The organism is Sphingomonas sp. Leaf242 (assembly GCF_001422045.1).
Classification (GTDB): Bacteria; Pseudomonadota; Alphaproteobacteria; order Sphingomonadales; family Sphingomonadaceae; genus Sphingomonas.
In genome coordinates, this window is the sequence record NZ_LMLW01000007.1 from 403701 (window position 1) to 461371 (window position 57671).

The 57671-nt window shown below is 65.6% G+C and carries 50 protein-coding genes (2 of these 50 cut by a window edge); 16 read left to right on the plus strand and 34 right to left on the minus strand.

The window, feature by feature from the left end; genetic code table 11:
* Positions 1-1018: the 3' portion of a multidrug effflux MFS transporter gene (locus tag ASF09_RS06230; protein ID WP_056050452.1), read on the plus strand. 179 nt of this gene lie to the left of the window's left edge; the window shows 1018 of its 1197 coding nt (coding positions 180-1197); its start codon lies beyond the left edge, outside the window; its stop codon occupies positions 1016-1018.
* Between the two features lie 29 nt (positions 1019-1047).
* On the opposite strand, the gene ASF09_RS06235 is transcribed toward ASF09_RS06230, so the two are convergent.
* Positions 1048-2382 (minus strand): metal-dependent hydrolase family protein, encoded by a 1335-nt coding sequence (locus tag ASF09_RS06235; protein ID WP_060525399.1) that lies wholly within the window; start codon positions 2380-2382, stop codon positions 1048-1050.
* A 204-nt stretch (positions 2383-2586) separates the two neighbouring features.
* Between ASF09_RS06235 and ASF09_RS06240 the strand changes: the two genes are divergently transcribed.
* Positions 2587-4098 (plus strand): ATPase domain-containing protein, encoded by a 1512-nt coding sequence (locus ASF09_RS06240; protein WP_268795609.1) that lies wholly within the window; start codon positions 2587-2589, stop codon positions 4096-4098.
* Positions 4091-6079 (plus strand): PAS domain-containing hybrid sensor histidine kinase/response regulator, encoded by a 1989-nt coding sequence (locus ASF09_RS06245; RefSeq protein WP_060525401.1) that lies wholly within the window; start codon positions 4091-4093, stop codon positions 6077-6079. The genes ASF09_RS06240 and ASF09_RS06245 overlap by 8 nt, the downstream gene beginning before the upstream one ends.
* Positions 6080-6107: 28 nt before the next feature.
* On the opposite strand, the gene ASF09_RS20215 is transcribed toward ASF09_RS06245, so the two are convergent.
* From ASF09_RS20215 to paoA, 12 genes are all read right to left on the minus strand, one after another.
* Positions 6108-6257, minus strand: coding sequence for a hypothetical protein (locus ASF09_RS20215; RefSeq protein ID WP_235529684.1), 150 nt, complete (start codon positions 6255-6257; stop codon positions 6108-6110).
* A 100-nt stretch (positions 6258-6357) separates the two neighbouring features.
* A complete protein-coding gene (locus ASF09_RS06250) occupies positions 6358-7143 on the minus strand; it encodes a hypothetical protein (RefSeq protein WP_060525402.1) in 786 nt (261 codons plus the stop codon).
* Positions 7144-7218: 75 nt separating this feature from the next.
* Complete coding sequence (locus tag ASF09_RS06255) at positions 7219-7647, minus strand: Na+/H+ antiporter subunit G (RefSeq protein ID WP_060525403.1); 429 nt, start codon at positions 7645-7647, stop codon at positions 7219-7221.
* A complete protein-coding gene (locus ASF09_RS06260) occupies positions 7644-7913 on the minus strand; it encodes a K+/H+ antiporter subunit F (RefSeq protein ID WP_060525404.1) in 270 nt (89 codons plus the stop codon). The genes ASF09_RS06255 and ASF09_RS06260 overlap by 4 nt, the downstream gene beginning before the upstream one ends.
* Complete coding sequence (locus ASF09_RS06265) at positions 7910-8401, minus strand: Na+/H+ antiporter subunit E (RefSeq protein ID WP_060525405.1); 492 nt, start codon at positions 8399-8401, stop codon at positions 7910-7912. The genes ASF09_RS06260 and ASF09_RS06265 overlap by 4 nt, the downstream gene beginning before the upstream one ends.
* A complete protein-coding gene (locus tag ASF09_RS06270) occupies positions 8398-9924 on the minus strand; it encodes a monovalent cation/H+ antiporter subunit D (protein ID WP_060525406.1) in 1527 nt (508 codons plus the stop codon). The genes ASF09_RS06265 and ASF09_RS06270 overlap by 4 nt, the downstream gene beginning before the upstream one ends.
* Positions 9921-10277, minus strand: coding sequence for a Na+/H+ antiporter subunit C (locus ASF09_RS06275; protein WP_060525407.1), 357 nt, complete (start codon positions 10275-10277; stop codon positions 9921-9923). Before ASF09_RS06275 ends, ASF09_RS06270 begins: the two co-directional genes overlap by 4 nt.
* Entirely contained in the window at positions 10274-13081 is a 2808-nt protein-coding gene (locus tag ASF09_RS06280; protein ID WP_082444112.1) for a monovalent cation/H+ antiporter subunit A, read from the minus strand. The genes ASF09_RS06275 and ASF09_RS06280 overlap by 4 nt, the downstream gene beginning before the upstream one ends.
* A 218-nt stretch (positions 13082-13299) precedes the next feature.
* Complete coding sequence (locus tag ASF09_RS06285) at positions 13300-14259, minus strand: NAD(P)H-dependent flavin oxidoreductase (RefSeq protein WP_060525408.1); 960 nt, start codon at positions 14257-14259, stop codon at positions 13300-13302.
* A gap of 91 nt (positions 14260-14350) precedes the next feature.
* Complete coding sequence (gene paoC, locus ASF09_RS06290) at positions 14351-16543, minus strand: aldehyde oxidoreductase molybdenum-binding subunit PaoC (RefSeq protein ID WP_060525409.1); 2193 nt, start codon at positions 16541-16543, stop codon at positions 14351-14353.
* A gap of 5 nt (positions 16544-16548) precedes the next feature.
* Complete coding sequence (locus ASF09_RS06295) at positions 16549-17499, minus strand: FAD binding domain-containing protein (RefSeq protein ID WP_060525410.1); 951 nt, start codon at positions 17497-17499, stop codon at positions 16549-16551.
* Entirely contained in the window at positions 17496-18140 is a 645-nt protein-coding gene (paoA, locus tag ASF09_RS06300) for an aldehyde dehydrogenase iron-sulfur subunit PaoA (RefSeq protein ID WP_060525411.1), read from the minus strand. Before paoA ends, ASF09_RS06295 begins: the two co-directional genes overlap by 4 nt.
* A gap of 99 nt (positions 18141-18239) precedes the next feature.
* On the opposite strand from paoA, the gene ASF09_RS06305 reads away from it, so the two are divergent.
* Complete coding sequence (locus ASF09_RS06305; protein WP_060525412.1) at positions 18240-18440, plus strand: hypothetical protein; 201 nt, start codon at positions 18240-18242, stop codon at positions 18438-18440.
* A gap of 185 nt (positions 18441-18625) precedes the next feature.
* Here ASF09_RS06305 and ASF09_RS06310 read toward each other — a convergent pair whose 3' ends face one another.
* A complete protein-coding gene (locus ASF09_RS06310; RefSeq protein ID WP_060525413.1) occupies positions 18626-20041 on the minus strand; it encodes a dihydrolipoyl dehydrogenase in 1416 nt (471 codons plus the stop codon).
* A 102-nt stretch (positions 20042-20143) separates the two neighbouring features.
* Between ASF09_RS06310 and ASF09_RS06315 the strand changes: the two genes are divergently transcribed.
* Complete coding sequence (locus ASF09_RS06315; protein ID WP_060525414.1) at positions 20144-20770, plus strand: glutathione S-transferase family protein; 627 nt, start codon at positions 20144-20146, stop codon at positions 20768-20770.
* Positions 20771-20819: 49 nt separating this feature from the next.
* Here ASF09_RS06315 and ASF09_RS06320 read toward each other — a convergent pair whose 3' ends face one another.
* The 5 genes from ASF09_RS06320 to ASF09_RS20220 form a co-directional block, all read right to left on the minus strand.
* Entirely contained in the window at positions 20820-22898 is a 2079-nt protein-coding gene (locus ASF09_RS06320; RefSeq protein WP_082444158.1) for a glycoside hydrolase family 97 protein, read from the minus strand.
* A gap of 2 nt (positions 22899-22900) precedes the next feature.
* Positions 22901-24535, minus strand: a complete 1635-nt coding sequence (locus ASF09_RS06325; protein ID WP_060525415.1) for an alpha-glucosidase family protein — start codon at positions 24533-24535, stop codon at positions 22901-22903.
* Complete coding sequence (locus ASF09_RS06330; RefSeq protein ID WP_060525416.1) at positions 24535-26352, minus strand: alpha-amylase family glycosyl hydrolase; 1818 nt, start codon at positions 26350-26352, stop codon at positions 24535-24537. Before ASF09_RS06330 ends, ASF09_RS06325 begins: the two co-directional genes overlap by 1 nt.
* Before the next feature lie 90 nt (positions 26353-26442).
* A complete protein-coding gene (locus ASF09_RS06335; protein WP_060525705.1) occupies positions 26443-29325 on the minus strand; it encodes a TonB-dependent receptor in 2883 nt (960 codons plus the stop codon).
* A gap of 60 nt (positions 29326-29385) precedes the next feature.
* Positions 29386-29607 (minus strand): hypothetical protein, encoded by a 222-nt coding sequence (locus ASF09_RS20220; RefSeq protein ID WP_156359240.1) that lies wholly within the window; start codon positions 29605-29607, stop codon positions 29386-29388.
* Here ASF09_RS20220 and ASF09_RS06340 point away from each other — a divergent pair.
* Entirely contained in the window at positions 29584-30633 is a 1050-nt protein-coding gene (locus tag ASF09_RS06340; RefSeq protein ID WP_060525417.1) for a LacI family DNA-binding transcriptional regulator, read from the plus strand. The genes ASF09_RS20220 and ASF09_RS06340 overlap by 24 nt on opposite strands.
* Positions 30634-32124 (plus strand): MFS transporter, encoded by a 1491-nt coding sequence (locus tag ASF09_RS06345; RefSeq protein WP_060525418.1) that lies wholly within the window; start codon positions 30634-30636, stop codon positions 32122-32124.
* 108 nt (positions 32125-32232) lie between these two features.
* Here ASF09_RS06345 and ASF09_RS06350 read toward each other — a convergent pair whose 3' ends face one another.
* The 3 genes from ASF09_RS06350 to ASF09_RS06360 are packed head-to-tail and all read right to left on the minus strand — an operon-like array spanning position 32233 to position 33901.
* Complete coding sequence (locus ASF09_RS06350) at positions 32233-32802, minus strand: DUF1190 domain-containing protein (RefSeq protein WP_060525419.1); 570 nt, start codon at positions 32800-32802, stop codon at positions 32233-32235.
* A gap of 11 nt (positions 32803-32813) precedes the next feature.
* Positions 32814-33227 (minus strand): DUF350 domain-containing protein, encoded by a 414-nt coding sequence (locus tag ASF09_RS06355; protein WP_060525420.1) that lies wholly within the window; start codon positions 33225-33227, stop codon positions 32814-32816.
* 32 nt (positions 33228-33259) lie between these two features.
* Positions 33260-33901: a DUF2491 family protein gene (locus ASF09_RS06360; protein WP_060525421.1), complete on the minus strand. Its 642-nt coding sequence runs from the start codon at positions 33899-33901 to the stop codon at positions 33260-33262.
* A gap of 226 nt (positions 33902-34127) precedes the next feature.
* On the opposite strand from ASF09_RS06360, the gene ASF09_RS06365 reads away from it, so the two are divergent.
* Genes ASF09_RS06365 through ASF09_RS06380 form a run of 4 tightly spaced genes read left to right on the plus strand, consistent with a single transcriptional unit; the run spans position 34128 to position 37017 of the window.
* Positions 34128-34562, plus strand: a complete 435-nt coding sequence (locus ASF09_RS06365; protein WP_060525422.1) for a YjfI family protein — start codon at positions 34128-34130, stop codon at positions 34560-34562.
* A 25-nt stretch (positions 34563-34587) separates the two neighbouring features.
* Positions 34588-35337 carry a PspA/IM30 family protein gene (locus ASF09_RS06370; protein ID WP_060525423.1) on the plus strand — a complete coding sequence of 250 codons (750 nt, stop codon included), beginning with the start codon at positions 34588-34590 and terminating at the stop codon, positions 35335-35337.
* Entirely contained in the window at positions 35337-36506 is a 1170-nt protein-coding gene (locus ASF09_RS06375; RefSeq protein WP_060525424.1) for a glutathionylspermidine synthase family protein, read from the plus strand. Before ASF09_RS06370 ends, ASF09_RS06375 begins: the two co-directional genes overlap by 1 nt.
* A 28-nt stretch (positions 36507-36534) precedes the next feature.
* On the plus strand, positions 36535-37017 hold the full coding sequence (locus tag ASF09_RS06380; RefSeq protein ID WP_235529685.1) for an ankyrin repeat domain-containing protein: 483 nt from the start codon (positions 36535-36537) through the stop codon (positions 37015-37017).
* 140 nt (positions 37018-37157) lie between these two features.
* Here the strand turns inward: ASF09_RS06380 and trhO are convergent, their stop codons facing one another.
* The 5 genes from trhO to hppD all read right to left on the minus strand — a co-directional run bounded on the left by trhO (position 37158) and on the right by hppD (position 41786).
* The gene (trhO, locus tag ASF09_RS06385) at positions 37158-38114 is read right to left on the minus strand and encodes an oxygen-dependent tRNA uridine(34) hydroxylase TrhO (RefSeq protein WP_060525425.1); all 957 of its coding nucleotides are present in this window, start codon (positions 38112-38114) and stop codon (positions 37158-37160) included.
* 55 nt (positions 38115-38169) lie between these two features.
* Positions 38170-38535 carry a Rieske (2Fe-2S) protein gene (locus ASF09_RS06390; protein ID WP_060525426.1) on the minus strand — a complete coding sequence of 122 codons (366 nt, stop codon included), beginning with the start codon at positions 38533-38535 and terminating at the stop codon, positions 38170-38172.
* Positions 38532-39176: a maleylacetoacetate isomerase gene (gene maiA / locus ASF09_RS06395; protein WP_060525427.1), complete on the minus strand. Its 645-nt coding sequence runs from the start codon at positions 39174-39176 to the stop codon at positions 38532-38534. The genes ASF09_RS06390 and maiA overlap by 4 nt, the downstream gene beginning before the upstream one ends.
* Positions 39173-40510, minus strand: a complete 1338-nt coding sequence (gene hmgA, locus ASF09_RS06400; RefSeq protein WP_082444113.1) for a homogentisate 1,2-dioxygenase — start codon at positions 40508-40510, stop codon at positions 39173-39175. The genes maiA and hmgA overlap by 4 nt, the downstream gene beginning before the upstream one ends.
* A gap of 205 nt (positions 40511-40715) precedes the next feature.
* Entirely contained in the window at positions 40716-41786 is a 1071-nt protein-coding gene (gene hppD / locus ASF09_RS06405; RefSeq protein ID WP_060525428.1) for a 4-hydroxyphenylpyruvate dioxygenase, read from the minus strand.
* 79 nt (positions 41787-41865) lie between these two features.
* On the opposite strand from hppD, the gene ASF09_RS06410 reads away from it, so the two are divergent.
* On the plus strand, positions 41866-42354 hold the full coding sequence (locus tag ASF09_RS06410; protein WP_060525429.1) for a MarR family winged helix-turn-helix transcriptional regulator: 489 nt from the start codon (positions 41866-41868) through the stop codon (positions 42352-42354).
* Here the strand turns inward: ASF09_RS06410 and ASF09_RS06415 are convergent.
* Positions 42309-43184 carry a LysR family transcriptional regulator gene (locus tag ASF09_RS06415; protein ID WP_060525430.1) on the minus strand — a complete coding sequence of 292 codons (876 nt, stop codon included), beginning with the start codon at positions 43182-43184 and terminating at the stop codon, positions 42309-42311. The two genes, ASF09_RS06410 and ASF09_RS06415, sit on opposite strands and share 46 nt — an antisense overlap.
* A 102-nt stretch (positions 43185-43286) precedes the next feature.
* Here ASF09_RS06415 and ASF09_RS06420 point away from each other — a divergent pair, with 102 nt between their 5' ends.
* A complete protein-coding gene (locus ASF09_RS06420; RefSeq protein WP_060525708.1) occupies positions 43287-45407 on the plus strand; it encodes a malate synthase G in 2121 nt (706 codons plus the stop codon).
* The gene (locus tag ASF09_RS06425) at positions 45382-45909 is read left to right on the plus strand and encodes a gamma carbonic anhydrase family protein (protein ID WP_060525709.1); all 528 of its coding nucleotides are present in this window, start codon (positions 45382-45384) and stop codon (positions 45907-45909) included. The genes ASF09_RS06420 and ASF09_RS06425 overlap by 26 nt, the downstream gene beginning before the upstream one ends.
* Before the next feature lie 42 nt (positions 45910-45951).
* Here the strand turns inward: ASF09_RS06425 and ASF09_RS06430 are convergent, their stop codons facing one another.
* The 4 genes from ASF09_RS06430 to ASF09_RS06445 all read right to left on the minus strand — a co-directional run bounded on the left by ASF09_RS06430 (position 45952) and on the right by ASF09_RS06445 (position 51488).
* Complete coding sequence (locus ASF09_RS06430) at positions 45952-47256, minus strand: OmpP1/FadL family transporter (protein ID WP_060525431.1); 1305 nt, start codon at positions 47254-47256, stop codon at positions 45952-45954.
* A 50-nt stretch (positions 47257-47306) separates the two neighbouring features.
* Positions 47307-47717: a DUF2147 domain-containing protein gene (locus ASF09_RS06435; protein ID WP_060525432.1), complete on the minus strand. Its 411-nt coding sequence runs from the start codon at positions 47715-47717 to the stop codon at positions 47307-47309.
* Between the two features lie 316 nt (positions 47718-48033).
* Entirely contained in the window at positions 48034-50352 is a 2319-nt protein-coding gene (locus ASF09_RS06440; protein ID WP_060525710.1) for a 3-hydroxyacyl-CoA dehydrogenase/enoyl-CoA hydratase family protein, read from the minus strand.
* Positions 50352-51488, minus strand: a complete 1137-nt coding sequence (locus tag ASF09_RS06445) for a thiolase family protein (RefSeq protein ID WP_060525433.1) — start codon at positions 51486-51488, stop codon at positions 50352-50354. Before ASF09_RS06445 ends, ASF09_RS06440 begins: the two co-directional genes overlap by 1 nt.
* A 131-nt stretch (positions 51489-51619) precedes the next feature.
* Here ASF09_RS06445 and ASF09_RS06450 point away from each other — a divergent pair, with 131 nt between their 5' ends.
* Both ASF09_RS06450 and ASF09_RS06455 read left to right on the plus strand, forming a co-directional pair.
* A complete protein-coding gene (locus tag ASF09_RS06450) occupies positions 51620-53305 on the plus strand; it encodes a long-chain-fatty-acid--CoA ligase (RefSeq protein ID WP_060525711.1) in 1686 nt (561 codons plus the stop codon).
* Positions 53302-53694, plus strand: coding sequence for a MerR family transcriptional regulator (locus ASF09_RS06455; protein WP_056049160.1), 393 nt, complete (start codon positions 53302-53304; stop codon positions 53692-53694). The genes ASF09_RS06450 and ASF09_RS06455 overlap by 4 nt, the downstream gene beginning before the upstream one ends.
* 221 nt (positions 53695-53915) lie before the next feature.
* Here the strand turns inward: ASF09_RS06455 and ASF09_RS06460 are convergent, their stop codons facing one another.
* Positions 53916-56393, minus strand: a complete 2478-nt coding sequence (locus ASF09_RS06460) for a PhoX family protein (protein ID WP_060525434.1) — start codon at positions 56391-56393, stop codon at positions 53916-53918.
* A 51-nt stretch (positions 56394-56444) separates the two neighbouring features.
* Positions 56445-57671 carry the 3' portion of a TonB-dependent receptor domain-containing protein gene (locus ASF09_RS06465; RefSeq protein ID WP_060525435.1) on the minus strand. 1170 nt of this gene lie beyond the right edge of the window, so only the last 1227 of its 2397 coding nucleotides appear in the window; its start codon lies beyond the right edge, outside the window; its stop codon occupies positions 56445-56447.

The following is a 57671-nucleotide window of genomic DNA, read 5'->3' on the forward strand; positions in this document are numbered from 1 at the left end:
CTACGGCCCGCTGGCAGATCGCTACGGACGTCGCCCGATCCTGCTCGTCACGCTGGCCGGGTTCGTGCTGGCGAGCATCTTCGCGGCCGGATCGCAGACCTTCGCGGCGCTGCTCGGCGCGCGTGTTCTGCAGGGGCTGATGTCGGCGTCGACCCGCGTACTGGCGGTCGCGATCGTGCGGGATCGCTATGCCGGACGACAGATGGCGCGGACGCTCTCGGTAGCGCAGATGATCTTCTTCCTCGTGCCGATCATGGCGCCGAGCCTTGGCCAGATGCTGCTCGCGTTCGGTCCGTGGCGCTTCATCTTCTATGCGCTCGCCGGTTTCGCCGCGCTCGTCCTGGCATGGTCGTTCACGCGGCTGCGTGAATCGCTGCCGGTCGAGAACCGCACGCCGCTGTCGCTCGCAGCGCTGCGCAACGGGTATACGCTGACGCTGACGAACCGGTTTTCCGCCGGATACGCGGTCGCGGCGTCGATGACGTTCGGCGGCATCATCGCGTTCGTCTCGTCCGCGCAACAGATCTTCGTCGACGAGTTCCACGCCGGCGCGCGGTTCACGATCCTGTTCGCGATCTGCGCGTTCTCGATGGGGTGCGCGTCGTTCGCCAACAGCCGCCTGGTCGAGCGGCTGGGCACCCGGCTAATCTCGCAGAGCGCGGTGATCGGTCTGATCGTGCTGTCGGTCTGCCATATCGGACTGATCGCGTCCGGCTTCGAAACCCTGCCGAGCTACATGGTGTTCCAGGCGTTGAGCATGACGTGCATCGGTCTGTGCGGGGCGAACTTCGGGTCGATGGCGATGGAGCCGGTCGGCGCCATCGCCGGCACGGCGTCGTCGATCCAGGGCTTCATCACCAGCGTCGGCGCGGTCATCGTCGGATCGCTGATCGGACAATCCTATGACGGCACGACCTATCCGCTGGCGATCGGCTATCTGGCGATCGGCGTCGCGGTTCTCGCCGTGGTGTACGTCGTCGAGGGCGGCAAGCTGTTCCACGCGCATCACAGCGCGTAAGGAACTGGAAGACGCTGCCGCCCGGCGGGTCAGAGGCTCTTCGGCGCACCCTTGACGACCTGGCCGCGGTGCATGACGAAATCGACATGCTCGAGGCGGGTAACGTCCTGTAACGGCGAGCCGGTCACGGCGATGATGTCCGCGGTCTTGCCAGGCACGAGCGTACCGATGTCGTCGCGCCCGAGCAGATCCGCAGCACTCACCGTCGCCGCGACGATCGCCTGCGTCGGGGTGAGGCCGTTGCGCACCAGCAGTGCGAACTCGGTCGCGTTGTCGCCGTGCTTCGAGACGCCGGTGTCGGTCCCGAACGCGACCTTCACCCCGGCGGCATAGGCGCGCCGGTGACTGGCGGCCATCGCGGCCGCAGCGGCCTCGGCCTTGACGATCGTCGCAGGGGGCAGGGCGCCACCCCGCGCCTGCGCGAGTGCGGCAACGGGTGCGATCTCGGTCGGAACGAGATAGGCGCCCCTGGTCTTGAATAGCCGGATCGTCTCGTCGTCGAGGAACGTGCCGTGCTCGATCGAGTCGACCCCGGCTTCCAGCGCCGCCTTCGTCCCTTCCGCCGCGTGACTATGCGCCGCGACCTTGCGGCCCAGACCATGCGCGGTCTCGATGATCGCGCGCATCTCGTCGGGGGTCATCGCCCGGCCAAGCCCGCCGCTGACATTCGACAGCACGCCGCCGGTCGCGGCGAACTTGATGACGCGTGCCCCCAACGCAACCTGCGCGCGGACCGCGCGTCGGCATTCGTCGGGACCGTCGCACAGGTTGATTTCCTTGGCATGCACCGCTTCGGCAAAGTCTTCGGCAAGCCCGTTGCTGCCGTCGCCATGCCCGCCGGTCACCGAGATCATCTCGCCGGCATTGGTGATCGTCGGCCCGTCGACGGTACCGGCGTCGATCGCATCGCGCAGCGCGCGGATGCCGCGGGGATCGCCACCGAGATCGCGCACCGAGGTGAACCCAGCGTTCAACGTGGTCCGCGCGTTCACGACCGCGGTCATCTCATCGTCGAACCGATCGCGCGTCATCGCCTCGAGCCGCGCGCGCATCGGGTCGCCGCCAATCCCCCAGAGATGGACGTGCATGTCGACCAGACCCGGCAGCACGAACGCATTGCGCAGGTCGACGAGCGTCGCGCCCTGTTCGGGCGGTACGAACCCGTCGCGCAATTCGGCGACCTTGCCGTCACGGACGATGACGGTGGTGTTGCCGCGCGGCGGCTGGCCGGGCCGATCGAGCAACGCGCCTGCCTGGATATACGTTGTCTTCGACGGTGGAGCCTGGGTCCCGGACGGTAAATTCTGGGCCAGCGCCGGCGCGGATACGGTGGCTGCGAGCGCGATCACACATGCTTTGAACATCGAATTCCCCCTGAGCGGGGCATGCTCGTTCAAGTGCTCGGCTTCGGCAAGTCCTTGCAACCAGTATTTTCCCCCGCGCCGAATACGCGCTGATCTTGATCAAATCGGGTTGGCGGCAGGATTGCCAACCGATCGGGGGCGGCTATGGTTCGTCAACCCTAACGCGCTAGCATCGTTGGGAGATACTCGATTTAGGATGCCATATTGCCAACCGATCCGCAGACCACCGCGATCGTATCGACCGGTATAGCCGGGCTCGACGACATTCTGGGCGGTGGCCTGACCCCCCAGCGCATGTATCTGGTCCAGGGTACGCCGGGAACCGGCAAGACGACCTTGGGGCTCGACTTCCTGCTGACCGGGGCCAAGGTCGGCGAGACCGGGCTCTACATCACGCTGGCCGAAACCGAGGTCGAACTGCGCGCCGTCGCGGCGACGCATGGCTGGTCGCTCGATCAGCTCGAGCTGTTCGAGATGGTGCCCGCCGACGGCCTGGGCGAGGATCAGGAGCAGACCTTGCTCCACCCGAGCGAAGTCGAACTCGGCGAGACGATCCGCGACATCATGACCAAGGTCGATGCGTTCAAGCCTGCCCGCGTCGTCATCGACAGCCTGTCCGAGCTGCGGTTGCTCGCGCAGAGCCCGGTCCGGTATCGGCGGCAGATCCTGGCGCTGAAGCATCTGTTCTCGACGCGGCAGGTCACCGTCCTGATCCTCGACGACAAGGGTGCGTCGGGCAGCGATCTCCAGCTTCACAGCATCGCGCACGGCGTTATCTCGCTCGAACAGACGCTGTCCGGGTTCGGATCGCAACGTCGTCGCCTTCACATCGTGAAAATGCGCGGCGTCCGCTATCGGGGCGGCTATCATGATTTCGAGATCGAGCGCGGCGGTCTTCGCGTCTACCCGCGGCTGATCGCGGCCGAACACGGCCGGACCTACAATGATGCGTCGGTGTCGACCGGATCGGAAGCGCTGGATACGCTGCTCGGCGGCGGGCTGGTTCCCGGCACGGCGACGTTGCTCACCGGCCCTGCCGGCGTCGGCAAGACGACGACGTCGGTCCAGTGCATGGTCGCGGCCCTCCAGCGTGGCGACCATGCGGCGTATTTCCTGTTCGACGAGCGCCTGCCGACGCTGATGAAGCGCAGCGCCGCGCTCAACCTCGATATCCAGCCGTTCATCGACTCCGGCCAGCTGAAGATCCGGGCGATCGACCCGGCCGAGATGTCGCCGGGCGAGTTCGCGGACTCGGTCCGCGCCGCGGTCGAGGAAGATGGCGCGCGCGTGGTCGTGATCGACAGCCTGAACGCGTATCTGCAATCGATGCCGAACGAACAGTTCCTGACGCTGCAGATGCACGAGATGCTGACGTATCTGGGGCAGGAGGGGGTCGTCAGCCTGCTGATCCTCGGCCTGCACGGCATGATGGGCGACGTCCGGCAGGACGTCGACTTGAGCTATCTGTCCGATTCCGTCGTCCAGCTCCGCTATTTCGAGGCGCAGGGCGAGGTCCGTCAGGCCATCTCGGTCATCAAAACGCGCACGGCACGGCACGAACGGACGATCCGGGAGTTTCAGATAGGGAGCAACGGTTTGCAGGTCGGCGAGCCGTTGCGCGAGTTCCAGGGCGTCCTGACCGGCGTTCCGACCTTTTCGGGCGAAGGCAAGACGTTGATGGCCAGCAAGATGGGTTCTTTGGAAGAGCATGGCTGACGTGGAAGACCGTGTTTTAATACTGGCGCCGCGCGGTCGAGATGCCACGATTGCCGCGGACCTGCTCGGCCGTAACACGATCCAATCCTATGTCTGCGCGGACCGGGCGGAGTTGCTGGCGGAAATTCGGCGGGGCGCGGGTGCGGTCATGCTGACGGAGGAAGCGCTGGCGGGGCATGACGCGTCGGGTCTGTCGGAGTGGGTCGCGACGCAGCCGACCTGGTCGGACATCCCTTTCGTGGTGCTGGCCAACGGCGCGCCCGCGCCGCGAACCACCGCCGCGAGCGATCGCCTGGCAAATCTCGGCAATGTCGTCCTGCTGCAACGGCCTTTGCATGCCGAGGCGATGCTGGGCGCGATCCGATCGTCGCTGAAGGCGCGGCGGCGCCAATATGAGGTGCGCGATGCGGCGATGACGCTGGAGCGCGCGGTGGTCGATCGCACCGCGGAGCTGGAAGCGGCGCGCGAGAGTCTCACGATCGCGCTCGACGCCGCCGGCATGGGCAGTTGGGATATCGACTTCACCACCGGCACCGCGCGGCGGACGGCGCGGCACGACGAGATATTCGGCTATCCGACGCGGCGTCCGACGTGGAACATCGATGATTTTCTCGGCTTTGTCGACGTTTCCCAGCGAGCCCGTATCCGGGCGGATTTCGACGCTGCGCTGGACTCCGGCATGCTGGATATCGAATGCTCGATCACCGCGGCGGACGGTTCGCAGAAGTGGATCGCCGCCAAGGGGCGCGTCACTTACGGACCCGACGACAAGCCGTTGCGGATGACCGGCGTCGTCTCGGACGTGACCGACAAGAAGGAGGCCGACGCGCAACTCGCGCAGGCGCACAAGATGGATGCGATCGGCCAGCTGACCGGCGGCGTTGCGCACGATTTCAACAACCTGCTGACCCCGATCGTCGGCAGTCTCGATCTCGTCCGCCGTCGGCACAAGGACGACGAGAAGACCCAGCGCATGGTCGCCGGCGCGCTGCAGGCCGCCGAACGCGCGGCGACGCTGACCCAGCGATTGCTGGCGTTCGCGCGGAAACAGGCGCTGCAGCCCAAGGCGGTCGATATCGGTGCGCTGATCGATGGCATCGTCGATCTCGTCCGGCGTTCGCTCGGGCCGACGATCACCGTGGTCCTCGAAGTGCCGCGCCATCTGTCGTCGGCGCGGGTCGATCCGAACCAGCTCGAGCTCGCGCTGCTCAACCTCGCGATCAACGCACGCGATGCGATGCCGGGTGGTGGTCGGCTGATCCTGACCGTCGCGGAAATCGTCGTCGACGACCGCAACGCCGTCGGTCTCGACGCCGGCCGTTATATCCGACTGACCGCGCAGGATACCGGCACCGGCATGGACCGCGCGACGCTCGCGCGTGCGACCGAACCCTTTTTCTCGACCAAGGGCGTCGGCAAGGGAACGGGCTTGGGCCTGTCGATGGTCCACGGTCTGGCCGCGCAATCGGGCGGCATCCTGCATCTCAGGAGCGAGCCCGGCGTCGGGACCGCGGTCGAGCTCTGGCTGCCGGCGACCGACGAAGTCGCGAGCGATGCGGCCGATAGTCACGGCGAGCCGGCACCGGCGCGGCATGCCGCCAAGATCGTGCTGGTCGACGACGAGGAACTGGTGCGATCCGCGACCGCGGAGATGCTGCGCGATCTGGGCTATGTCGTGACCGAGTTCGGGTCGGCGAGCCAGGCGTTGTCGGCGATCCGGTCGGGGATCGATGTCGACATGCTCGTCAGCGATTATCTGATGCCCGGCATGACCGGCGGCCAGCTGATTACCGAAATGCGCGCCAACGGCATCCGGCTGCCGACGTTGCTGGTCACGGGATACGCGGCGGCGGGTGACGATGTCCCGACCGATGTCATGCGGCTGGGGAAGCCGTTCCGGCAGGTCGATCTCGCCGACCGCGTCAACCAGTTGCTTCGCGTCCCGCCCGCCAAGGGACGTCGGCTGCGCGTCGTCGAATAGACGGTATTCGTCGGCCGCAAGGCACGGCTCAGACGGCCAGGCCGTTAGTCGTGACGTGATCGGCGATCGCTCCCGCCGTCGTCCACCAGATCCGCCGATCCGCCGCCTCCCGTAGCCGGGTCAGCACGCGATCGAGATCGCCAGCCGACGGCCTTCGGGCCACGAATAGTCGGGTCATCCGACGATCGGGCGGTACGCGTATGGCCCGTGCTGCGGCAGGTGTTTCAGCGGTTCGTACATGCGTGCCACTTCGTATGAGCCATGGAATTGCCTTAGCGCTATCCAAAGGGAACCGGCTTCAGCTGACCGGAATCGAGATGCCACCGCAACTGGTCGGCCGTCGCGCCGTCGACGTCGTTGACGCGGCGAACGACGTACGTGCCGCGGAAACGCTGGCGGGATCCGTCGTCCAGCGTGGACTCTACCGTGACGGGGACCGGCTGATAGATCGATCCCGCCCCGGCATCACCCGGTTGGAGCGCGCCGATGAGCACCTTGGTCGTGCGCGTATGCGCGAAACCCGCCGCGAACTCTGCGAAAGTCTGTCCCGGATGGCCGTCGCTACCCCATTGCTGCCAAGCAGTGTCGAAATCCCGTGCGTTGACAGCGGCATAGTACCGCCGAACCACCGCTGCCGCAGCCTCCGCGCTCTTGGGCGCAGGCCCGCATCCCTGCATCGGCGCGCCTTTGCCGTCGAACAGCGCACAACTGCGCGCGATCTCGTCGTCGATCATCGCGCAGCTGTTGGCGGCGTTGCAGGGCGGATGCGTCGCCGGCGAGACGTCGCGACAGATCGCTACGCGCCGCGCCGCGGCGGCGGCACCGATATCGGCAAGACACGATGTCTTCGTCAGGGCCTTTGGCGAAGACGTCGCGGGCAAGATAGAATTGCCGATCGCCGCGGGGGAGGGCGTTGACTGCCTCACTGCGACGGTGTCGCCACTCGATTGATTCCGCGCTGCGTCAGGCGTGTTCTGCGGCAGATCGTCGGATTGATCGGAGGATGCTCCGCACGCCGCCAGCGCGAACAGCGGAACAGATATCCACGGCGTCAAACTTGGCATGGTCGGAAATGTCCTCTCCTTCGCGGCGGCTTTTGCCGCGCGCGCAACACCCTTAACCGACCGGAGGCTAAGCGCTCAATCGCCGGGTAGACGTTTAAGGTCAGCCGTCGACGGTGCGATGCTTGGCCTAGGCACTTCGAACGTCGCCCAGTCGCCGTCGTCGGGGTTTGGCGGCTCTCCCGCGATTCCCGCTGGCTCGATGATATCGGCCATGCGCTGGCGGTGGAGATGGACCTTCGCGATCATGTTGGCGGAGACGGGTGTGGTAATGAACAGGAACAGCATGATCAGCAGTTCGTGCATGCTCCACGTCCCGGTTTGCAGCCGGGTCCGCAGCATCGATGCGAGCACCAGAGATCCCACCCCGAGCGTCGTCGCCATTGTCGGTCCATGCAGTCGCTCCATCGTTGACGGCAGTCGGACCAGCCCCCAACTGCCGATCAGCAGGAACGCGGCCCCGAGCAGTATCAGCCCGACCACGAGATAACCGAAAATATCGATCATTCGACGATGTCCCCCCGAAGGAGGAACTTGCAATAGGCGACGGTGCTGACGAACCCGACCATCGCCAGCACCAACGCCGCCTCGAAATACGTGCTGGAGCCACCGATCATGCCGATCACGAGGATCAGCGCGATGACGTTGATGACCCCCGTGTCGAGCGCGAGGATACGATCACCGAGCGCCGGGCCGCGGAACAGTCGCCATCCGCTGCACAGAAGCGCGAGCGCTATGGCGATCGCGGCGATGTTAAGCGCGACTTCGATCATGCGAATATCCTCAGCAGCCGCGCTTCGTACCGCCGCTTGATCCGCGCGATCTCGGTCGCTTCGTCCTCGACGTCGAGCGCGTGGACCAGCAGTGCGCGACCATCGGCGGACACGTCGGACGAGACGGTCCCGGGCGTCAGGCTGATCGTCGCCGCGAGCACCGTGATCGCCTCGGGCGTCGTGAGCTCGATCGGGATCACGAGCCAGCGCGCGCGCAGATCGCGGTTACGCCGGAACAGGATCACGCGCGCGACATGAAAATTGGCGGCGACGATGTCGAACACCACGACCGCGAGAAACGCAACCAACGTGCCGTTGAACCGCAGGCGAGGGCGATCGGGCCAGAACGGCGCGGTGACCTTTGGCAGGATGAGCGAGACCATCGCGCCAAGGGCGAGGTCGCCGCCAGTGACGCTGTTCGCCAGCAGCAGCCAGACGATCAACAACGTTGCCGAAAGGGCAGGGTGGGGCAGGAGCCACCGGATCATCGCGGAACGCTGCCGAGGACGGCGGCGATATAGCGCTGTGGCGCGAAGATCTGTGCGGCGGTTGCCTGGGCCTGCGCGGTCGCCCAGCCGGCGCCGATGGTCAGGGCGGCGAGCAGGCCAATCAGGATCGTGGGGGCGATCAGGTCCGCGTTGGATCGGTTCGGACCGTCGATCGGGTCTGCGCCGCTTGGCGATGCCTTCCAGAAGAGGATGCTGCCGGTGCGGGCGAAGCCGATGATCCCGACCAACGTCGTACCGAGGACCGTTGCCCACAAAACCATCCAGTTGGGCGTCGTGGCGGTGGTCTGGAGGATGAACAGCTTTCCGATGAAGCCCGACAGCGGCGGCAGTCCGACAGCGGCAATCGACGACGCGAGGAACAGCAACCCGGTCGCCTGCTGCCCCGCAAACCGGGGGCTCGGGACCGCTACGTCGTCATATTGGCCACGGCGACGCATGGTCACGTCGGCGACCAGGAACAGCGCGGCACCGGCCAGCGTCGCGTGAACCAGATAGAAGAGCGCCGCCGCCATCGTCGCCTGGGTCCAGCAGGAGACTGCGAGGACCAGCGTCCCCGTCGATCCGACCAGCGCGAACGCCGCCTGTTCGCGCATCGCCTGCGCCACGAACACCCCGGCAAAGCCGATAACGGCGGTCATCACGGCGGCGGGGAAGAGCCAGGGCGACGGTATCCACGCCAGCGCGCCTGCGCCCTCGCCGAAGAGCAACGGTACGATCCGGATCATCGCATAGACCCCGACCTTCGTCAGGATCGCGAACAGCGCCGCCACCGCCGGCATCGTCGCGACGTAGGTCCGCGGCAACCAGAGATGCAGCGGGACGATCGCGGCCTTGAGCGCGAAGACGGTCATCAGCAGCACGCCGGCGATCCGCAGCATGCCCTCGTCCGCTGCTCCCGATACCGCAATGCGGCGCGCGAGGTCGGCCATGTTGAGCGTCCCGGTCACGCCGTACAGCACCCCGAGCGCGATCAGGAACAGCGCGGAACCGACGATGTTCACGACGACATAGCCGACCCCCGCCTTCAGCCGTGCCGCGCCCTGGCCGTGGAGCATCAGGCCGTAGGACGCGATCAGCAGGACTTCGAAGAACACGAACAGGTTGAAGAGATCGCCGGTAAGGAACGCGCCGTTCAGCCCCAGCAGCTGGAAATGGAAGAGCGGATGGAAATGCGAACCCTGCCGATCGGCCGCGGTAAGCGTCGCATGCAGCAGGACGACCAGCGCCAATATCGAGGAGAGCGCGAGCATCGCGGCAGAAAGGCGGTCGAGCACCAGGACAATGCCGAACGGCGCCGGCCAGCCGCCGAGCGCGTAACTGCGGATCGCGTTGTCCTGGACCAGCCCAAATAGCGCGACCGCTGCCGCGAGCATGGCGACGCAGCCGGCCAGCGACAGACCGACTGCCAAAGCTCGCCGACGGGGCATGGCCAACAGCGTCAGCGGGGCAACCACCGCCGGAATCACGACTGGCGCTATCGTCAACTGATCGGCGAGTGTCATTGCTCCCCCTCACCGCGGTCGGGGTCCGCCAGACCATCGACCTGATCCGATCCGCTTTCGAGAAAACTGCGGAGCGACAGTATGACGGCCAGCGCGGTCATGCCGAATGCGATGACGATCGCGGTCAGGACCAGCGCTTGGGGTAGGGGATCGGCGTGATTGGTAACACCTGTCGCGAACAGAGGGGGGCCATCGACGACGAGCCGGCCGGTTGCGAACAGGAAGAGGTTCACGGCGTGCGACAGCAAGGTCAGCCCGAGCACGACCTGGAATGTCCGCCCTCGCAGCGACAGATACACCCCGCCTGCGGTCAGCACGGCAATGGCGCTGGCGATCAGGAATTCGAGGCTCATGGTATCGCCCGCTCGTCGGAAACCGCGCCGATGCGGGCGTCGCGCTGGGGTATATGGCTGAGTTGCGCCAGTATCAGCATCACGGCGCCGACCACGACATTGGCTACGCCGGCGTCGAACAGCGTCGCGGTCGCCAGCTCGACCTCGCCGATCAGCGGTAGATGGACATATCCAAAGCTGCTCGACAGGAACGACGCATCGAAGACGAGCGATCCGAGACCGGTTGCGGTGGCGAGCAAGATACCCACCGCGATCAAGGCATGGTCGACACCGGGCCGGCGTTCGCCGGCCGGGCCGAACCCCGACGCGAGATACTGCATGAAGATCGCGATCGAAAAGACCAGCGCAGCGACGAACCCGCCACCCGGCGCATTATGGCCGCGCAGGAAGATATGCAGGCCTACCAGCAGCGCCAGCGGCAGCAACGCGCGGGCGGTCATCGCCAGCATCATCGGATGTCGATCGGGAGAATGCGGCATGTTCGACCGCGGTATCCGCACACGCACCGCCGGTTCCAGCAGCGCGTAAATCGCGAGCCCGGCGATCCCCAGCACGATGATCTCGCCCAACGTGTCGAACGCGCGGAAGTCGACCAGCGTGACGTTCACGACGTTCCTGCCGCCGGCACCCGCATAGCTGTTCGCCCAGTGGAACGCCGACACCGTCGCCACCGCCGGACGCGTCATCACCGCCCAGGCCAGCCAGCCGGTTCCGACGCCTGCGACCATGCCGAGGAGCGCGTCCCGAGCTCTCCGAGGAATGCTCGACAGCGTGGGGGGCGACCTGGGTAACATATTGAGCGCCAGGAGCATGAGCAGGATCGTGACGACCTCGACCGCGATCTGCGTCAGCGCGAGATCGGGCGCGGACAGGTGGACGAACGCCAGCGCGATGACGAGCCCGACGACGCCGAGGAACAGCAGGGCGAGATAGCGGTGACGCTGCACGACGACGACCGCTGCAGTCGCAGCGATCAGGCCCAGCCAGGCGATGATCGCAACGGCTGATGCCGGGATGCGTGGACGCGATCCGGTATCTACGCCGCCGCTCGTCAGGCTTGCCCCGATCCCCAGCCCGATCGCGACTGCGATTAGGACGAACAGGTAGCGCTGGAGCGACGCGGCGTGCACGACGGCGATCAGCCGGCGCGTGCGGTCCAATGCCGATCGCATCGCCGCGTCGAACATCCGCTTCGCATCGGGCGCGGATCGGGTGGCAAGCCAATTGGCCACCGGACCTCGCCGCCATAGCACGAAAGCGCCACCGACGATCGCGACCACGCTCAAACCGAAGGCCGGATTGAAACCGTGCCATAGTGCGAGATGCAGGTCGGGCGAGAAACTGCCGATGACCGCACCGCTCGCGGCGGCGACCAGAGGCCCCGCGATTGTCATGGGGATCAGCCCAAGCGCGATCGCGACCATGACCAATATGATTGATGGCACGAGCATGGTGATACCCGGATCGTGCGGCGTGCTCGCTTCGGGATAGCGCGTCTGTCCGAAGAAAAGACCGATCGCGTAACGGAGTGAATATGCGACCGACAGGACCGCGGCAAGCGTGGCTAGGATCGGTACCAGCCAGGACTGACCCGCCAGGACAGCATGCGCGCTCTGGTCGAGCATCATCTCCTTCGAGATGAAACCGCCCAGCGGTGGCAGTCCGGCCATCGACGCGGCGGCGAGCGTGCCGAGCGTCGCGGTGATCGGCATGAGTGCCGCCAGGCCACCGACGCGTCGTATGTCGCGCGTGCGCGTCTCGTGATCGACGATCCCGGCGTTCATGAACAGTGCCGCCTTGAACGCCGCGTGGTTGAGGATGTGGAAGACCGCCGCGGTGGCTGCGGCGGGTGTGCCGAACCCGAGCAGCATCACCATCAGCCCCAATTGGCTGATCGTCGAATACGCCAGGATCGCCTTCAGATCGTCGCGGAACAGCGCCACCACCGCCCCGAACAACATCGTCGCGAGCCCGGTCGATGCGACGAGATAGAACCACAGTTCGGTCCCCGACAGCACCGGCCACAGCCGCGCCAACAGGAAGACGCCCGCCTTCACCATCGTCGCGGAATGCAGATAGGCGCTGACCGGAGTCGGCGCGGCCATCGCGTGCGGCAGCCAGAAGTGGAACGGGAACTGCGCCGATTTTGTGAACGCGCCGAGCAGAACCAGGATGAGGATCAGCGGATACAGCGGCGAGGCCTGGACCATGTCCGCACGCGTGAGAATGGTTGACAGTTCGTACGATCCCGCCGCCTGTCCGAGCAGCAGCATCCCTGCGATCAGCGCCAGCCCACCGCCGCCCGTCACCGCCAGCGCCATCCGCGCGCCTTGCCGCGCCTCGGGTCGATCTCGCCAAAACCCGATCAGGAGGAACGACGACAGGCTCGTCATTTCCCAGAAAACGAGCAGCAGCAGGACGTTGGCCGACAGTGCGACACCGATCATCGCGCCTTGGAACAGCATCAGGAAGGACAGGAACCGCCCGGTGGCCTCGCCCTTGGCTAGATACCCGTGCGCATAGACGACGACCAGCAGGCCGATGCCGAGGATCAGTCCGGCGAACGACAGACCGAGCGGGTCGAGCCAGAGGCTCGCGTCGAGGCCCAGCGCCGGTACCCATGTCAGATGCGCAGTCAAAGGCATCCCGGCCAGAACAGCGGGCGCCGCAACCAGCAACAGACCGAAGCCAACCGCGCTGGCCCCACCCGCAATCATCATCTGCACGACGCGACCCGCTTGCGTCCAGAGGCCCAAGATCATGGCGGCGACGAACGGCAACAGGACCAGGGTCGTCAGGACCATCGCGACCGTCTACCCAGTTGTACCATGCAGCACCCTTCGCACGATGCGGCGATCGGGTCGACGTTCCCGGCTGAAATCTCGCCGAATTCCGTCTCCCGGAACAGTGCAGGCACGTATTCCTTGGGGTTTATGCGGTTAAATCCTCGCCGTTCGCGGTCCGCTTCGTTTTCAGATCGACCTTTCATGGTCGATCGGTCATGCTGCCAAGCTTGCTTAGCTCAGACACCGATCCGGACGCGCGCCGCGCGGTATTCGCGTTCGAGGCGATCGACCCGGTCGGCTACGCTCTCGACTTCGGTGACTGCGCCGATGCCCTGGCCAGAACCCCAGATGTCGCGCCACGCCTTGGGTTTCGATCCGTTGCCGCCGCCGAAGTCCATCGCCTTCAGGTCGCCTTCGGGAAGGTTGTCCGGATCCATCCCCGCAGCCTGAATCGACGCGCGTAAATAATTGCCATGCACGCCGGTGAAGAGGTTGGAATAGATGATATCGGACGCTTTGCCCGCGACGATACCATCCTTGTACGCTTGGTCCGCATTGGCCTCGGTAGTCGCGATGAAGGGCGAGCCGATATAGCCGAAGTCCGCGCCCATCGCCTGTGCAGCGAGCACCGCGTCGCCGGTCGCGATCGAGCCCGACAGCGCGAGCGGACCGTCGAACCATTGGCGGATTTCCTGGATGATCGCGAACGGCGACAGGCGGCCGGCATGGCCACCGGCACCGGCCGCGACTGCGATCAGGCCGTCGGCCCCTTTCTCGATGGCCTTGCGCGCGAAGCGGTCGTCGATCACGTCGTGGAGCGTGATGCCGCCCCAGCCATGCACCGCGATGTTAAGATCCTCGCGCGCGCCGAGCGAGGTGATGACGATCGGCACCTGCCACTTTGCGCACGTCTCCAGATCGCTCTCGAGCCGGTCGTTCGATTTGTGGACGATCTGGTTGACCGCGAACGGCGCGGCCGGGCGATCCGGATTGGCGCGGTTGTGTGCGCTGAGTTCCTCGGTAATCCGGTGCAGCCACTCGTCGAGCATCGCCTGCGGCCGCGCGTTGAGCGCGGGGAACGAGCCGACGATGCCCGCCTTGCACTGTGCGATCACCAGCTCGGGGCCGGAAATGATGAACAGCGGCGAGCCGATGACGGGCAGGCGCAGGTTTTTTAGAATAGCGGGTACGGTCATGCCAGTTTCCTAGCGCAACCCATTCGCCCACGCCAGACCCGGTTTTGCCCTCCACTCCAGCCTACGATGCGGCGGGGTGGAGGGCAGGGTATCAGGCCATCTTGCCGATCACCTTGTCGAGCGTCAGCGGGTATTCGCGGATGCGAACGCCGCACGCGTTGTAGACCGCATTGGCAATCGCTGCGCCGACGCCGCACAGGCCGAGTTCGCCGATGCCCTTGGCCTTCATGGGCGAGGACTTCTCGTCGAGTTCGTCCATGAAGAACACGTCCTGCATCGGAATGTCGGCGTGCGCGGGCACGTGGTATTCAGCGAGGTCGTGATTAACGAAATAGCCGAACCGCGTGTCGACGATCGCGTCCTCCATCAGCGCCGCCCCGACGCCCATAGTCATCGCGCCGATCACCTGGCTGCGTGCCGATTTCGGGTTGAGGATGCGGCCCGCGGCGAATGCACCGCTCATCCGGCGGACGCGGATCTCGCCGGTCGCCGAGTCGACCCCGACCTCGACGAAATGCGCGCCGAACGTGGCTTGTGCGTACGTCTTGGTGAGGTCGCCGAACTCGATCGAGTCCTCCGCCGAGAGGCCGGCATCGCCTGCGGCTTCCGACAGCGAGACGCTGCGGTTGCCCGACTTCACCTTGCCGTCCTCGAACACGACGTCGGTCGAGTTGAACCCGAGCTTCTGCGCGACCCGCTCGCGCAACGCCATGCACGCCGCATAGACGCCCGCGGTCGAGCTGTTGCCGCCCCACTGGCCGCCCGAGCCCGACGAGGCCGGGAAGCTGCTGTCGCCGAGCAGGACGATGACCTTGTCCATCGGCACGCCCATCATCTCGGCTGCGGTCTGCGCGATTATCGTGTAGCTGCCGGTGCCGATGTCGGTCATGTCGGTGGCGACGGTGACGACGCCCTTCTGGTCGATCCCGACGCGCGCGCCCGACTTCATGGTGACGTTGTCACGGAACGCCGACGCCATGCCCATGCCGACCAGCCAGCGGCCGTCGCGAACCTGACCGGGGACGGGGTTGCGCTTGTTCCAGCCGAAGCGTTCGGCACCCGTCTTCAGACAGCCGACGAGATCACGCTGCGAGAACTGGCGTGACGGCTTTTCCGGATCGACCTGTGTGTCGTTGATGATCCGCAACTGGACTGGATCCATCTCCAGCTTCTCGGCGAGCTCGTCCATCGCCGCTTCGAGTGCGAGCAGGCCGACCGCTTCGCCGGGCGCACGCATCGCGTTGCCCTCGGGGAGGTCGAGCACGGCGAGACGCGTCGCGGTCATACGGTTGGCGCCCGCATACAGAAGACGGGTGGCGTTCGGCGCGGTCTCGGGACCACCGCCGGGTAGATCGCCCGACCAGCTCTCATGCGCGATCGCGGTGATCTTGCCGTCCTTCTGCGCGCCGATGCGCAGGCGCTGGATCGTCGCCGGGCGATGCGTGGTGTTGTTCATCACCTGAGGCCGCGCGAGCGCGAGCTTCACCGGACGGCCGCCGATCGCACGCGAGCCGAGCGCGGCCATCACCGCATCGCTCCGGACCCACAGCTTCGACCCGAACCCGCCACCGACATAGGGCGACATCACGTGGATGTTTTCCTTGGGCAGCAGCAGCGTCTCGCTCATGTCGCCGACTGCCCAGTTGATCATCTGGTTAGACGTCCAGAGCGTGAGCTTGCCGTCCTTCCATGCCGCGGTGGTGGAGTGTGGCTCCATCATCATGTGGCTCTGATCGGGCGTGGTATAGCGCTCGTCGACCTTGACCGCCGCCTTGGCGAATGCGCCTGCGAAATCGCCGACGGCGGTGTCGGGGTTACCGCTTTTGGGCTTGGTCGCCGAGCCCTGCGATGCGGCGAGATCGAAATTACCTTTCGCTCGCGCGTAATTGACTCGAAGCAGCTTGGTCGCCGCGCGTGCCTGCTCGAACGTCTCGGCGACGACGACAGCCACGGCCTGGTCGTAGTGCTGGACTTCGGGGCCGGCGAGCATCCGTGCGGTGTGGTTCTTCGCCTTGCCGAGCTTGCCGGCGTTTTCATAGGTGACGACCGCGAGCACGCCGGGTGCGGCCTTTGCGTCGGCGGTGTCGATGCTCTCGATCCGGCCTTTGGCGATCGCCGCGCCGAGGATGTAGCCGTAGGCGGCGTTCGGCGCGGCATCGTTGCGCTCATAGGCGTAGTGCGCGGTGCCGGTGGTCTTCAGCTTGCCGTCGACGCGGTCGAGCGGCTTGCCGAGCACCTTCATGCGGTCAGTCGGGTTCGCCGTTGCGGGGGTATCGAACTTCATGGCGATCAGGCCTTTGCGTCTTCGAACACGGCGCCGATGGTGCGTTCGACCAACGGCAGCTTGAACGCGTTCTGTGAAGTGGTGCGGGCGCCGGCGAGGACCGCCGATGCGGTCGCCCTGGCGCCATTCGGCATCTGTGCCTCGGCAGCTTCGACGCGCCACGGCTTGTGCGCGAGGCCGCCAAAGGCAAGCCGCCCGCGCCCGCCCGGCTGGATCACGGCGGCAACCGAGATCAGCGCGAACGCATAGGACGCGCGATCGCGCACCTTCTGGTAGATGTGCGTGCCGCCGATCGGCTTGGGCAACGTCACAGCCGTGATCAGCTCACCGGGCGCGAGCGAGGTCTCGATGTTCGGCGTCGAGCCGGGAAGACGGTGGAAGTCCGCGATCGGGATGGCGCGAGTCTGGCCTGCCGCGTTCACCGTCTCGACCGTTGCATCCAGCACGCGCATCGCGACGGCCATGTCGCTCGGGTGCGTTGCGATACACGCCTCGCTCGTGCCCATCACCGCCAGGTTGCGGTTGAATCCGCCGATAGCCGCGCAGCCGCTGCCGGGCTGGCGCTTGTTGCAGGGCTTGGTGGTGTCGTAGAAATACGGGCACCGCGTCCGTTGGAGCAGATTGCCTGCGGTCGTTGCCTTGTTGCGCAACTGGCCCGAGGCACCGGACACCAGCGCGCGGCTGAGCACGCCGTAGTCCTTCCGCACACGCGCATCGGCGGCGAGGTCGGTATTGCGGACCAGCGCGCCGACGCGGAGGCCGCCCTCGGCGGTCGGCGTGATCTTGTCGAGGCCAAGGCCGTTGACGTCGATCAGATGCTGCGGCGTCTCGATCTGGAGCTTCATCAGGTCGAGCAGGTTGGTGCCGCCAGCGATGAATTTTGCGCCCGCCGTGCGGACTGCGGCGCTGGCGGCTTCCTTGGCCGAGGTCGCGCGTTCGTAGGTGAAGGCCTTCATGCCGTGCGCTCCGTGCCGGCGACGTCGTGGATCGCGTCGATGATGTTCGCATAGGCACCGCAGCGGCAGATGTTGCCGCTCATCCGCTCGCGCAGTTCGTCGGTGGTGACGGCAGGCTTTGCAGCGATGTCGCCGGTGACATGGCTGGGGATGCCCGCCTTGATCTCGCCGAGCGTCGCGACTGCCGAGCAGATCTGGCCGGGGGTGCAATAGCCGCACTGATAGCCGTCATGCTTGACGAAGGCCGCCTGCATCGCGTGCAGCTTCTCGGGCGTGCCGAGGCCTTCGATCGTCGTGATCTCCTCGCCTTCGTGCATGACGGCGAGCGTCAGGCAGCTGTTGATACGGCGACCCTCGACGATGACCGTGCATGCACCGCACTGGCCGTGATCGCAGCCCTTCTTGGTGCCGGTGAGCTTCAAATTCTCGCGTAGTGCGTCAAGCAACGTGGTGCGCGTGTCGACGGTCAGCTTGGTGGTTCGGCCATTGACCTTGAGCGTGACGGGCATGGTCGGCGGTGCCGATTGCACGGCGCCCTGCGTCTGCGCCTGCGCGCTAGGTGCCGCCGCGAGCGTGGCCGACGCGACACCGCCGGCGATCACGCCGCGGCGCGATACCGGAAAACCTTCATCCTGATGCATATAAACCCCTGTATATGTTAACCGAACGGACGAACCCCGGCAAAGTTGCGCCCCGTCGTGTCGGTTTTGTTCCGCTGGATTTATGGGCAAGGTATTGGAATGCGTACGATCTCTTCCGCCGTTTCGGTGCGGCTGTATCACCTCGACGACAGCGGCGAGGGGGGCGCGGCGACGACGCTGTTCTACGGTCCGCTAGGCGAGGCGCTGATCATCGCCGCGCTGCAGGAGGAGGACGTGCAGGCGGGACTGTATCTGGCGACGGAAAACGACGTCGTCGCGTATCTGGATCTGGAGGGCTAGCGCCGAGTTAGCGATCTAGCGCTGCTCTACCCCAATAGCACCACCCCGGCGAAGGCCGGGGTCCAATTGGAAAGGTGGCAATAACGGATCGCGATCCATCGTTAGCAACACCTCCCAACTGGGCCCCGGCCTTCGCCGGGGTGGTACTCTTTTCTCGGGGTCGTGTGCGTTTCTCTCGGGTTCGGTTACGTCCCCGGCGTAAATCCGTCGTCACGGTCCGGCGGGGTCGGGGCATGCACTTCGCTGCAGATCGAGCGTAGCGCGCCCTTCATCCCTTCCTCGAACGTTGGATGATAAATCGGCAGGTCGAGCACCTCGGTCGCGGTCCAGCCGCTCTGGATCGCCCAGGCGATCAGGTGCGCGCTGTGCTCGACCGCCGGCCCCGCCATCGTCGCCCCGGTCAGCCGACCATCGCGGCGATCCGCATAAAAGCGCACCAGCCCTGCGTTGCACGCCTCGACCTTCGCGCGGCCCTGGTCGTCATACGACGCGGTGCCGATCACGCTGTCGGCATCGTCGTCCTCCGCAATCTTGCCGATCACCGCGACGTTGGGGTGCGTGAAGGTGATCGCGAACGGCACGGTGCGCTTTCCCGGCATCACCTCGGGATAGCTCGCCGCGTTGCGCCCGGCGATCGTTCCCTCGGCCGACGCCTCGTGGAGCACCGCGCGGTCATGGTCGGCATCGCCGGCGATGAAGATCGGCGCAGTGCCGCACTGCATCGTCTCGCGGTCGAAGTCCGGCATGCCGTGGTCATCGAGCGCAAGACCCGTCGTCTCCAGCCCGATATCCTTCACCTGAGGCGGCCGTCCGGTCGCGACGAGCAGATAGTCGAAACGTCGTTCGCCCGACGCCGACCCGGTCCAGGCCAGCTTGACGCCGTCGCCATCCGGCTCGACCGTGAGCTTGACGCCGAGCAAAATCGGCATCTCGCGCGACAGGATCGCATGATACGCTTCGGCGACGTGAGGATCCTTAAGCCCGCCGATCGTCTTGCCGGTGTCGAACACCATCGTCTCGACGCCCAGCCGCGCCATCGCCTGCGCCAGTTCGAGCCCCAGAGCGCCGGCACCGATGACACCGAGCGATTTGGGCAGATCCTCCAGTTCGAAAATGCTCTCGTTGGTCAGCACCCGGTCGCGCACCGCGTCGAACATCGCGGGGATCGCAGGGCTCGATCCGGTCGCGATCACCACGGACTTCGCGTGGACCTCGCGGCCGTCGCTGAGTGACAGGATAGTCGCGCCGGCGAATTTCGCGCGTGCCTCGATCTTCACTTCCTCGGGCAGCTTGTCGATCGAAGTCTCGACGCCCGCGACGAACGCATCGCGCTCCTTCCGCACGCGCGCCATCACCGCGACGCCATCAACTTTGCCTGACGCCTCGATCCCGAACACCGACGCTTGCTCGACCGCATGCATCGCGTTTCCCGCCGCGATCAACAGCTTCGAAGGCATGCATCCCACGCTAGCGCAGGTCGTGCCGCCAAAGCCTTCGTCAATCAGCAGCGTCTTTGCACCGTTGCGACGCGCGCTGCGTTCGGCGGCAAGACCCGCGGTCCCGGCACCGATGATTGCCACATCACAAGTCAGCGTCGTCATAAGTCTCTCCGTTGCCGGAGAATTCCGGTGCCATAGTCAACGAAACCTTCGACGCCGCCCGGCCGTTCCGCACTGCAGCACATTCCCCGACGAAGGACGCTTATGTTAACGCTCCACCACCTGAACTACTCGCGCTCGATCCGCGTGCTGTGGCTGCTCGAAGAGCTCGGTATCGAATATGACCTCGTCAAATACGAGCGCGACGAGAATTTCCGCGCGCCGGCTGCGCTGAAGGCGATCCATCCGCTCGGCAAGGCGCCGGTGCTGGTCGACGGCGACCTGACGCTGGCCGAGAGCGCGCCGATCCTGTCGTACATCGACGCGCGGTACGGCGACCGCCGCTTCTCGCCGCCGATCGATAGCGATGCCGCCGCGATCCACGACGAGTGGCTGCAATATGTCGAAAGCTCGGCCGCGCTGCCGATCATGATGACGATGTTCGGCAAGCGGATGGGCGGGCTGCCCGACGGCCTGACCAAGTTCACCGGCCTCGAAGTGACCAGGACGCTCGACTATATCGGCGCAGGCGTCGGCGACGGCCCGTATCTGATGGGCGAGCAGCTGATGCTCGCGGATATCCAGATGTGCTACATGCTGGCGATCGCGGAAAGCACGGGGTTGCTCGTCGAGCATCCGGCCGTTCAGGCGTATCTTGATCGGCTCCGTGCCCGCCCGGCCTTCGTTGCCGCTACCGAGATCGGCGGCCCGCTGATGCCCGCCCGTCGCTGATCTCCGGCCCCGACATCCCGGCCGTTCGCCGGGATGTCGGGACCTAAGCTCACCGCGCCTTCAATCGGATCGCCTCGCCACCACCAGGGGCGAGTGGCAGGGTCAAAGTGTCGCCCTTGCGGACGGTCTTCGTCTCGATCGTGATCGAATGGCGCGCATCGGTCTTGTAGTCTGCGCCCGGACCATCACGGTAAATCTGCGCGGTGTAGCTCTTGCCGGCGTCGAGGAAATCGAGTGCGACCGTCAGCGTGCGCGGGTTTTCGTCGGTGACGCTGCCGAGATACCAGTCGTTCGACTTGCGATCCTTTCGAGCGAAAGTGACGTAGTCGCCGACTTCGCCGTTCAGGACGCGCGTGTCGGACCAGTCGGTCGGCACGTCCTTGATGAACTGGAACGCGGCGGGATACTTCGCGTAATTCTCGGGCGTGTCCGCGGCCATCACGACGGGCGAATACAGCACGACGTACAGCGCGAGCTGCTTGGCGATCGTCGACAGGATGTCGCTGTTGTCCGACCCCTTGAGGCTCAGCACGCCGGGCGTGAAGTCCATCGGCCCTTCGAGCATCCGCGTGAAGGCGAGGTTGGCCTCGTGCTCGGGCGGGTTCTTGCCGGCCCAGCTGTTATATTCCATGCCCCGCGAGCCTTCGCGCGCGATCCAGTTGGGATAGGTGCGGCGCAGGCCGGTGTCCTTGACCGGCTCGTGGCTGTCGATCGAAACCTTGTACTTCGCCGCCGTCGTGACGACCCGCGTGTAATGGTTCACCATCCACTGGCCCTCGTGCCATTCGCGGTGCTGCGAGCCATCGGGGTCGACGCGTTCGATCTGGCCGGCGTCGGTGACATAGCCGGTCTTGACCGCGGGAATGCCGTGATCGCGCGCATAGCCGAACGACCGGTCGAGCTGGCTGTCGTAGTGGCTGGCCGAGCCGCCGGTCTCGTTGTGGCCGATCAGGTACACGCCCTTCGCCTCGGCGTATTTCGCGAGAACGTTGGCGTCGAAGTCGGGGGTCGGCGTGTCGAACTGCATCGCGTTGCCATCGCCGAACCAGTCGCCATCCCAGCCGACGTTCCAGCCCTCGACCAGTACGCCCGGGATCTTGTTGGCGCTCGCGAAGTCGATGTAGCTCTTCACGTGCGCGGTGGTGGCGCCGTGCTGCGGACCGGTCGCCCAGCTCCACTTGCCGGTGATCATGTTCCACCACACGCCGACGAACTTGCCGGGCTTCACCCAGCTGACGTCGCCGAGCTTGTTCGGCTCGTTGAGGTTGAGCTCCAGGTGGCTCATGTAGAGGCCGGGTGCGTCGTCCGACAGGATCAGCGTGCGCCACGGCGTCGCGAACGGCCCGGTGCGCGTGACCTTCGGCGCGCCGGCGCCGGGGGTGAGGACCGCCTTCAGCGTGTTGCCCTCGACCTTGGCGACGTTCATCCCGGCATAGTCGGTCAGCGCCGCCTCGTGCAGCGCGACGTGCGTGCCGCTGGCGAGCTTCATCGTGATCGGCGTGGCGGCGGTGCCGACCCCGGTCAGCGGCGTGCGGTTGTAGAGATACTCCTCGCGGTTCCACTCGAACGCCGGCTTCCACCACGCGGTCGCATCCTCCGCGAACGCGAACTGCGTCAGTTCCTCGGCGATGTTGATCGTCTTGAAGTTCGGCTGCTGCGGAAATTCGTAGCGGAAGCCGACGCCGTCGTCCTGCAGGCGGAACACGACGTCGATCGCGCGCTTCAGGCGATCGGTCTCGACCAGGCGGACGCGCATCTCGGTATGGTTGTCGCGGATCGACTTCCACTCGCCCCAGGGCTGAGTCCAGGTCGAGTCCGCCTTGTTGCGGGTGATGCTCTCGATCTTGAGGTGACGGTCGAACTTGGGCGCGTCGGTGAAGAGGAAGCCGAGGCGCGACGGGCTGACGATCAACTCACCCTTGCGCGTGATGCTGTAGCTCGCCTTGCCCTCGCCGTCGGTCGCCACGGTGACGACGATGCTGCCGTCGGGCGAGGTTGCTATCGCGTTCGGGATCGTCGGCGCGGGCTGCGGCTTGATCGTCTCGTTGGAGGTCGGGGCAGGGGCAGCGTCCTGCGCGAAGGCGGGCGTCGCGATCAGCGCGGCGGAGAGCAGAAGGAAGGTCTTCATGATCATGCGATCCTTTCGGCGACGAGGGCCGCGTATGAGCCGAGGGTCCAGCCCTCTACAATGTTGACGGTATCGCGCACGCGCCAGCCGTCGGGCTGGGCAGGGCGCCATTCGGTGGGGTCGGCGGCCATGTTGAACACGCAGAGCATAGTCTCGCCATCGGCACGACGTTCGAACGCGAGCACGGAGGACGAGACCTCGACCAGCGTCAGGTCGCCGATCGCCAGCGCCGGGCTTGCCTTGCGCAGTGCGAGCAGGCGGCGGGTGAAGTGGAGCAGCGAGTCCGGGTCGCCTTCCTGACGATCGACTGCGAGCGCAGCATGATCGCCGCCGACTGGCAGCCAAGGCGTCGCGTTCGAGAAGCCGGCGTTGCGCGCGTCGGCGATCCACGGCATCGGCGTTCGTGCTCCGTCGCGCGACAGAGTCAGCGGCCAGTTGGCGATCGCTTCGGGATCCTGGAGCAGGTCGAACGGTACTTCGACCTGGGTCAGGCCGAGTTCCTCGCCGTAATACAGGAAGATGTTGCCGCGCAGGCAGACGAGCAGCAGCATCTTCATCCGCGCGAACGCGTCGCGGTTGCCGATGTCGACCCAGCGCGAGACGGCACGGGGGGCGTCGTGGTTCTCGAACGCCCAGCTCGGCCAGCCGAGATCGGCGTCCGCGGGCCATAGCAGGATCGCGTCCGCCACCGTCTTCGGATCGAGCGCGGAGGCGTAGAGGAAGTCGAAGCCGTACGCGCTGTTCAGCCGGGTGTTGCCCCGTGTGAAGAGCTTCATCTCGCGGTCGCTGTCCGCACCGCCGACCTCCGCCACGGTGAAACGGTCGCCGTATCCATCGATCAACCGCCGCAGTCGTTCGAGGAAAAGCGGGATGTCCGGATGGCTCTGGTTGTGGACATGCGCCTGGTAATCGAACGGCCGCGTCTTGAGGCTGTTGTCGCTCGCCGGCGGGTTATCGGTCAGCGCCGGATCATGCATCGTGAAGTTGATCGCATCGAGCCGGAAGCCGTCGACGCCGCGATCGAGCCAGAACTTCGCGGTATCGACGATCTCGTCCTGGACGTCGGCGTCGTGGACGTGAAGCTGCGGCTGTTCCTTCAGGAAATTGTGCAGGTAATATTGCCGACGGCGCGCGTCCCAGGTCCAGGCGGGGCCGCCGAACACCGACTGCCAATTCGATGGCGGGCTGCCATCGGGCTTGGCGTCGGCCCAGACGTACCAGTTCGCCTTCGGGTTGGTGCGCGACGAGCGGCTCTCGACGAACCAGGGATGTTCGTCCGACGTGTGGCTGTAGACCTGGTCGATGATGATCTTCAGCCCGAGCGCATGGGCGCGGGCGATCAGCGCGTCGAAATCGGCGAGCGTGCCGAAGATCGGGTCGACATCGCGGTAGTTCGCAACGTCATAGCCGAAATCCTTCATCGGCGACGTGAAGAACGGCGACAGCCACACGGCATCGACGCCGAGGCTGGCGACGTAGTCGAGATGGCGGGTGATGCCGGGCAGGTCGCCGATCCCGTCGTCGTTGGAATCCGCGAAACTGCGCGGATAGATCTGGTAGATCGTCGCGCCCTTCCACCACGGGCGATCCTTGGCGTGGTGATCGGCGGTAACCGGCAACAAGGCAGTGTCAGGCATCAACGAATCTCCGCGGCGCAGACGGCATAGCCGAACGCAGGCAGCGTCATCATGACACTGCCGGGTGCGGCTGCGCGTGGTGCGCAGGTGCCGGCGAGCGTGGCGAAACGGGTCGAGCCGGGCTCGACCTGCACCGGCAGTGTGAGCGGCTTGGCCGAGGTGTTGAATGCCAGCAGGATTTCCGCGCCGGTGGATGGGTCGAAGCGCGAGACGCCCAGCAGCCCCGGCGTTTCGCTCCGGCTGCGGATCAGCGTACGACCGCGCGTCAGGGCAGGGTGCGTGATGCGGACCTTCGACAGGTCCGCGATCTCGCGAAACAGCGGGTTCGTCTCGCCGAAGCTGTCGGTCGCAGTGGTCTTGGTCGTGCCGAGCAAGCGGTTGTCGTTGTAGACCGCCACCTTCGACGCGAACATGTCCTCCCGTGCGTCCTGATCGTTGCCGTCGCCGACGAAGCCCTGTTCGTCACCCGAATAGATCGTCGGCACGCCGCGCAGCGTCAGCAGCATCGCGTTCGACAGCAGGACGCGCTTGAGCACCTCGTCGTCGGACGCCTGCGGAAACGCCTTCCGCACGAACGTGGCGAAGCGGCCGTCATCGTGATTGCCGGTGAAGGTCGGCAGGATCGCCGCGGTGTCGACGCCTTTCGCGTAGAGCACGTCGCCATCAAGCAACGCCTCGAACGCGTCCGTCCCACGCGTACCGGCAACGGTCTCCACCACCGCCTGGCGGAACGCGAAGTCGAGTACCGCGGGCAGCTTGTCGACTATCGTGTGCTGCGCGAGCACCGCGGGGCGGATCTCGTGATCGGAGACTTCGCCGAAGATGTGGAAGTTGGGGATGCCGTTCGCCTGCGCCCGCGTCAGCATCGCCGGGACGAACTGCGCCCAGAATTCGGGGTTCACGTGGCGCGCGGTATCGATCCGGAAGCCGTCGACCTTGAACCGGTCGATCCACGATCCGATGATGTCGATCATGCCGCTCACGACGCGCGGGTTCTCGGTCATCACGTCGTCGAGCCCCGAGAAGTCGCCCATCGTCGAACTCTCGTTCGTGAAGGTCGAGTCACCGCGGTTGTGGTAGTAGATCGGGTCGTTGAGCCATGCCGGCACCTTCACCGTCCGCTCGGCGGCGGGCACGTAGGGCGTGTAGGCGTAGGTCGTATCGGTGAGCTTGGCGAAGTTCGCCGTTGTCTCGACGCCGTCGCCGACGAACCCGCCGTTGATCGCCTTGCCGCCAAGGCCGCCCTTGCGCTGGTACGGGTAGGTCGCGCGGTCGCGGTACGGGCAGGGCAAGCCGACCGAGCACTCGCGGTACTGGATCACGTCGGCGGTGTGGTTGATGATGATGTCCATATACACCTTCATCCCGCGCGCGTGCGCCGCGTCGACGAAGGCGGTCATGTCGGCGTTGGTGCCGAGATGCGGGTCGACCTGCGTGAAGTCGGTGATCCAGTATCCGTGATAGCCCGCGGACTCGTGGCCCGGCGAACCCTGCACCGCCTTGTTCTTGAAGATCGGCCCGAGCCAGATCGCGGTCGCGCCGAGATGCTGGATATAGTCGAGTCGCCTGGTCAGCCCCTTGAGGTCGCCGCCGTGATAGAAGCCCTTGGCGGTCGGATCATAGCCGGTCCTTAGACGATCGCCCGCGATCCCGCCGCGATCGTTACTTGGATCGGCATTCTCGAACCGATCCGGCAGGACGAAGTAGATCACCTCGTCCTGCGGCAGGCGCGCGCGATAGTCGGTTTTCGCACTCTGCGCCGTCGCTGGAATAGCGGTGGCGCACAGCAGCGCGGAGAGGATCAGCGACTTGATCATGGAGCGTCCTTTTGCGGGGATGTCGGTACTGCCCCATGATCGCCGCGCGCTGCACCCGAACCGGTGCGAAGCGCGCAGCGATCGGTCGGATCAGAACTTGAAGGTCGCACCGGCGAGGAAGCGGCGGCCATATTTCTGATAGTCGATGATCTCGTTCGTGTTGGTGCCATTGATCGTCACGAACGGCTCGTTGGTCAGGTTCTGGCCCTGCACATAGAGCGAGACGCCCTTCAGCATGCCGGTCGAGATGTCGTAGCCGAGCTGGCCGTCGATGATCATCTCACCCGCCGCGCGACGGCGAACCAGGTTCGCACCGAAGCCCGACAGCTCACCGACGAAAGTCGACCGGTAGCGCAGACTGCCGCGTGCCGAGAAACCCCATTTCTCGAAATAGGCGGTGCCGTTGGCGACCCAGCGCGAATAGCCTGGGATATCTTCCGCGCGGCCGCCCGGCGTCGGGACGATCTCGGTCTTGGTGTATGAACCACCGCCGGTCAGGCCGAAGCCGTCGAGCGCGGAGACGATCTCGCCGATCGGCAGCGTTCCCGCCAGCTCGACGCCGTAGATGTTGCCGCCAACGCCGTTGATCGGGACGGTCGCGGTGCCGATCGTCGGAACGGCGCCGGGCGCGTTCGACGGCAGCGGATAGCCCGCGTAATCGAAGCCGGGGTTCGCGATGGTGTACACGAAGCTTTTCAGCTGCTTGTAGAAGCCCTGCACCGCCAGATACCCGCGGTTGCCGAAATACTTCTCGACCGTGACGTCGTACGAGTTCGAGCGGATCGGGCGCAGATACGGGTTGCCGCCGGTGCCGGTCAGGATGCCCTGCGCGGCGTCATAGCCGTAGGCGAGCGCGACGCGCATATCGTCGAGGCGCGGACGCTGCATCTGGCGCGCCGCGGCCGCGCGGATCACGATATCGCTCGGGAAGCGCAGCGCCAGGTTCACGCTCGGCAGGATGTCGATATATTCTGCGCCGCGCGTCACCGGGATCAACCCGCCATTGGCGACGACGTTGCCCGACGACTTCTGATTGGTGAAGACTCCTTGCACGCCGGCGTTGCCGGTCAGCTCGGCCGATCCGATCGACTGTTTGATGTTCGCCTGCAGGTACGACGTCATGATCCGTTCCTGGATCGAATACCCCTTGGCGACGACATCGAGATTATTGTTGTTCGACGACAGCCGGTACACGCCGGCATCGAGCAGCGCAGTCGGATCGTAGCTCAGGATCGGGCCGAGCCCCAGATACGCCAGGTTGGTCGGCTTCAGCTGATACTGCGTCGGCAGCGTCTGCTCCAACGCACCGTTCGCGAGCTGCACGAGCGCCTCGTTCGGCGTCAGCGACTTGTTGCGATCGGTGTAGTTGAGGCCGAACTTGACGCTCGAGATCGGGCTGTCGAGTTCGCGCTCGATCTCGACGCGGTACTGCTTCAGATCGTCGACGATGTGGCGGTCGTTGTAATAGCCGGCCTGCACGTTCGCGCCGCCCCAGCCGAGCGGATCGGTCAGCCTGATCAGGCCCGGATCGGAATAGTTGAGCGTCGGGCTGAAGGCGGTCCCGGTACTGCCCGAGGTGAAGCCGATCGTGTCCTGCGCGCCGACGCCCTGACCATAGCCGGTCCCCGAATAGGTCTCGAGCACGGTCTCGTCGCGGGTCGTGCGCGACAGGCTCAGATCGATCTGCGCGTTCCAGCCATCGGCGCCTTCGTACCGACCGTTATAGCCGAACGAATAGAGCTTGGCCTTGCGTTCGAAGCTGTCGTTGCGGACGACACCCTCGACGCCGCGGAACGATCCGTTGGTGACCAGCCCGTTGGTGACCGTCGTTACCGACGGAATCGTCGTCGCTGCGCCGAAACCGAGCGGCAGTTCGATGCCGCGCTTGATCTGGTCGTCGTTGAAATCGGAGTAGAAGCCATCGAGCGTGGCGGTGAACTCGGGCACCGGCTTCCATTCCACCGTGCCCTGCAACCCGAGGCGCTTCAGGTTGGTCGAGGTCACGTAGGACTTGGAGCCGCCGATGATGTCGACGGGCTGATTGTTGAAGGTGCCGCCGGCATAACCCCAGGCGTTGAACTCCTGGATCTGGTACGGCTCGTCGAGATACGAGGCGGACAGCGCGACGCCGAGCGTGTCGTTGAAGAACTGATCGACGTAGGTGCCCGTGACGCGGTAGCCCTTGTCCTTCGAGCCCGCATTGAGCTTGCCGATATCGGCGTAGGTGCCGCGGCCGCCGACCGAGATCACGCGCTTGCCGTATTCGATCGGGCGGATCGTGCGAAGGTCGACGGTGCCCGACAGGCCCTGGCCGATCAGCGACGCGTTAGCGGTCTTGTAGACCAGCACCTGGTTGATGACCTCGGCGGGGTATTGATCATATTCGACCGCGCGGTTGTCGCCGGTCGACGTCTGCTCGCGACCGTTCAGCAGCGTGGTCGAGAAGTCGGGCGAGAAGCCGCGGATCGAGATGCTGTTCGAGCGACCGTTGACCCGCTGCGAGGTGAGACCGGGCAGGCGGGCGATCGACTCCGCGATCGAGGCGTCGGGCAGCTTGCCGATGTCTTCCGCCGAGATCGACTCGACGACCTGATCGCGGGACTTCTTTTCGGCGACTGCGTTTTCGAGGCTGCGACGGAAACCGGTGACGACGATTGCGGCATCTTCAGGCGTCCCGCCCGCATCCTGCACGGCGCCCGATACGGCCTGTGCGGTCGCTTCGTTCTGCGCCGGTGTTACGTCACCGGTCACGGCAGCGTTGTCGGCACGGCGCTGGGCGGCACCGGGTGCCTCGTTGGGATTGGCGGCGGTCGACGAACTCGCGGCAGGGTCGGGAACCTTGGTCCCGGCGTTCACGTCCTGCGCGAACGCGGTACCGGCGAACAATATCGCGACGCCAAGCGACGCGCTGCTGGCCGAAAGCTTCAGGATGGCGCGTGCGGCAGTAGCCGACGCACGAGTGCGAGCCGTCATGGTATTCCTCCCCTGGTCCCGGTTGGCGTCTTCGAGCGCCTCGGGCATGTAACTGTACCGTCATTGGAATTTTGTCGGGTCGAAGGGAAGTCGACTACATACGTATTCAATACGGCCGTTGCGGACGTGTTGCCCGCGCGCCACATATTCGATGGGGCCGAGGATGAAACCGACCGGCGTTGACGGCGCGTGCGTTCTGCGCTGTGTCTTGCCGGTACCGCCCGCCGATCGAGCGAGCACACCGAGGATGCCCGTCACGTGACCGCCCAGCGAAAGCTTCATGGCAAGCCGACATCGTTCGACATCGCGCAGCTCGCCGGCGTGTCGCAACCGACGGTGTCGCGTGCGTTGCGCGGCAGCCCCAGCGTCAACGCCGCGACCCGGCAGCGGATCGAGGCGATCGCCAGGCAACTAAACTATACCGTCGATCGCAGCGCCTCGAACCTGCGCAGCGGCACGACGCGGACGCTCGCGCTGCTGCTGTTCCGCGATCCGGCGCCCGACGAAACCGTCGTCAACCCGTTCTTCCTCGGCATGCTCGGATCGATGATGGGGGCGTGTGCCGAACATGGCTACGACCTGCTCGTGTCGTTCCAGCAATTCTCGAGCGACTGGCACATGGACTATGAGGATAGCCACCGCGCGGACGGGCTGATCCTGCTGGGCTACGGCGATTATGCCGATTACGAAGCGCGGCTGGTGCAACTGGTCGAGCAGGGCACGCACTTCATCCGCTGGGGATCGGTGCGGCCGGGCCAGCCGGGGCTGACGATCGGCTGCGACAATGTGGCGGGCGGTGCGGCAGCAGCGCGCCATCTGATCGAGCGTGGCCGGCGGAGGATCGCGTTTCTCGGCAGCGCGACCGATCATTATCCCGAGTTCAACGACCGGTATCGAGGATATGCTGCAGTACTGGGCGAGCATGGGCTGACGGTCGATCCGCGGCTTCAGGTCGAGGCGATCTCGACCGAGGACGACGGTACGCGGGCGGCGCGCGAACTTCTGCAACGCGGCGTAGCGTTCGATGCGATCGTCGCGGCGAGCGATCTGATCGCGCTGGCGGCGATGCGCGTGCTGGCGGGGGCGGGATTGAACGTGCCGTACGACGTCGCGATCGTCGGGTTTGACGATATCCCCGCCGCCAGTCTCGCCAACCCGCCGCTGACCACGGTCGCACAGGATACCGCACTCGCGGGGCGGCGGCTGGTCGAGATGTTGCTCGCGCGGATCGGCGATCGTTCGGTCGCCAGCACCGTGCTGCCCACCCAACTCGTGATCCGGCGGTCGTCGGGCGAAGGACCCAACTGAATGTCGACCGCTGCAAGGCAAAAGCCACGCCAGGGGTTCTGGGGCCTGTGGAACATCTCGTTCGGGTTCTTCGGGATCCAGATCGGCTTCGCGTTGCAGAACGCCAACGTCAGTAGAATCTTCCAGTCGCTGGGAACGAGCGTCGACGATCTCGCCTTCCTTTGGATCGCCGCGCCGCTGACCGGGCTGCTCGTCCAGCCGGTGATCGGCCATTACAGCGACCGGACCTGGGGGCGGCTCGGACGCCGGCGGCCGTATTTCCTGGCAGGCGCGATGCTCGCGACGATCGCGCTGCTCGCGATGCCGAACGCGCCGGTGCTGTGGGTAGCCGCCATCTTGCTGTGGATGCTCGACGGGTCGCTCAACGTCGCGATGGAGCCGTTCCGCGCGTTCGTCGGCGACATGCTCGGCAGCCGCCAGCGCACTGCCGGGTTCGCGTTCCAGACCGGTTTCATCGGCGCTGGCGCGGTGATCGGCAGCCTCGCACCGATCATCCTGACTGACGTGTTTCAGGTCGCCAACACCGCGCCGGCGGGCGGCATCCCGCTGTCGGTGCAATACGGCTTCTACATCGGCGCGCTGGCGCTGTTCTTCGCGGTGCTCTGGACCGTGCTGACCACTCGCGAATATTCGCCGGCGCAGATGGCCGCGTTCGAGGACGAAGGTGAGGTCGCGCCGCGCGACACGATCGTCGGGTCCAGCGCGAAGCTCGCGCCCGTCTGGATCGCGCTAGGCGCCATCGTGATCGCGGCCGTGGCTAAGTTCGGGCTCGACAAGCCGGTCTATCTGCTCGGCGGCGGGCTCATCGCGTTCGGCGCGGCGCTGCTGGTCAGTGCCGCGCTCGTCAGGTCCGGCCGGGAGGGCAACGTCCTAAGCCAGATCATCGGCGATCTCGGCACCATGCCGACCACGATGAAACAACTCGCACTTGTCCAGTTCTTCACTTGGTCGGCGCTGTTCATCATGTGGATTTACACCACGCCGATCGTCACGCAGCACGTGTTCGGGACGACCGACACGACCAGCGCCGCGTATAACGACGGCGCGAACTGGGTCGGCGTGCTGTTCGCGGTCTACAACGGCGTGGCGACGCTGTGGGCGTTCGTGATGCCGTCGCTGGCAGCGCGGATCGGTCGCCGGGATGCGCACATCCTCGGGTTGCTCTGCGGCGCGGCGGGGTTCGCGTCGTTCCTCGTGGTGCGCGACCAGTATCTGTTGATCGTATCGATGGTGCTGATCGGGATCGCCTGGTCGTCAATCCTGACGATGCCCTATGCAATCCTGTCCAACGCGCTGCCGCAGGCCAAGCTCGGCGTGTACATGGGCCTGTTCAACATCTTCATCGTCCTGCCGCAGCTAATCGTGTCGTCGGTGATGGGGCAGGTGGTCCGCACGTTCTTTCCCGGCGATGCGGTGTGGGCGATGCTGATCGCCGCGGGGGTGATGGGCGTGGCGGCGCTGGCGATGCTGCGGGTTCCGCGGAACGCCTGACGCCCTCCGTGATGCTGGGCTTGTTCCCGCATCCACTGTGCCGCGGGCTCACGGGCCGATCGATGCGCGGAACGGTGGATCCCGGAACTAGTCCGGGGCGACGGGATGCTAGCCGCCGAAGCTCCGCCCGCCGAAGCCGCCACCGAACCCGCCGCGCGAGATCACCGAACTGCGCGACTGGACGCGGGCAGGGGCCCTTGCCGTGGTCGGCGTGAACGCATCCGAACCTACCCGCGTCCGGCCGGTGACATAGTCGCGGTTGATGCGGCCACCTGCGCCACCATAATAATTGCCGTCGCGATCGCGGTACATCGGCGCACCGCGCGCGCCGAAGCCGCCGTTGAGCGCCTGTCCGACCAGGAACCCGGTCAGCAACGGCGTGAAGAAGCTCCCGCCGCTGCCGTTGTTGCGCGGCTCGCACTGTGCGGCGCCATATTGCTCCTCGCAGGTCTGGCGATCCTCGAACCGAGGCCCGGTCTTCGCCGCGTCGGCCTTGGCCTGCTCGAACGCGGTGTCGCACTGGACTGCCGACAACGCGCCTGCCGCGCGGCACTCCTGCACCGACGCATAGCTCTGCGCCTCGACGGGTTTGCCGCCAACATCGCCGTCGCACGCGGTCAGCGAGATGCCAGAGCCTGCGATCAGGCTGGTAAGGACGATCGATCTGGAACGCTTCATCGCTATGCCCCTCAGTTCGTCATGCAGGCGGCGTTGAGGATGCCGACGCACAGCGAGATGCTGCCCATATAGGTCGCCGCCGCGATTTCACCGCGGACGATCCGGTCGTTGAAGTCGCGCATCACGAAATGCTGGACCACCTGGAACGTGACGATCTGGATCACGCCGGCGAGCAGCGCCCACACCGCGAACTCGACCAGCGAAACCGTATGCGTCAGCGCGGACGCGAGTGGCAGGACATAGCCGAGCAGCGCTGCACCCAGCGTGATCGCCGCAGCGGTGTTGCCTTCGCGGATCAACGACTTCTCGTGATACGGCGTCGCGACCTGATAGACGATCTTGAACAGTATCGTGAACGCCCCGGCTGCGACGAACGCGATCAGGAAGGCGAGCGCACTGGCGCCGAAGCTGTATTGGTCGATCATGGCATTTCCCCCGGAGCCGTCTGCGCGCGACGCTAGGCCCTGAACTCGCCGAGTTCCAGTGCCATGCCCAGCATGATCTCGAACGAGACGTCGCCGGACTCGGTCTCCATGTCGATCGCGAGCAGCAATTCGCGGCCGTCATCGCCCGGCAGGTCGCGGCTGAACAGCATGCAGGTCTGGAAGATGCGGCGGTCGACGATCCCGTCGCGGTCGTCGTGAAGTTCCTCCCAGAACGTCACGGGCTCCTGCTCGCTCGCTTCGGGGCCGAACCATGCGCGGCTGTATTCTGGCAGTCCTTCGGCGGTGAAGGTGCGTACCTTGAGCCGGCTTTTCCACGCCGGACGCTCGGCGGCGGACGACGGATAGCTGCTGTCCCACGGTGCGAACAGCGTGACATCCGTCACGTCCTGCCCGTCGCGGTCGTTCGACACCGCCTGGAACATGATGTCGTCGTCGGTGTAGAACCGGTGGACGAAGCCGCCCTCGTTGAGGTCGATCAGCCCCTGCGCGACGATCACCAGCGTATCGCGGTCGAAAGGGAACAGGAGTTCGGACCCGAACCGGCGCCATGCGAGCGGATCGACCGTCACCGTCCGCCCCAGCGTGACGTTGCGGACGACGGGCAGGGCGTTGCCGTCAAGCGCTGGCTTGCGGCCGAACAGGCGATCGAACATGCAATCCTCGCGTCTCTTTGGTTGGCCTGCCTCTTAGGGCAAAGCGGGCGGGCTCGCAAAGCGCAACCCCCGTCATCCTGACGAAAGTCAGGACCCAGAGCCAACAGCGCCGCCCTCCGTGACCCTGGCTCCTGACTTTCGTCAGGATGACGGAAGTGGGGAGGGTGGCAGGCGCTCGCGAAAAGCCTATGTGTGCGGTCGAGCGACAAGCACGGGAGTTCTTGCATTGACCGACATCTGGACCGTCCGCAGCCTGAAGGCCGCGCTCGACACGTCCGAGCCCGCGAAAGCCGGCGAGTTTTCCGCGCGGATCCTGGAGGGCGCGGACCCGGTGCTGCTGGTGACGATGCACCACCACGGCGACCTCGAACTGTTCGTCAACGTCAGCGAGGCGCAGATCGCGTGCTCGACGTTGCTGTGGCCGTGTGACGAGCAGGAGGACCAGTTGGCGTTCAACACCTTCCTGCTGAAGTCGCAGAAGCTGGTGCCGCTGTCGAACTTCGGGATCGGCATCGTCGATGGCCGCGATTATTACGAGCTGTTCGGCGAACTCGCGACGTCGAGCCCGCTCGATACCGTGATCATCGAACTGCGCACGCTTGCCGAGAATGCGATCGATGCGGCCACCGACCTGCGCCACGCGCAGATTCCAGCCGCCTGATTTAGATACAAACGGAGAGACTGGCATGGCCATCTGGAGCAAGCTTTTCACCCTCGGTCGTGCCGGCGCGCACGAAGCCGGGGCGGCGGTCGTCGATGCGAACGCGCTGCGTATCCTCGACCAGGAAATCCGCGATGCCGACAAGGCGCAAGGCAAGGCACGCGACGATCTCGCGGGGCTGGTAGCGCGTCGCCGCATCCTCGAAACCGAGGTCGAGAGCTTCCGCGCGCAGGCGACCAAGTACGAGGCCTCGGCGCGGATCGCGGTCGAGAAGGGCAACATGGATCTCGCGCGCCAGGTCGCACAGCGGATCGCCGACCTTGAGCAGGACATCGCGCTGAAGTCCCCGCAGGTCGAGGACATGCGCGCCGCCGAGGAGCAGATCCACACCGCCGTCGCGCAGACCGATCGGAAAATCGAACAGCTCCGCCGCGAGGTCGAGGTCGTCAAGGTCAACGAGTCGGTGCAGAAGGCGCAGGCCTCGGTCGCGTCGGGCAGCATGGGTGCGGGCAACAAGCTGGGCTCGGCGGCGGACAGCCTCGCGCGTATTCGTGAACGCCAGGCGATCCGTGGCGAGCGGATCAAGGCGGCAGGCGAACTGGAAGACCGCCGCACCGGTGCCGATCTCGACGAGAAGCTGCGGCTCGCGGGCATCGGCCCCGGCCAGTCGTCCGCGGACGACGTGCTCGCACGCCTGACCGCACCGAAGACGCCAGAACTCGGCCAGACGCTGCAGATCGGGCAGCGCGACGACTCCAAGACGTCGGACTCCTGATGCGCCGGATCGCGGTCGACCCGCGCGGCGATTGGCGCGAGCGGGCCGACGCGATCGGGTTCGTCTATCACGACACGGATGGTGAACCATACTGGGACGAGGGCGCGGCATACGCCTTCACGCTGGCGGAGATCGAGGAGGACCTCGAGCCCGCCGCCGAACAGCTGCACGCGATGTGCCTCGATCTGGTTGACGAGGTGGTCCGCGACCAGCAATTGATGGAACGCCTCGCGATCCCGCGCGAGCAATGGAACTACGTTGCGGAGACGTGGCGGACGCGCCAGCCGTCGCTCTATGGGCGGTTCGACTTTGCCTATGACGGCACCGGACCGGCCAAGCTTTACGAGTATAACGCCGACACGCCGACCTCGGTGTTCGAATGCGCGACGTTCCAGTGGATGTGGCTGGAGGATCTGCTCGCGAGCGGTGCGTTGCCGGCCGGGACGGACCAGTTCAACAGCCTGTTCGACAAGCTGCGCGAACGCTTCCGTGCGCTGTTCCCGAGCGGCGGCTTCGTCCATTTCGCGGCGGACGCGTCGGCGATCGAGGATCGCCAGACCGTGCGGTTCTTCGAGGATCTGGCTTCGCAGGTCGGGATCGAGCCGAAGTTCGTCGAGATGAAGGACATCGGCCTCGCTGCCGACGGGCGCTTCGTCGATACCGATGGCTTCGAGGTGCAGGCCGCGTTCAAGCTGTATCCCTGGGAATTCATGCTCCGCGAGCCCTATGCGCCGAACCTGTCGCGCGCCGACGTGCGTTGGATCGAGCCGGCGTGGAAGTCGATCCTGTCGAACAAGGGCATCCTCCCGCTGCTGTGGGAGCGCCAACCCGAGCATCCGAACCTGCTCCCCGCGTTCTTCGACGACGATCCCGCCGCGAAGATCCTCGGGCCTAAGTATGTCCGCAAACCTTTGTTCTCGCGCGAGGGTGCGAACGTCGAGGTGATCGGCGATAGCAGCTACGCGGTGCTCGACCAGGGTTACGGGGCGGAGGGTGCGATCCGCCAGGCCTATGCACCGCCACCCGTGTTCGACGGCCGCCATCCGGTGATCGGCGCGTGGATGGTCGGCAACGAAGCCGCCGGGATCGGCGTTCGGGAGGACGACACGGTCGTGACGCGCAATCTCGCGCGGTTCGTGCCGCATATCATCGAGGCAAATGATGACTGAGTCGCGAGACCTGCCCCCGTTGCCGCCGATGGAGCGGCTGGTCGAACTGATGTTCGACGCCGCGCGGACGGGGCGGGACGAGATGATCCCGGCATTGTTGCAGGCGGGCGTCGACATCGAGGTGACCGATGCGAAAGGCTACACGCCGCTGGTGATCGCCAGCTACAACGGCCAAGCCGAAGCCACCGCGGCTCTCCTGGCGGCTGGAGCACAGGTTGATGGCGCAGCGGATGCGCGCGGCAACACCGCCCTGATGGGCGTCTGCTTTAAAGGTTACGGCGAAATCGCTCAGATCCTGCTTGATGCGGGCGCTGACGTGAACCGGCGGAACGGCGTCGGCCAGACCGCGCTGATGATGGCCGCGCTGGTAAACAAGACGACGATGATCGATCTGTTGTTAGAACACGGCGCGGACCCGGCGATCGTCGATGCGGCAGGGAACAGCGTGCATTCGCTATCGGTTTCGCAGGGTAACGCGGCGTTGGCCGCACGTTTCGCAACGACGGGTTAGCCCCCTACGCCACCACCCCGGCGAAGGCCGGGGTCCAATTGGAAAGGTTGCAGTAACGGCAAACTGCGCTTCGTTAGCGCCGTTCCCCAATTGGACCCCGGCCTTCGCCGGGGTGGTGAAGCCGGTCAAGGCGGTGCGGATCAATCCGCCCCATGCGTCTTTGGCAAAACCGCCCCGACATGCGTCTCGCCCCGAGCCTCGGCCAACCGCATCTGCCGCTCGCGCTCGGCATAGCCCGCGCGCTGCACCTCATCCCGCGCATCATGACACGCTGGGCAACTCACCCCCTCGACATACAGCGGCGAGCCACGATTCTCCACGCTCACCGGCATCCGGCACGCGTGGCACAGGACATGACTTCCCAACGCGAGCCCATGTCCAACCGTAACCCGCTGATCGAACACGAAACACTCGCCCTCCCAAAGGCTCTCCGCCGCGGGCACGGTTTCCAGATACTTCAGGATGCCGCCCTTGAGGTGATACACCTCGTCGAGCCCCTCGGCCTTCAGGAACGCGGTCGACTTCTCGCAGCGTATCCCCCCGGTGCAGAACATCGCGATCTTAGGCGGCGGGCCGTCCCCGACCAACTCGTTGCGATGCTCGCGAAACCACGCCGGAAAATCCCGGAATGTCCGCGTCTGCGGATCGACCGCGCCGGCAAACGTCCCGACCGCGACCTCATAGTCGTTGCGCGTATCGATCATGATCGTCCCCGGCTCGGCGATCAGCGCGTTCCAGTCCTCCGGCTCGACATAATGGCCGACGCCCTCCAGCGGATCGATCGCAGGCTCGCCCATCGTCACGATCTCGCGCTTCAGCCGCACCTTCATCCGATGGAACGGCATGCTCTCGGCGCGCGATTCCTTGACGTCGAGGTCGGCGCATCCCGGCAGCGCGCGGATATGCGCAAGCACGGCATCGATCCCCGCCTCGGACCCCGCGATCGTCCCGTTTATCCCCTCGGCGGCGAGCAGCAGCGTCCCCTTCACCCCGTTGGAACAGCACACGAGCGCAAGCGGCGGCTGGATCGCGGCGATGTCGGCGAACGGCGTGAAGCGGTACAGCGCCACGACGCGGATGGGGAGGGTTTCGGTCATCGGTTCATCGTGCAGGGAAGGAGGTGCGCTCCCTTAGCGCAAGTCGCCCCCCGCGTCAGCCTGCGGTAACGATCATCCCGTCGACCACCGCAACGGGCCAGGGTGTCAGTCGCGTTCCCCCGCACGGTCCGCCGACGCACACGCCGCTGTCGATCTCGAACAGTGCGGAATGCCAGCTACACGCGATCAGGTCCCCGCGCGGCGTGAGATACTGGTCGAGCACCTGCGCGAGCGGCAGTCCCATGTGCGGGCAGCGATCGACATAGCCGAACACCGCGTCGTCCTTGCGTATGACGAAGCCGTGGAAGCGGCCGGCGCGCATCTGCAGCACGAAGTTGCGGGCCTTGCCGTCCGCGATCGCGTCGAGCGGCGCGAGCTTAATGCCGCCGGGCGTCGCGGTCAGCCGTTCGCCGTCGCTCATGCGCGGTCGGCGTCCGGCTGCCGATCTGGGTGTGCAGCGGTGAAGGCGGGTAGGGCGCGGGCGTTCTCTGCTGCCGCCTTGAGCTTCGGGTAAGGCGAAAGATCGACCCCAAATCGCTCGGCCGAATACACTTGCGGCACGAGATGACAATCGGCGATCGTCGGTGTCTCGCCGAACGCGAATCCGTCACCATAGCGCGCGATCTGCGTCTCGAGCGCGGCGAAACCGTCGCCGATCCAGCGTGCGATCCAGCGGTTTACCGCTGCCTCGTCGGCCCCGAACTCGGTCCGCAAGGCGTTCAGAATACGAAGATTGTTCACCGGATGAATGTCGCAGGCGATCGTCGCGGCCATCGCACGGACGATCGCCCGGTCGTTGGCGCCAACGGGGAGCAGCGGTGGATCGGGATACGTCTCGTCGATCCATTCGAGAATCGCGGGGCTCTGCGTCAAGATCCGGTCGTCAGTCTCCAGCGCCGGAACGAGCTCCTGAGGATTGAGCGTGCGATACCCCGCCTCGCGTTGCGCGCCTTTGCGAAGGTCATGCGTGACCTGCGCATACGCCACGCCCTTCAGCGCCAGCGCGATGCGGACGCGGTAGGCAGTGGTCGAGCGCCAATAGCCGTGCAGCGTCAGGCTCACTTGGGCAGGATCGCTTTCGGGAAGTCGGACCAGACCGCGTCGTAATCCAGCTGCGAATGCTCGAGCGCAAAGGCGGTCGGCTTGTACGGCCAGCAGCTCTCCAGCATGAACGCCATCGTCCCGTCGATCTTGTGTGGCTTCAGGTCGGCCGCGCTCGCACCCTGCCAGCTCGCCAGATCCGGCCCGTGGCCCGACATCAGATTGTGCAGCGAAATGCCGCCCGGCGCGAACCCTTCGGCCTTCGCATCATACGCGCCGGTGATCAGCCCCATAGCCTCGGACATAATGTTGCGGTGGAACCACGGCGGGCGGAAGGTGCCTTCGGCGACCATCCAGCGTGGCGGAAAGATCACGAAGTCGGCGTTTGCGCGGCCGGGCACGTCGCTCGGCGAGGTCAGCAGCGTGAAGATCGACGGATCGGGATGATCGAAGCTGACGGTATTGATCGTGTTGAACCGCGACAGATCGTACCGCCACGGCGCAAGATTGCCGTGCCACGCGACGACGTCGAGCGGCGAGTGATCGAGCGTGGTGGTCCACAACGACCCCATGAACTTCTGGACGACCTCGACCGGCTCGTCACGGTCCTCGAACCACGCAACCGGCGTCTCGAAATCGCGCGGGTTGGCGAGGCCATTGGCGCCGATCGGACCGAGATCGGGCAGGCGGAACAGCGCGCCGTGATTCTCCGCGACATAGCCGCGCGCTTCGCCATCGGGGAGTTCGGCGCGGAAGCGGACGCCGCGCGGCACGAGCGCGATCTGGCCGGGGGCGATGTCGATCCGGCCGAGTTCGGTCAGCAACCGGAGCCGTCCGGCTTGGGGGATGAACAGCAGTTCGCCGTCCGCATCCATGAAGACGCGCGAAAGCATGTTAGTGTTGGCGGCGTAGACATGCAGCGCCACGCCTTCGAGATCGGCGGGATCGCGGTTGGCCAGCATCGTCGTCATGCCGTCGATTAAATCAGTGCCGGGGGCGGGCACCTCGATCGGGTCCCAGCGCAAGCGGTTGGGTGCTAGCGGCGCGTCGGTCGTGCCGGGCGCGAACCGCTTGGCGCCGGCATAGCGCTCGAACGGCGGATGCTCCGCGGTCGGGCGCATCCGGTAGAGCCAGCTGCGGCGGTTCTCGTGTCGGGGCGCGGTGAACGCGGTGCCGGAGAGCTGCTCGGTATAGAGACCGAACGCGGGGCGCTGCGGCGAATTGCGACCGATCGGCAGCGCCCCGGGGATTGCCTCGGTCGATACGTGGTTGCCGAAGCCGGGCTGGTACGCCGCTTTGTCTTCAGTCTGGCCGGCGGTTTCATTGGCTGCGTCGACTGGCTGGTGAATTGTCATGGCTTCCTCTCCGTCACCTGTTCCGATCAACGCCCGAACCGCCGGCCGTTCAAACTCTTATTTGCCCTCTCCCCTCGGGGGAGAGAGGGGGAGACGCGCTCTTGCGCGGCGGAAGGGTGAGGGCACGTGCTGGCGTGGCGCGTGCCCTCACCCTCGGCGCTAACGCGCCTTTCCCTCTCCCCTGAGGGGAGAGGGTTTTAAGCACTCAGGCGTCGACCGTGATCACGCCACGCCGGATCTGGTCCAACTCGATGCTCTCATACAACGCCTGGAAATTGCCGTTGCCGAAGCCCTCATTCCCCTTGCGCTGGATGATCTCGAAGAAGATCGGCCCGAACATGTTCTCGGTAAAGATCTGCAACAACAACCCCTCCTCGCCGACATTACCGTCGATCAGGATGCGGTTGCGGCGCAGGCGTTCGAGGTCGTGGCCGTGGTTCGGCACGCGCTTGTCGACCAGTTCATAATAGGTCTCGATCGTGTCCTGCAGCTTGACGCCGCGCGCGCGCAGCTTCTCGACCGTCTCGAAGATGTCGTCGGTGGTCAGCGCGAGATGCTGAATACCCTCGCCGTTGTAATCCTTGATGAATTCCTCGATCTGGCTCTTGTCGTCCTGACTCTCGTTCAGCGGAATGCGGATCGCGCGGTCGGGCGCGATCATCGCCTGGCTGAACAGCCCGGTCGCCTTGCCCTTGATGTCGAAATACTTCTGCTCCTCGAAGCCGAAGATCTGCCCATAGAATTCGGCCCAGGTCCGCATCTGGCCACGCTTCACGTTGTGCGTGAGGTGATCGAGCAGGTCGAGCCCAACGTTGTTCTGTGCCTCGGCTTCGGCCGCGCTCGGAACCGCATTCCAGTCGTCGTACAGACTGCCGGCCGCGCCATGCTTGTCGACCAAATACAGCAGCGATCCACCGATCCCTTCGAGCACATAGCTGCCCTCACCGAGCGCACCCATGCTGGCATCGGCCGCCTTGGCGCCGCGGGCGAGCGCCGCGTCGAAGGCTTCCTTGGCGTCATGGACGCGGAACGCCATGCCGCTCGCCGACGGGCCATGATCCGCGCGGAATGCCGCCGCGTGGCCACCGTCTTCGCGGTTGAGCAGCAGGTTGATGCGGCCCTGCTTGTAGCGCGTGACGGCCTTGGTCGGGTGGGTCGAGGCGGCGACGAAGCCGAACTGCTCGAACTGCGCGGCCATCCGGTCGGGATCGGGCGAGGTGAATTCGGCGAACTCGAACCCGTCGAGACCCATCGGGTTTACGTCCATATGGTCCATGATCACATCCTGACAGTTGGTATCCGTTGTTACCAATCTGGCGGGTTGAACAACTGGTGTCAATCGTTACGATTTCCATATGGCTGACCGCGCACTCGTCTTGGACGATTTCATCCCGTATCGCCTGTCGATCACCTCGAACCTCGTCAGCGAGGCGGTGGCGGATACGTATGAGGCACTGTTCGGGCTGACGATCCCGGAGTGGCGGCTGGTCGCTGTGGTCGCCGAAGCGGACGGCATCACGCAGCAGCAGGTCGGCCAGCAGACCCGGATGGACAAGGTGACCGTCAGCCGCGCGGCGATCGCCCTGGTCGAGCGCGGGCTGATGCAGCGGCATGCGAACCCCGAGGATCGCCGCTCGCATCTGTTGAAGCTCACAGGTGATGGTCACACGCTTTACGCCTCGGTCGCGCCAAAAGCGCTCGATCTGGAGCGCCGGATCTTCGCCGGGTTCTCAGGCGCAGAGGTCGAGCAGTTCGTGGCGATGCTGAGACGGATCGATGCCGTGACGATCGACCTCGTTCAGGACTCCCACGGCGGCGTCGGCGACCAGAGACCGCGCAGATGATCGAGCAGCGCGGTGGTACCGGACGACACCGGGCCGCGCGCGTGCACCGCATAGATGCCGACGTCTGCCGAACCGGCGAGTTCCGGGAGGACACGCACGAGGCGACCGCACGCCAAGTCCGCGCTGACATCCCATAGCGAGCGCAGCGCGATGCCGACGCCAGCCAGCGTGAGTTCGCGCACGACCTCGCTGGAGTTGGTCGCGACGTAGCTCGGGCGATCGATCGTAACGTCGCCATCTGGTCCGGCTAGGCGCCAAGGCATCTGGCCCTTCGCTGCGAGCAGGCGGTGTTCCGTAAGATCGGCCGCGTCGCACGGCGCGCTGTAGCTCGGTGCAGCGCAGAGGACGCGACGGCTGTCGGCTAGGCGATGACCGGTCAGACTTGGCGGCACGGCTGGAGCTATCCGGATCGCGAGGTCCAGCCGATCGCCGATCACATCCGAGAATCCGTCCGACAGGTCGAGATCGAGTCCAATCGCCGGATAGGCGTCGAGGAACGGCTTGAGGTGCGGCGCGATGTGGAGGCGGCCGAACGACGTAGGTGCGCTGACCCGTAATGGTCCGGCCGGCGTATCCGTACGGTCCGACACGCGCGCCTCTGCGTCGCGGATCGCCGCGAGGATCTCCACCATGTCGCGGTGATACGCTGCGCCGCGTGCGGTGAGGTCGAGCCGCCGCGTCGTCCGGTTGAGCAACCGCACGCCCAGCCGGGCCTCCAGCCGCGCGATGCGTTTCGAGACCATCGCCGGCGAGATACCCATCGAACGCCCCGCCGCGCTGAGGCTGGCGGTGCGGACGACCTCGGCGAAGAGGACGATGTCGGGATCCATTCGTTCTCCAGGCGATCAACAGCTTTCGGTTTATGATGTCTAGTGGCGAAGGTGGCGGGCGTCTATCGTGCTACCAGAGCATAGGAGAGCAGCATGGCCGAGATGATCGAAAAGGCAGGTCTGAAGATCGCCGCATCGCTGGCGGACTTCATCGAGACACAGGCGTTGCCGGGGACGGGTCTCGATCCCGCCGCGTTCTGGCAAGGCGTGTCCGATGTCTACGCCCGGTTCGCGCCAGAGAACGCCGCGCTGCTCGCTATCCGCGATAACCTTCAGGCTAAGATCGACGCGTGGCACGAAGCCCGCGCCGGCAAGCCGATCGACCAGATGGAGTATCAGGCGTTCCTGCGCGAGATCGGCTATCTCGTCGACGAGCCTGCGCCGTTCTCGGTTGCACCGGCCAACGTCGATGCGGAGGTCGCCTCGCTCGCCGGCGCGCAATTGGTGGTGCCGATCCTCAACGCCCGCTTCCTGCTGAACGCCGCGAACGCTCGGTGGGGGAGCTTGTACGACGCGCTCTACGGCACCGATGCGATCCCGGGCGCAGCGTCTGGTAAGGGCTATGACGCCGCGCGAGGCGCAAAGGTGATTGCCTGGGCAAAGGCGTTCCTCGACGATGCGGTGCCGTTGGCGAACGAATCGTGGACCGACTGGACGGGTAGCAAGCCTGAGCTCGCCGAGCCGAGCCAGCTGATCGGGCATGCAGGCGACAACATTCTGTTGCGTCACAATGGCCTGCACATTGAGCTTGTGATCGATCCTCAGCATCCGATCGGTCGTGACGACCCCGCGAACCTCGCCGACGTCGTCCTCGAATCCGCACTCAGCACGATTGCCGATCTCGAGGATTCGATCGCCGCAGTCGATGCCGAAGACAAGGTTGCCGCCTATGCCAATTGGCTTGGGCTGATGAAGGGCGACCTGACCGCCAGCTTCGAAAAGGGCGGCCGCACGGTTACGCGGGCGCTCGAACCTGACCGACAGTACACCGCCCCCGATGGCAGCGCGTTCACGCTCCCCGGCCGCAGCCTGATGTTCGTGCGCAACGTCGGACACCTGATGACCACGCCCGCGATCTTACTTGCCGACGGCAGCGAGGCACCCGAAGGCATCCTCGACGGCATCGTCACGTCGCTGATCGGGTTGCACGATCTCAAAGGCGTGGGCGCGATCCGCAACAGCCGCGCAGGCTCGATCTACATCGTCAAACCGAAGATGCACGGCACCGACGAGGCCGCCTTCACCAACCGCCTGTTCGACGCGATCGAGGACCTGCTCGGCCTCACGCGCCATACGATCAAGGTCGGCGTGATGGACGAGGAGCGCCGTACGTCGGCCAATCTCGCCGCGTGCATCGCCGCGGTGAAGGACCGCGTCGTGTTCATCAACACCGGCTTCCTCGATCGCACCGGCGACGAGATGCACACCTCGATGCGTGTCGGCCCGATGATCCGAAAGGGCGACATGAAGGCCTCGTCGTGGATCAAGGCGTATGAGGATCGCAACGTCCAGATCGGGCTCGCCTGCGGGCTCAGCGGCAAGGCGCAGATCGGCAAGGGCATGTGGGCCGCGCCGGACCGGATGGCGGACATGCTCAAGCAGAAGATCGCGCATCCGATGACCGGCGCGAACACCGCCTGGGTGCCGTCGCCGACCGCCGCGACACTGCACGCGACGCACTACCATCGCATCGACGTGTTCGCGCGGCAGGCGGAGCGGAAGGCCGAGCCGATCGCCTCGCTCGATGCGCTGCTGACGATCCCGGTTGCGACCGGACACAATTGGCAGCCGGACGAGGTGCGCGAGGAACTGGAGAACAACGCGCAGGGTATCCTCGGCTACGTGGTGCGCTGGGTTGACCAAGGCGTCGGCTGTTCGAAGGTGCCCGATATCCACGACATCGGCCTGATGGAGGATCGCGCGACGCTGCGGATCAGTTCGCAGCACATGGCGAACTGGCTGCTCCACGGGGTCGCGACGCCAGACGAGGCGGACGCGGCGCTGCGGCGGATGGCGGCGAAGGTCGATGCGCAGAATGCGGGCGATCCGCTGTACCGGCCGATGGCGGGGCACGAGGACGAGAGCCTCGCGTTCCAGGCCGCTCGGGCACTCGTCTTCGATGGTCTCACGCAGCCGAGCGGCTATACCGAGCCGCTGCTCCACGCGTTCCGTAAGCGGGTTAAGGAAAGGGATGCCGATGCCGCTCTACGCGATCGAGGGTAAACGACCGACGTTGGCCGACGACGTCTGGGTCGCGCCGTCCGCCGACGTGATCGGTGACGCGCGACTAGGGGAGGGGGCAAGCGTCTGGTTCGGTGCGGTGATCCGCGCCGACAACACGCCGATCCTCGTCGGTGCGCAGACCAACATCCAGGAAGGCGCGATGCTGCATTCCGATCCCGACGCGCCGCTGACCGTTGGCGAAGGCTGCACGATCGGCCATCACGCGATTCTTCACGGCTGCACGGTCGGCGACAACGTGCTGGTCGGGATGGGCGCGACGATTCTCAACAACGCGGTGATCGGCGAGAATTGCCTGATCGGTGCGAACGCGCTGGTGACGGAGGGGAAGGTGTTCCCGGCCGGCAGCCTGATCGTCGGCGCGCCTGCCAAGGCTGTACGGGAATTGTCGCCGGAAGCGATTGCCGCGCTGAAGACGTCGGCTTCGGCGTACGCGGCCAAGCAGCGCATCTATGCCGAGGGCCTGAGACTGATCGAAGTATAAGATCCTCCCCTGCCAGGGGGAGGATCTTGAAGGCGGACGCTATCAGAAGGTGACCCGGCCACCCAGCGACAGCACGACCGCGTGCGCGTTCTGCAGGAAGCCGTTGGTGATGATCGGCGTCTGCGCTGCGGTTCCCGCATAGGCTGCGGTTACCCGGTCGATCGTCGTATCCGAGAAGTCGACATAGCTCGCTGCCGCGTCGAGCGCGATGTGCGAGGTCAGCTGGTACGAACCACCCGCGGCATAGGTCCAGCGGTCCGCGTCCGGCACGCGCGCATCGCGCAGGCCGTTCTGGGTCGGCGTCTTGGTCCGCTGTACGCCAGCGCGGATCGTCGCCTTGGGGGTGACGTCATAATCGAAACCGCCCGCGAGGCTCCAGCTATCGCGATAGTTCTCCGGGATCGCAGTGTTCAGCGGCGCGCCCAGATCGATCGTGTCGAACTTGCTCCAGTTGTACGCGACCACCTGTGCGTTCAGCGTCAGCGCGTTGGTGGCGCGGACACGGCCGGCGACGATGACCTGGCCCGGGGTGTTGAAGCTCGCTTTCGCGCCGTCGAGCGACACGTTCGACCCCGCCAGCGGGCCGACCAGCCCGGAGATGTCGAGGCTCCCCTTCAGATTGTGGCGGATGCTCGACTTGTAGCTGATGCCGACGGTGGCGAAGTCGTTATGCAGCTGTACGCCGGCGGTCCAACCGAAATCCCAACCATCGCCCTTGAGCTGCTGGAAGCCGTCCGGCAGCGCCGCCGACACGTTGGGCAGCGCATTGTTGAGGGTGGCGTCGGTATACTCGACGTTCAGTGCACCACCGACGCGGAGCCAGTCGGTCACCGCGACGCCGATCGACGGCTGGATGTCGATCGTCCGCAAGCGGGTCTTGTCCGCGCTGTACCGAGCCCAGCTGTTCTTCTCGTAGTTCGTCGTGAAGCTGAACGGCGACGTCACGGACACGCCGATCGCGATCCGGTCGGTCAGCGGATAGGCGACCGCGCCCGACGGCACGACACCGTTGTTGATCGGATCGCGCGATGTGCCGTTGCCGCCGACGGGGGCGAAGGCCTGCCCTGGACGGCGGATCACCGTGCCGTTGTCGATCACGTCGCCCTTGGGAAGGATCGCAGTAGCGCTGATCGCAGCGCTGCCATCGCGGATGCCGGCGATCGCGGCGGGGTTCCACCACAGCGACGAAGGGCCGGTATCGGCGCCTTCACCGGAGAAGGCGCGCCCTGCGCCACGCGCCGACTGCGCTTCGAGATAGAACGCATCGGCATATGCAGTGCTGGCAAACCCGAAGGCGGATACGAGCGCGGAAACCGCGAGAAGTGGAGCTTTGGTGCGAAACGTCATGGATAAAATCCTGAAAGCTATACTGATAGTGGAAGACGGAACAGTGCGACTCAGCGCACGCGCGTCCAGGTCTGGGTCTTGCAGAGCGGGAAGAAGACGCAGCCGCGCAACTTGAGCTGGTTCGCGCCGAGTGGGGTGATCTTGCCACTATAGGTCTTGCCGTCCTCGGCATTGTAGACCTGCCCGCTGCTCCAGACGCCGTCCTTGTCGGGCTTGAACCCGCTCAGCATCTGCATGCCTTGGATCGGGCGATTGCGCAGCGCGGTGTTGGAATTGTTCGCATCCTTCATCGAAGGATTGGCGCGCAGCGCATCGGAGGTGAGAATCTTGCCGCAGATCGACGGGCCACAGCGGCTGATCTCGACGATCGCGTTGTGGGTTTCGGTCTTCCAGCGGCCGATGACGGTCTCGGCGGTGGCGGGCGCGCCCGCTAGAAATGCGCCGATAATCAACAGGGACATCTTCTATCCTCTCCTTGGATGTAGGGACGCCGTATCTGTACGGTCGTTAAAATCTTGTCAGGCTAGCGACGTTACCGCGAGCTTGCTGCCGTATACGGCATGTATCGTTTCGCCGTAGAATTGTACGAAGACAAGTCAAGTCTTCTTACTGATTCCGGGCGGTGAAAAAGTGTTCATGAGCCCACTCCGTCATGCTGCGGGCGCCTCCGTCATGCCGGGCTCGTTCCGGCATCCACCGTTCCGCCCCCTCGAAGGTATCGAGCTCGCGGAACGGTGGCCCCCGGAACTAGTCCGGGGTGACGGAGTAAGTGGCTGCTCAGTTCCGCAGCGGCTTCCCAGTCTGCAGCATGTGGACGACGCGCGCCTGCGTCCGCGGATCCTTGACGCTCGCCATGAATGCCGCGCGCTCCAGGTCGAGCAACTGATCCTCGGTCACCGTGTCGACCAGATCCGCCTCACCGCCGGTCAGCACCTCGGCGAGACGATCCGCGACGACGAGGTCGTAGTCGGTCGCCATGCCCTTCTTGTGAAAGTCCGCAACCGCCATGTTCAGCCCCGTCCGGCCGCTCGCGCCCGCCAGACGAAACGTCGGCTTCTCCGGCGCTACATAGCCCTCGACCAGCGACAGCGCCTTGGCTTTCGCATCCGCCAGCAACCGATCACGGTTCATCGTGATGCCGTCGGCCTTGCGCAGGATCATCATCTCCTTCGCCTCCGCTGCCGACTTGGCGACCTGCGCGGTGGAGACCGCCTGGAACACCTTGGTCAGCACCGGCATCGGCCCGTTCGGGAGCGTGCGCGACTTGGTCCAGCGGTCGAGCATCTCGCCATTGCCGCCCCAGCCGGGAACGAGCCCGACGCCGCACTCGACGAGGCCTGCATAGGTCTCGGCATGCGCCTGCACCGCGTCCGAGTGGAGCAGGATCTCGCACCCGCCACCCAGCGCGAGCCCGGCCGGTGCGCTGACGACCGGGAAGGGCGCGTATTTGAGCGCCTTGTACACCTGCTGACCGCCCGAGACGCTGGCCTCGACCATGTCCCACAGGCCCGCGCCGACCGCGAACATCGCTGCGCCGAGGTTCGCGCCCGCCGAGAAGTTCGACGCCTCGTTATACACCACCAGCGCCTTGAAGCGCTCGCGGACGACCGGGATAGTTTCGTTGATGAGCGCCACGACCTGGTCGTCGAGCGCATTCATCTTGGTGTGGAACTCGAGCGCCGCGACGCCGTCGCCGACGTCCCAGAGCGACGCCGACAGGTTCGTGAGGATCGGCTGTGAACGGAGCTTGATGTCCTCCAGCAGTTCGACACCGTCCGCGCGGGGGACATCGGCGTATTCACCGCCAGCTGTGAGATACTGACGCTGGCCGTTCTCGACGCGGTAGAACGGACGGTCGCCCGCGGTCGTCAGGATCGCAGGAACGTCGCGACCTTCCTCGGTAAGGCGGGCGGCGAGCACGCCCGGCCCCATCCGGTCGATCAGTTCGAACGGCCCGTATTTCCAGTTGTAGCCGAGCTTCATCGCATCATCGATCGCGACGACATCGTCTGCTGCTTCGCCGACGAGCATCGCCGCATAGGACAGCGTGTTCCCGAGGATCGACCAAGCATAGGTGCCGATCTTGCCCGGCTCAGCGATTAGCGCCGCGAGGTCCTTGCCTGTCTTGCCCGGCAATTCAGCGGGCTTGGCTTCAGCACGGTACTCGCCGGTCGCGAGGTCGAGCGAGAGCTTGGTCCGCGTCGCCTTGTCGAAGCGGTAGAACCCGCCCTTGCCCTTGCGGCCGGTGAACCCTTCCGCGATCATCTTGTCGACCAGCGGCAGCGGACGCACCGTATCGAAATACGGATCGCCAGCCGGCAGCGTAGAAGAAAGGCTCTTCGACAGCAGCGGCATCAGATCGACGCCGACGAGATCCACCAGCCCGAAGATCCCGGTTTTCGGCACGCCCATCGGACGTCCGCCGATCTGGTCAGCTTCCTCGACGGTCAGCCCCTGGTCCATCGCCGCGTTGATCGCGATCGCCAGCCAGTAGGTGCCGATGCGGTTGGCGATGAAGCCCGGCGTGTCCTTCGCGCGGACGATGCGCTTGCCCATGAAACGATCGACGAAATCCTCGACCTTCTCGGCGACCGCGACGTCGGTGTGCTCACCGCGGACGATCTCGACCAGCCGCATGTAACGCGGCGGGTTGAAGAAGTGCGTGATCAGGAAGTCGGCCTTGAACTGATCCGAACGCCCCTCGACGAGGTTGCCGAGAGGGATCGTCGAGGTGTTCGATGACACCGCAGTGCCGGGGCGCTTCAAAGCCTCGAGCTTGGCATACAGCGCCTGCTTGATGTCGAGCCGCTCGACGATCGCCTCGACGATCCAGTCGCACTCGGCGACCCGGTCGAGGTGATCGTCGATGTTGCCCGTCTCGACCAGCTTGGCCGCACGCTTCGACATGAAGGGGGCCGGGTCGGTCTTGAGCATCTTCGCGACCGCGCCCTTTGCCACTGCATCGCGGTCGTCACCCTCTCGGGGTACGATATCGAGCAGCAACACGGGGATCCCGGCATTGGCGACCTGCGCCGCGATGCCCGCACCCATCACGCCTGCGCCGATGACGCAGACCTTCTTGACCTGATCGACCATCATGCGCGCTCCAGCACCGTAGCGATGCCCTGACCGCCGCCGATGCACTGGGTAGCCAGCGCATAGCGGCCGCCCTCGCGCGACAGCAGCGCGGCCGCCTTGCCGACGATCCGCGCGCCGGTCGCGCCGAGCGGATGGCCGATCGCGATCGCGCCGCCGTCGAGGTTGATCGTCTCGTCCTTCAGGCCGAGATCGCGGATGCAGGCGATCGCCTGGCTCGCGAACGCCTCGTTGATCTCGACCACGTCGAGGTCCGCGACGGTGATCCCGGCCCGCTCCAGCGCCTTCTTCGAAGCACCGATCGGGCCGAGCCCCATCGTCTCGGGCGCGCAGCCCGACACGCCGATTGACTTGATCCGCGCGAGGATCGTCAGGCCGTGCTTCTTGGCGAACTCCTCAGAGGTGACCAGCACGGCAGACGCACCATCGGTCAGCGGCGAGGACGTACCGGCGGTCACCGAACCGTCCGCGCTGAACGCAGGCTTCAGTCCGGCGAGCGCCTCGGTGGTCGTGCCGGCGCGGATTGTGCCGTCCTGGCTGACCGGGCCCGCCTTGGTCTGGATCGTCACGATCTCGTCGGACAAGCGGCCATCGGCGCGCGCGGCGGCGGCCTTGTCCTGGCTCTTCACCGCGAACGCGTCCTGCTCGGCGCGCGTAATCTGGTATTGGCGCGCGACGTTCTCGGCGGTCTCGCCCATGCCCATGTACGCGCCGGCGCTCTTCTTCGCGAGCTCGGGGTTGGGGAGGGGGTTGTAGCCGCCCATCGGCACGCGGCTCATCGATTCGAGGCCCGCGCAGATGAACGCCTCGCCCGCGCCGACCGCGATTTGGCCATAGGCGATGTGGATCGCGCTCATCGACGAGCCGCAGAACCGGTTGACCGTCATGCCGCCGACCGAGATCGGCAGGTCGGCGATCTGTGCGATCAGCTTGGCGACATTGAGGCCCTGCTCGCCCTCGGGGAAGGCGCAACCGAGGATGATGTCCTCGATCTCGGCGGGATCGACGCCGGTCTTGTCGAGCAACCCGCGAATCGTCTGCGCGGCGAGATCGTCCGGACGGACGCGGGCGAGCTCGCCCTTGCCGGCGAGGTGGAACGGCGAACGGGCGTACCCGGCGATGACGACGTTGGTCACGATGATCCTCTCATATTGCGGTCGACCCGGTTAACGCTTGCGGGTTACCCTTAAGGTGCGATACCTCACCTTTACGTCAAGGTGAAGCGGCCGACAATATGGCTTACGCACACCATGTTATGGAGAGCGAGATGCAGGACACTTCCGGGGGCAAGGCGATCGGCGTCCCGTTGCTGGGCGAGCCGCGGCTGCTGGGCGACATGCTCGACCTTTCGGTGCGCCGGTTCGGGTCGCGCAACGTGCTCGATTTCATGGGTCGGACGCTGACCTATGCCGCGCTCGGCGAGTCGGTCGACCGGGCAGCACGCGGACTCCAGGACATGGGCGTCGCGAAGGGCACGCGCGTCGCGCTCTGCCTGCCGAACACGCCCTATTATCCGATCCTGTTCTTCGCGATCCTCAAGGCCGGCGGCGTCGTCGTCAACGTAAACCCGCTCTATGTCGAGCGCGAGCTGGCGCATCTGCTTGAGGATTCGGGCGCAACGATCATCGCCACCTGCGACATCGCCGAAATCCACGCGCGCGTCCTCAAGGTCGCGGGGCAGATGGGCGTGAAGCACGTTATAACCTGTCCGATCGCAGGCGCTCTGCCGACGCTGAAGTCGATCGCCTACCGGATCTTCAAGCGCGCCGAGATTGGCCATGCACCGAGCGATGCGCGCCACTCGACGTTCGACGCGCTGCTCAAGGCGAAGGGTGCGCCGTCCCCGGTCGCGGTCGCCCCGGACGATGTCGCGGTGCTGCAATATACCGGGGGCACGACGGGCGAGCCCAAGGCGGCGATGCTCAGTCACGCCAATCTCGTCGCGAACGCGGATGCGATGGTCGTGTTCGTCGGTGGCGAGCAGCCCCACCAGGACCGCGTGCTCGGCGCGCTGCCGCTATTCCACGTCTTCGCGCTGACCACGGTGCTGACCTATTCGATCCGCACCGGCGCCGAGATGATCCTGATGCCGCGCTTCGAACTCGGAGCGCTGCTGAAAACGATCGCGCGCACCAAGCCCAGCTATTTCCCCGCGGTGCCGACGATCTACGCCGCGATCACCACCGCGGCCGAGTCGCAGAAGATCGACTTGTCCTCGATCCACGCCTGCATTTCCGGCGGCGCACCGCTGCCGGCGGAGGTGCGGATCGCGTTCGAGGCGGCGACCGGTGCGAAGTTATGCGAGGGGTATGGTCTGTCGGAAGCTTCGCCGATCATCACCTGCAACCCGATCGATGGCCTCAACAAGCCGGGCTCCGCGGGGCTGCCCTTTCCGGGCACGACGATCGAGATCCGCGACCGCGAAGATCCGACGCGCCTGTTGCCGATCAGTGAGAATGGCGAGATCTGCGCGCGTGGGCCGCAGATTACGCAAGGCTATTGGCATAATCCCGCCGCCACCGCGGACCTGTTCGCGGACGGCGCGCTGCGCACCGGCGACGTCGGGCATCTCGATGCGGACGGCTATCTGTTCATCGTCGACCGGATCAAGGACTTGATCCTCGCCGGCGGCTACAACGTCTATCCGCGCGTGATCGAGGAGGCATTGTACGAACATCCCGCGGTGCTCGAAGCGGTCGTCATCGGCGTGCCCGACAAATATCGCGGCCAGGCCCCCAAGGCGTTCGTCGTGCTGGCCGAAGGTACGGTCGCTACCCCGCTAGAACTGCGCGATTTTCTGCGCGACAAGATCAGCAAGATCGAGCTTCCCCGCGAGGTAGAAATCCGCGACAGTCTGCCCAAGACGCTGATCGGCAAGCTATCCAAAAAGGAACTTGTCGCTGAAGAGACCGCAAAGGCGGCGGCGTCGGAGGCGAGGGGAGTGGACGCGTGAACGACCGACAGGACGATCTGACCGGCATACAGGAGGTCTCGCGCATGCTCGGCGTGAGCGCGCGGACGCTCCGCTTCTACGAGGACAAGGGGCTGATCGAGCCCTGCCGGATCGGCACGACGCGGGTCTACACGCGGCGCGAAGTCGCCCGGATGCAGCTGATCCTGCGCGGCAAACGTCTCGGTTTCACGCTGCGCGACATCGAGGAGTTCCTCGACCTCTACGACGCCGACCCGCAGCATGTGGAGCAGATGCGCGCGCTCGCCGAACGCTGTCGCCAGCGGATCGATCTGCTCGACGCGCAGCGCGAGGCGATTGTGCAGACGCGGGATGAGCTGGAGAAGATCGAGCAGGAGGCTCTTGCGCGGATTCCGGCTGGGTTGGTCTGATAGCTACCGCTGCTCGTGAGAGACGAGTCCCAAGCCTATGACAACGATACCATTTGGCGAGAATGCACCACCCCGGCGAAGGCCGGGGCCCAATTGGGAAAGCCGAGGTAACGACGCACAGCGCTGATGAGCGACGTCCCCCAATTGGGCCCCGGCCTTCGCCGGGGTGGTGCGTTAGTCGATCCTCCCCCTCGCGGGGGAGGATCAGCAAACTCCGAAGCTTAAAGCCCCACCACACCCCCGTCGGTCTTCGTGATCACGATCGTCGCCGACCGCGGCCGTGACGGAGCTGCCACCGCGCCCGCCTGGTTGGCAGGCCAGCTGCTGGTGATGTTCGTCGGCCCGCCATTCTCGCCGGGATGCTGGATGTTGACGAACAGCGACCGGCCGTCCGGCGTCGAATGAATGCCCGTGATCTCACACTCCTTCGGCCCGACCAGGAAGCGGCGCAGTGCCGCCCCCGGTGCCTTGCCAATCCGCGTCGTCACCGAGCCGGTTGCCGCGCCGATCGTGTTCGTCACCGTTCGCGTACCGCCATCGTTGACGATTCCCGGCACCGAGGCGAGTAGCATGCAGTTGGTCACGTCGGTGTACGCGCTGTCGTCGGTCTCGATCCACATCACCGGCGCGATCGTCCCCGACGCATTGCTCGGCAGGCCGAACCACAAGCCGTCCGGCGACGAGAAGTCGTTGGTCGCCTCGAGGCCCGAAAGGTTGATGTTGGTCGCATCGAGATCGGAACCGGCCCCGAACGCGTAGATGTCCCATGCGAACGCCACCGCCTCGGACGTGTCGCCGGTCTCGCGCAGGCGGATGATGTGCCCATTGGCGTTGCCCGTGGTCTGGCCGCCGGTCGTCTTCGGATCGACATAGGCGCGCGGATTGGACGCATCCGCGGTCGGGACGGTCCGCGACGAGTTGTTGGTGAGCGTGCAATACATCTCGCCGGTCGCCGGGTTCACCGCCGTCCATTCCGGACGATCCATCCGCGTCGCACCGAGCGCATCCGCGGCAAGTCGCGTATTGATCAGCACATCGATCTGGCTCGAGAACGGATACGCCGCATTGGCCGAGGTGAGAGGTCCCTGACCGAACACCAGCGGCAGCCACTGTCCGCTACCGTCCGCCGCGAACTTCGCAACGTAAAGCGTTCCGGTATCGAGATATTTGTCACCGATCGCCAGCCGGTTCGCCGCCGTTGCATCGCTTGCCGACCAGGGCGTCGCCGACACGAACTTGTAGATATATTCGTTCTGCGCATCGTCGCCCATATAGAACGCCGGCTTCACGCCCGCGATCGTCCGGCCGATCTGGCAGCCCTCATGGTTCATCCGGCCCAGCGCGGTACGCTTGCGCGGCGTCGACGCTGCATCGAACGGATCGATCTCGACGACCCAGCCGTACTGGAAGATCTCGTTGCGGAAATCGCCCGTGCCGTCGGCGGGGGCGCCGGCCTGCGCGGTGATGTTCCAGCGCGAATAGACCGTGCTGGTCGTGTCCGCCGGCGTGACCGACCACCAGCCATAGTTGCCAGCCGTGCTGCTGCTGCTCTCGGTCTTGCCATACCGCGCGAGCGACGTGTTGGCTTTTACACCGATCGGGCCGCTCGCTGCACGACGTGCACCGTCGCCGACCTCGCGGCGGAAATAGCCGACCCAGTTCTCTTCGTTCGTCAGGTATGTATGCCAAGGCATTGTACCATTGGCGCAATTGTTGATCGTGCCGCGTCCCGTCGTGGCGTCGGGCGCGTAGCGTGTCTTGAGGCTGTCGGCGCCGCGCACCGGCCCCGAGAAGCTCATCGGCGTCAGCGGGGTGATGCGGCGGTTGAACGACGAGGTGGTGACATAGCTCCATGCGGCGGCGCGGCTGATCTCGATCACCGACACCCCGTGGCACTCCATCTCCTTCAGCGCTTCGGCTTCGGGACGGACGCCGCCGGTCGTGGTCGGGCCGTTCGGATGCAGATAGGCCTGCGTGATGTTTTCGTGGTTGAGCACGAGCAATCCGCGCGTGTTGCCGTCGGCATCGGGCGTGCCGGCAGCTGATAACCCAAAATAGCTCATGCCGTCATGGTGATCGCCGGCGCGCTTGGAAAATGTCGTGTCGCTGCCGTCATTGGCATAAGCGCCGACGCCGCTGCCGATCGGATCGCCGAGGCGGTAGAGCACCGTCACCGCATAGCCGGTCGGTACCGCGACGACATCGGCGAGGCTCTTCGCAACCGCAGTGAAGCCGAGCGAGGCGGCACCCACCGTCACGCTGGTCGAGGCGGTGACCGATCCGCGCGCCGATACGGCGGTGAACAGGAAGGTCAGGACGGTGCCGGCGGCTGCCCCCGGCACGACGAACGTCGCGGTGCTCGTGGTTGCGCCGGCGAGCGTGACGCTCGGGCCGGCGGTCTGCGTCCAGCTGACGCTGTCGACCTGGCCGATCGCGGCGCCGGTCAGCGTCGCCACGCGGCCGGCCGATGCACTCCCGCCTGCGGTCGCGGTGACCGTGACGGGGCTCGCGCCGCTGTCGCTGTCGTCGTCGCAGCCGGTCAGCAGCATGCCGCCGAACACCGCCGCGGCGGTTGCCGACATCCCGCCCATCAACGTCTGGCGGCGCGAATACCGCACCTCGATCAGGTCGTTGAGGTGCGGATTGGCGGTCGGATTGGTGTCGATATCGCCGTCGGTATAGATGGTTTCGAACGTCATGGATGGTCCCCCCGGGGATGAATGGTCGGTGCGGTCGCGGCTAGTGGCGGATCAGAACTTCGCGCCCAGTTCGATGCCGTAGAAGCGCGGTTCGCCGGCGATGTAGGTCGGGATGCCGAAGCCCCCGCCGGTGTTGCCCGCGTCGATCAGATAGCGCTTGTTGGTCGCATTGCGGACGAACCCGCCGACGCTGTAGCGGCCTTCCGCGAACTCGAGCCCGGCGCGCGCGTTGACGAGCGTGTAGCCCGGCGTGCTGACCGCCTGGCTGTTCGGCAGCTCGAAGAACACCTTGGTCCGGTAGTTGATGCTCGGCGTCGCATAGAGCGTCGCGCCACCCACTGGCAGCCGCAGCATCAGGCCGCCCGATGCGGTCGTCTCCGGCTGGAGACGGAAGCGATTGCCCGCGAACACGCCGTTCGCCGCCTCGTCGCCGATGCCGCCATCGATATAGGCAAATGTCGCGAAGGCAGAGAGATACGAGGCGAGCTTCAGAGTACCTTCGAGCTCGACGCCGAGGTTCTTGGCCGATCCGGCGCTCTGCGTGGTGGTGACGCCGTTGTTGGTGATCGACACCTGGAAGCCGTCATAGGTCTGGTAGAACACCGACGCAGCGCCGGTGAACGGTCCGACCCGCCCCTTGATGCCGCCTTCGTAGTTCCAGACATTTTCCTGCGGCACGACTTGCAGGTTAGGCCCGACCCCGAACGCGGTGTTCTGTGCGGCCAGCTGGACGACCGGCGAGCGGCGACCCTTGCTGATCGTGGCGTAGAGGTTGACGTAGTCGTTGAGCTTCAGCAGCGCATTGAAGCGCGGCAGGATCGCGGTGAAGCTCTTCTCGGCAACGAACTTGTTGCCGTTGGTATTCGCGGTGCCGAGCAGGCTGGTCCGGATGTTCAGCGATGCCAGGATCACCGAGTTCGGCTGGATCGACGAATAGCCCGACTGGCGATCCTCGATCAGGATGCGCGCCCCTGCGGTCAGTTCGAGCGCGGGGACCGGGATATAGGTCGCATCGGCGAACACCGAGTAGGTGTTGTTCCTGCCATAGTTCGTGAACTCTGCGGCGTAAGGTATTGCGGTTGCACGGCCACCGGTGAGCGCCGCGGTCGCCCGCGTGGCCGGGATCGTACCGTTCGGTGCGACGCAGGACGTACCTGTGGTGATGCCCGCACCGTTGAGCGCCGTGCGGATCGGCGCATAGGCGGCTGCGACCGAGCAGGCGAGATACGTGCCCTCTTCGGTTGCGAACGGGACGCGCTGATGCCCGTTCTCGAAGAA

Bases quoted from the DNA above. Each gene is read 5' to 3' on its own strand.
- ASF09_RS06235 (WP_060525399.1), bottom strand. From the start codon at position 2,382: ATGTTCAAAGCATGTGTGATCGCGCTCGCAGCCACCGTATCCGCGCCG.
- ASF09_RS06245 (WP_060525401.1), top strand. From the start codon at position 4,091: ATGGCTGACGTGGAAGACCGTGTTTTAATACTGGCGCCGCGCGGTCGA.
- ASF09_RS20215 (WP_235529684.1), bottom strand. From the start codon at position 6,257: ATGACCCGACTATTCGTGGCCCGAAGGCCGTCGGCTGGCGATCTCGAT.
- ASF09_RS06250 (WP_060525402.1), bottom strand. From the start codon at position 7,143: ATGCCAAGTTTGACGCCGTGGATATCTGTTCCGCTGTTCGCGCTGGCG.
- ASF09_RS06255 (WP_060525403.1), bottom strand. From the start codon at position 7,647: ATGATCGATATTTTCGGTTATCTCGTGGTCGGGCTGATACTGCTCGGG.
- ASF09_RS06260 (WP_060525404.1), bottom strand. From the start codon at position 7,913: ATGATCGAAGTCGCGCTTAACATCGCCGCGATCGCCATAGCGCTCGCG.
- ASF09_RS06265 (WP_060525405.1), bottom strand. From the start codon at position 8,401: ATGATCCGGTGGCTCCTGCCCCACCCTGCCCTTTCGGCAACGTTGTTG.
- ASF09_RS06270 (WP_060525406.1), bottom strand. From the start codon at position 9,924: ATGACACTCGCCGATCAGTTGACGATAGCGCCAGTCGTGATTCCGGCG.
- ASF09_RS06275 (WP_060525407.1), bottom strand. From the start codon at position 10,277: ATGAGCCTCGAATTCCTGATCGCCAGCGCCATTGCCGTGCTGACCGCA.
- ASF09_RS06280 (WP_082444112.1), bottom strand. From the start codon at position 13,081: ATGGTCCTGACGACCCTGGTCCTGTTGCCGTTCGTCGCCGCCATGATC.
- ASF09_RS06285 (WP_060525408.1), bottom strand. From the start codon at position 14,259: ATGACCGTACCCGCTATTCTAAAAAACCTGCGCCTGCCCGTCATCGGC.
- paoC (WP_060525409.1), bottom strand. From the start codon at position 16,543: ATGAAGTTCGATACCCCCGCAACGGCGAACCCGACTGACCGCATGAAG.
- ASF09_RS06295 (WP_060525410.1), bottom strand. From the start codon at position 17,499: ATGAAGGCCTTCACCTACGAACGCGCGACCTCGGCCAAGGAAGCCGCC.
- paoA (WP_060525411.1), bottom strand. From the start codon at position 18,140: ATGCATCAGGATGAAGGTTTTCCGGTATCGCGCCGCGGCGTGATCGCC.
- ASF09_RS06305 (WP_060525412.1), top strand. From the start codon at position 18,240: ATGCGTACGATCTCTTCCGCCGTTTCGGTGCGGCTGTATCACCTCGAC.
- ASF09_RS06310 (WP_060525413.1), bottom strand. From the start codon at position 20,041: ATGACGACGCTGACTTGTGATGTGGCAATCATCGGTGCCGGGACCGCG.
- ASF09_RS06315 (WP_060525414.1), top strand. From the start codon at position 20,144: ATGTTAACGCTCCACCACCTGAACTACTCGCGCTCGATCCGCGTGCTG.
- ASF09_RS06320 (WP_082444158.1), bottom strand. From the start codon at position 22,898: ATGAAGACCTTCCTTCTGCTCTCCGCCGCGCTGATCGCGACGCCCGCC.
- ASF09_RS06325 (WP_060525415.1), bottom strand. From the start codon at position 24,535: ATGCCTGACACTGCCTTGTTGCCGGTTACCGCCGATCACCACGCCAAG.
- ASF09_RS06330 (WP_060525416.1), bottom strand. From the start codon at position 26,352: ATGATCAAGTCGCTGATCCTCTCCGCGCTGCTGTGCGCCACCGCTATT.
- ASF09_RS06335 (WP_060525705.1), bottom strand. From the start codon at position 29,325: ATGACGGCTCGCACTCGTGCGTCGGCTACTGCCGCACGCGCCATCCTG.
- ASF09_RS20220 (WP_156359240.1), bottom strand. From the start codon at position 29,607: ATGAAGCTTTCGCTGGGCGGTCACGTGACGGGCATCCTCGGTGTGCTC.
- ASF09_RS06345 (WP_060525418.1), top strand. From the start codon at position 30,634: ATGTCGACCGCTGCAAGGCAAAAGCCACGCCAGGGGTTCTGGGGCCTG.
- ASF09_RS06350 (WP_060525419.1), bottom strand. From the start codon at position 32,802: ATGAAGCGTTCCAGATCGATCGTCCTTACCAGCCTGATCGCAGGCTCT.
- ASF09_RS06355 (WP_060525420.1), bottom strand. From the start codon at position 33,227: ATGATCGACCAATACAGCTTCGGCGCCAGTGCGCTCGCCTTCCTGATC.
- ASF09_RS06360 (WP_060525421.1), bottom strand. From the start codon at position 33,901: ATGTTCGATCGCCTGTTCGGCCGCAAGCCAGCGCTTGACGGCAACGCC.
- ASF09_RS06370 (WP_060525423.1), top strand. From the start codon at position 34,588: ATGGCCATCTGGAGCAAGCTTTTCACCCTCGGTCGTGCCGGCGCGCAC.
- ASF09_RS06375 (WP_060525424.1), top strand. From the start codon at position 35,337: ATGCGCCGGATCGCGGTCGACCCGCGCGGCGATTGGCGCGAGCGGGCC.
- ASF09_RS06380 (WP_235529685.1), top strand. From the start codon at position 36,535: ATGGAGCGGCTGGTCGAACTGATGTTCGACGCCGCGCGGACGGGGCGG.
- trhO (WP_060525425.1), bottom strand. From the start codon at position 38,114: ATGACCGAAACCCTCCCCATCCGCGTCGTGGCGCTGTACCGCTTCACG.
- ASF09_RS06390 (WP_060525426.1), bottom strand. From the start codon at position 38,535: ATGAGCGACGGCGAACGGCTGACCGCGACGCCCGGCGGCATTAAGCTC.
- hmgA (WP_082444113.1), bottom strand. From the start codon at position 40,510: ATGACAATTCACCAGCCAGTCGACGCAGCCAATGAAACCGCCGGCCAG.
- hppD (WP_060525428.1), bottom strand. From the start codon at position 41,786: ATGGACCATATGGACGTAAACCCGATGGGTCTCGACGGGTTCGAGTTC.
- ASF09_RS06410 (WP_060525429.1), top strand. From the start codon at position 41,866: ATGGCTGACCGCGCACTCGTCTTGGACGATTTCATCCCGTATCGCCTG.
- ASF09_RS06415 (WP_060525430.1), bottom strand. From the start codon at position 43,184: ATGGATCCCGACATCGTCCTCTTCGCCGAGGTCGTCCGCACCGCCAGC.
- ASF09_RS06420 (WP_060525708.1), top strand. From the start codon at position 43,287: ATGATCGAAAAGGCAGGTCTGAAGATCGCCGCATCGCTGGCGGACTTC.
- ASF09_RS06425 (WP_060525709.1), top strand. From the start codon at position 45,382: ATGCCGCTCTACGCGATCGAGGGTAAACGACCGACGTTGGCCGACGAC.
- ASF09_RS06430 (WP_060525431.1), bottom strand. From the start codon at position 47,256: ATGACGTTTCGCACCAAAGCTCCACTTCTCGCGGTTTCCGCGCTCGTA.
- ASF09_RS06435 (WP_060525432.1), bottom strand. From the start codon at position 47,717: ATGTCCCTGTTGATTATCGGCGCATTTCTAGCGGGCGCGCCCGCCACC.
- ASF09_RS06440 (WP_060525710.1), bottom strand. From the start codon at position 50,352: ATGGTCGATCAGGTCAAGAAGGTCTGCGTCATCGGCGCAGGCGTGATG.
- ASF09_RS06450 (WP_060525711.1), top strand. From the start codon at position 51,620: ATGCAGGACACTTCCGGGGGCAAGGCGATCGGCGTCCCGTTGCTGGGC.
- ASF09_RS06460 (WP_060525434.1), bottom strand. From the start codon at position 56,393: ATGACGTTCGAAACCATCTATACCGACGGCGATATCGACACCAATCCG.